The sequence below is a fragment of the uncultured Roseibium sp. genome (genome assembly GCF_947494555.1).
In the GTDB taxonomy this organism is placed as follows: Bacteria; Pseudomonadota; Alphaproteobacteria; order Rhizobiales; family Stappiaceae; genus Roseibium.
On sequence record NZ_CANLVF010000001.1, the window covers coordinates 1,373,530 to 1,430,146 of the forward strand.

The following is a 56,617-nucleotide window of genomic DNA, read 5'->3' on the forward strand; positions in this document are numbered from 1 at the left end:
GTTTTCCGGTTTGGAGACGAGATGAGAAAATTGCCTCCGATGAATGCCCTGCCGGCATTCGAAGCGACTGCACGACTAGGGTCGATGAGTGCCGCGGCAGAAGAGCTGGGCCGAACGCATGGAGCAGTCAGCAAACAGATTGCTCATCTTTCCGATCTGGCCGGAACGCCCCTTTTTGAGCGCAATGGCGCCGGTGTTCGATTGACGGAGCAAGGAGCATTGCTCAGCGCTGCCGTTCATCCCGCTATGAACGGTCTCGAAAAGGCATGGCAAGACCTGACCAGCCGCTCAGAAAATCCTGTTCTTGATATCGGGATCAGTTCCACGTTCGCCATGCGATGGCTCATGCCGCGCCTGTCAAGGTTCTATCAGCGCCATCCGGATGCGCAGGTGAATTTCCGCATGACGGGAAAAGCCAGGATCGCAGACAGCGACGTCGATCTCATTCTTACCTGGGATCGCTTGCGGTGGGATTTCGGCGATCGGAAGGACATTGAGAGACTTGGAGACGTTTCTTTCGGCATCGTTCACGCCCCCGGCCTTGATGTGAAGAGACAAGGCACGATGTTGATCGCCAGGACGCGCTGTGTTCAGGAGCTGCCTGGCGATGTTTGGGGAGACTACAGGCATCGAACCGGGATCGAAGCCGTATCGGAAAACACAGTTGCCTACGCGCATACGTTTCTCGTGATTGAGGCCGCCCTTGCAGGGTTCGGGCTCGCACTCGTGGAACGGCGCTTGATCGAAGAAGAGCTGCAAGACGGGCGGCTGATTGCACCATTGGGTTTTCACACAATTGAAAATGGCTTCGGCGCGATCGTTACGGGCCGATATCGTGAGCAACGGCTCGCGGACAGTTTTCTGGAGTGGTTGCGAGAGGAGGGCTGATCAGGCCGATATATCGCAAGATTGCAATCCATGCTCCCGGATCACCAGAACCAAACGTACTGCGGCGGCTGTTTGCGCGTTCCACGCAATCAGCCGCCGCAACGAATTTAATAGGACCCCACCTGAGACAATTTCAAGCTATGAACTGATCATTTCTTCAAATGAAAGCGGTCGGCAAAATGTTGCCTCAACGCTTCCTGGTCTGATTACTGCGTGGTCACCGGGGCAGGAGCCTGGGTGCTTTCAGCAGAACCAATCGCAGGCGCTGTGGTATTCGGAACCGAGCTCTGAGGCGTTACATTTTGATTGGGATCAGCGGCCCCATCGGTCTGATTGGGATTTTCTCCATTGCAGGCAGCCAGCCCCAGCAGGCCAAAAACAACACCAATCACGAATACGATCTTCATTTGGAATCTCCTTCCTAATGACTGCGCATGCAAGTATTTGTTCTTGCGAAAGCGCTCTTTAAGAGTTCCAGCCCGTATTTTTATTGTTATGCTGAGAAACTTATAAATAAAATTCGTCAAGATGTTGATGTTTTAAAGTTTAAATTGTGAAATTAATAAACAAATTTTACAGATTATTTCACTTATGATTCTATTTTTTTCTTATAATGGGATCAAATTAGATTGAATTGTTCCCGACTATTTGCGTTATCGGTGCTTTTTGACACGTGCAATCAGCTTTTTCTGTTGTGACACCATTCACCCTGTGCGTGCCCAGAGGCCGCTATGGACACGTCGACGAAAGCGGTCCTATCTTTCGAACATGAATGAAATGAGCAATCGGATCACGGACTGCCGTATACGTCCGGTCATGGCGCCGCTCGAGATGCCGCACAAAACGGCGTCAGGCACACTTGAAGCCGCGCCGCTGGTCCTGATCGACGTCATCGCAGATGATGGCATCGTGGGGTCCACCTATATCTTCGCCTATACGCCCGCGGCACTTGAGCCTCTCGCCGCGCTGTCGAAAAACATTGCAAGCAGTCTAGTTGGTGAAACGGCTGAACCCGGAGCTGTCTCAGCGCTGCTGGATGCCCGGTTCCGACTTCTTGGCAATCAGGGTCTTGTTGCAATGGCGATCAGCGGGATCGATATGGCCTTGTGGGATGCGGCGGCTAAACGTAAAGAAAAGCCTCTTTATGAGCTGCTGGGCGGTAAATCAGATCCGGTCCGGGTTTACGACAGCCTCGGTCAAATGGGACCGGATGAGACGGCGCGCGTTGTCGAGGCTTCGCTTGAACGCGGTTTTCGGGCGTTCAAGATCAAGGCAGGGCATCCTGATCCGAAAACAGACGTGGCCGTTGTCAGATCCATTCGTGATGTCGCAGGAAAGGACGTTTGGGTCGCTGCGGATTTCAACCAGGCTTTCGGTGTAGATGAAGCTGTTCGCCGCATGAGTATGCTGGATGAAGAGGGCCTTGCATGGATTGAAGAGCCTGTTCAGGCTTCCGACTATCAAGGACATGCCACGGTCCGCTCCGCGATCCGAACACCTGTCCAGACGGGCGAAAACTGGTGGGGCATGCCGGACATGAGAAACGCCGTGGCAGCCAAGGCATCCGACCTTGCGATGCCGGACGTCATGAAAATCGGTGGCGTGTCAGGATGGCGTGAGGCCGCCAGCTTGGCCAATGAAGTTTCCCTGCCGGTTGCCAGCCACCTTTTCGTGGAGATTTCCGCTCATCTGCTTAACGCAACTCCGACTGCCATGATCCTGGAGTGGTTCGATATTGCAGGCACTATCATCACCTGCACGCCTGAAATAGCCGACGGTTTCGCGATACCTTCGCAGACCCCGGGCGCTGGCATACTTTGGGACGAAAGCGCCATCGAAAAGATCATTGCGTAGCAGGTCGGAAGAGGCAGGGGGTGCTCAGACTGGCTTTTCCACCGGATTGCCGGGATGCTGCGGCATGTGCCGCGAAACAGCATTCCTCGGACGAATTCACCCTCTCATCGTTTGCGTTGCGGTTTTTCAGGAAAGCGTGTTTTGCAGTTGAGGCGGTCTGCGCCTGACCACGTTCACGTAATAACTCAGTGCGGACAGACTGTCATAGAACAGCGCGGCCAATTCGGTTTTCCAAGCATCAGGGAGACGGATGCCCGTTGTGTCAACAGCCGGGTCGTCGGGAAAACGGAACCCCAACTTTTCTTCGACGATTTGAAAGTAGCTTTCCAACTTCAGAAATTCCGTGGTCGGCAGATTGCTCGCAATTGAGCTGCGGATGCGCGAGAATCTGTCGGACAGATCGGAAAGATCCGAGTTCTCGGGTTGTGGGTCGAGGGCTAGGTCGCTCACCTCGGTGCGTAGGGAACGCAGATCCGCGATTGCGGTGGCAAGGCCTTCAGGGATCACGTCTTCGGTACTGTCCAGATTGGCTGCACCAATTTCCAGATAGTCGGACAAGTTGTCCGTCTTGACCAGCGGTTGGCCCAGGTCCGGAGCGCGCAGGTAGTCTTCCAACAAGAGTGGCAGGGCGGGAAACGACGGATCGTAGCCGCGCAGAGCGTCGCGTGCATCAGGTGAATCGGACAGGTATGTGTCGAGCGCGAGGCGGAACATGTCCCGGCTGCCGCGAAGGGCATCGTAGACAAACTGCCAGTCCGGGTTCGCCGCAAGCGTTTGCAGGGTCAAAAAGACACCGTTGTCGAATGGTTTGCCCGGATCACGCGTTTTCGAAGCCATGATGAAATTATTGATGTAACGCTTCACGTCCCTCGGGTTGACGCCGCCACCTTCAGAGACCAGAAACCGAAGGTGTGGGAGAATTTCGTCGAGAATGACCTGGCTCTGAGCTGGCGGCAGCCTTGCCTCTGTTGTCATGGACAGGACAAGATCCTCGACATTGTCGCTGCTGACCGGCCGCAATTCGAAAGGTACCTGAAAAATCTTCTTGATGTAGTCGGCACCCTCGATCGGACGGGTAAGCGCAGTGTCCGTTTCGCCTTCCTTGGATGCTGTCTTGTAGATGTTGTCGATGCTCCAGACGATAACGTCCTTGTCGAGCCCAACGACAAATACGAAACCGTCCAGATCGAAAAAGAGCTTCATGGATTCCAGAACGGACAGAGCGCCTTTGGGAAGGCATCGGTCAAGATCGTCTATGAAGACGACAATGCGGCGGTCCTTGTTGTCCTTAGAGAAGGTCTCGAATGCCTGACTGAGCGCCTGGAAACTCACAAAGTAAGACGATTTGGGGATCTTCGCTTTTTCCTCTTCCTTCTTGATATTCTTGGCTGCTGCAAGCGCCTTGTTGGCATCGACGGAAACCGACAGTGCGTCGCCGAGACCTGCTTTGAAGGAAAGCCCGGCCGTGATCGAATATGCTACCTGGCCGATCGTGTTGATCAGAGACTCTATCTTGCCGTCATTGCCGCCCTGCTCCTCAAACCATGTCGTGAGGGCTGACTGAATGGAATCGAGCAGCGGAATAATCAGATGATCTTCCTTTTCATAACGCCATGCGCTGAACTCCACCTGCACAATATTCTTATTGTCTTTGAGGTTCCTCTGTATGCCTTCCATCAGGGTGGTCTTGCCCGAACCCCATCCGCCGAAAATGCCGATTGCGAACCGGGGCGGACTGTTGAGCACGATATCCGTGAACGCCTGTGCGTAACGGTCAAATCCGAGCTCCGGTGCTTCTGCCGGTTGATCGAGGATGATTTGCCAGTCGCTGAGAGTCATTGGAACGCCCCACTAGCATTCGTCGTTTCAGGTGCCGGATCGCTCGAGGGTTCCCGGCCTTTCAATTCACCGTTTCAGGCGTAGCCAAACCTTTGAGGTCTTAAATTAACGTTGCGTAATATTTGTGATTGTCGTTGCATCTCCTCCGCGTGTCAAATGAGAGCCTGACACCTGAGGTCGCGTCTTTACCGACTGCATACCGTATTTTCACAAATCCATGTCGCAAATGTTTCTGTTGCTTGCATCTTGAATAACAATGATATAAAGATATCTTTATATTGACATTGATGCCCTGCAGGCAGAAGCGACGCTGTATGACTGAAGACCAAACCCTTTCCGTGGAAGACACGCTTGCCGCCCTTCGCGCTGTCGGCGAGGCAACACGTCTCAGGTTGATCGCCTTGCTGGCCGAAAGCGAACTGACTGTAAAGGACGCGACCGCGATCCTAGGTCAGAGCCAACCGCGCATATCCCGCCATTTGAAACTTCTGGCCGAAGCAGACCTCATTCGGAGGTTTCCGGAGGGCTCTTGGGTTTATTACCGCCTTGCCGATGGTCCTGAGGGGCAATTGGCCAGAGGGTTGGTTGAACGCATTTCAATGGAAGATCCGGTTCTGGCGGCGGATCAGGAACGGTTTCGCGCGATCCGCAAGGCCAAGGCGGAGGAAGCAGCCGCTTACTTTGCGGCGCGCGCGCTCACCTGGGACCGGGAACGGTCGCTCCATGTTGCTGAAGAAGACGTGGAAACGGCGATGCGCGCGACGCTTGGTGACAAGCCTTTCCAATCGTTCCTGGACCTGGGAACGGGAACCGGTCGCCTGCTGGAGGTCTTTTCCGGCCAGTACACATCCGCACTTGGTGTCGATGCCTCGCATGACATGCTGGCTGTAGCGCGGGCGAACCTCGCCCGGGCCAACCTGACCAATGCACAAGTCCGTCATGGCGATGTCTACGCGCTGAACGTGCCGCCGAGATCGTTTGACGTTGTTGCCATCCACCAGGTTCTGCATTTCCTCGATGATCCCTCGCGCGCACTTGCCGAAGCGACACGTGCGCTGCGTCCAGGTGGCCGTCTGATGATCGTTGATTTTGCTCCCCACGAACTGGAGTTTCTCCGCGAGAGCCACGCTCACCGCCGGCTTGGCTTCGCGCACGACCAGATGGAGCGCTGGTTGGACACACTTGAACTTGATCTGGAACAGGTCACTGATCTGGTTCCGGGAGACGACACCGAAAACAACCTAACCGTTACACTTTGGCTTGCCCGTGATCGCCGCATCGTCACCGATTGGCCCGCGCGCGACACGTCCCGAGAGGTCGCCTGACATGACTGAATTTTCCTCCCGCCGCTCCCACCAGGCTGCTCCTTCGCCAATTACGGCGTCGTTCGAGTTCTTTCCGCCGAAATCGGACAAGATGGCGGAGACGCTCTGGACCACAGTCAAGCGTCTGGAAGCGCTGGGTCCGTCCTTCGTGTCTGTAACCTACGGTGCAGGCGGATCGACCCGTGAGCGGACCCATAAAACCGTTGAGCGAATTTTGAACGAGACTGATTTGCTGCCAGCCGCGCATCTGACCTGTGTGGGCGCTTCGCAAACCGAAGTCGATGAGATCGTCAAGGATTACTGGAACCTGGGTGTTCGTCATCTGGTGGCTTTGCGCGGTGACCCGCTTGAGGGGATCGGTTCCCGGTATTCGCCGCACAACAACGGATATCCCTACGCCTCCGACCTTGTCGCCGGGATCAAGAAGATCGCCGATTTCGACATCTCGGTTTCCGGCTATCCTGAAAAACACCCGGAAAGCGGCAGCTGGCAGAGTGAGATCGACAATCTGAAGCGCAAGGTAGATGCCGGTGCCGACCGGATCATCACCCAGTACTTCTTCGACAATGACATTTTCGACGAATATCTGGACCGTATCGCTGCCGCCGGCATCAATATCCCTGTCGTGCCGGGTATTCTGCCGATCCACAACTTTGAACAGACGATGGTGTTTTCGGCCAAATGCGGAACCAGCATCCCGCAATGGCTCGCGCGCCGGTTTGCCGGCCTCAACAACGATCCGGAAACGCGGAAACTTGTTGGTGTATCAATTGCCTGCGAACAGGTCATGGACCTTGTCGATCGCGGCATCAATGACTTCCATTTCTACACCATGAACCGCGCGGATCTGACCTATGCCATCTGTCACATGCTCGGCATGGGTCAGCAGGCACCGGAAAACCTCGCAGCCTGAGCCGACGAAGCATTTGCCTGCAGCCGAATTCTTGTCCGATTGGGCGAGGGTATGGCGCGAGGCGAAAGGTAGGCAGGGCAATACTGGGTCGAAGCCAAACGCAGCGCGTCAGCAACGACCCAGGCCGCAGATAACAAGACTTCTCAGGCACTTTCATGACGTGCCTCAAATGTACTCAGGATCCTCTGGAAGGAAGTACCCGTGATCAAGTCCGACGCCTTCGAGCGCCTTCGTGACCTCGCCAAGTCCCGCATCCTCATTCTTGACGGAGCCATGGGCACCGAGATCCAGGACCTGAAGCTGGATGAGGCCGGTTATCGCGGCGATCGCTTTGCCGACTGGCCGAGCGATGTGAAGGGGAACAATGATCTCCTGAGCCTCACCCAGCCGGACGCAATCAGAAAGATCCATGTCGACTACCTGAATGCAGGGGCCGACATCCTTGAGACAAATACGTTTTCATCCACGACCATTGCGCAGGCCGACTACGGCATGGAAGAGCTCGCTTATGAGCTTAATTATGAGAGTGCGAAACTTGCGCGCGAAGCCTGTGACCAGGTTACCGCGCAAGATCCGTCCCGGCCCCGTTTTGTTGCAGGCGCGCTCGGTCCGACAAACCGGACCGCATCGATTTCGCCTGACGTGAACAATCCTGGATACCGTGCCGTTTCCTTCGATGATCTGCGCGTCGCCTACGCGGAGGCTGTGCGTGGTCTGATCGCCGGAGGCGCAGACATTCTCCTGGTCGAGACGATATTCGATACGCTCAACGCAAAGGCGGCGCTGTTTGCCATCGATGAAGTTTTTGAGGAAACGGGCAAGATCCGGCCAGTGATGATTTCCGGCACGATTACAGATCTGTCCGGACGCACGCTCTCCGGCCAGACACCCGAAGCGTTCTGGAACTCGGTTCGCCATGCGGACCCGCTCACTGTCGGATTGAATTGCGCCCTTGGGGCGAAGGAAATGCGCGCCCATGTCGATGAACTCAGTCGCGTGGCCGATACGCTTGTTTGCGCCTATCCGAATGCCGGATTGCCGAACGAATTCGGCGAATACGATGAGAGCCCCGAGCATATGGCCGGGCTGATCGAGGAATTTGCCTCCGCCGGACTTGTAAATGTCGTCGGTGGCTGTTGCGGCACGACACCGGCGCATATCCGGGCGATCGCGGATGCAGTGGCCGACAAGACGCCGCGCCCGATACCCGAGGTCGACAGGCACATGCGTTTGTCTGGGCTTGAGCCGTTCGTGCTGACCAAGGAGACCAATTTCGTCAATATCGGCGAACGCACAAACGTGACCGGTTCTGCCCGCTTTCGTCGCCTGATCAAGGAAGACGATTACGCAACCGCGCTCGATGTCGCCCGGCAGCAGGTCGAAAACGGCGCCCAGATTATTGATGTGAACATGGACGAGGGGCTTCTGGATTCAGAAGACGCCATGGTGACGTTCCTCAATCTGGTTGCCGCAGAACCCGACATTGCGCGCGTTCCTGTGATGATCGACAGTTCCAAGTGGTCAGTTATCGAGGCCGGCCTCAAGTGCATTCAGGGCAAGGGCGTCGTCAATTCGATCTCTCTCAAGGAGGGTGAAGACGCCTTTATTGAACAGGCAAAACTGATCCGCCGCTACGGCGCGGCCGTCGTGGTGATGGCCTTTGACGAAACGGGTCAGGCCGACACGCTCCAGCGAAAGACAGAAATCTGCGCGCGGTCCTACAAGGTCTTGACTGAAACAGTCGGGTTCCCGCCTGAGGACATCATCTTCGATCCGAACATCTTCGCGGTTGCGACGGGCATCGAGGAGCACAACAATTACGGTGTCGACTTCATCGAGGCGACAGGCTGGATCCGTGAAAACCTGCCGCATGCGCATGTCTCGGGCGGTGTCTCGAACCTGTCCTTCTCCTTCCGCGGAAACGAAGCCGTGCGTGAAGCGATGCACTCCGTGTTCCTCTATCATGCCATTCAGCAGGGCATGGACATGGCGATCGTCAATGCCGGTCAGCTCGCGGTCTACAACGATCTCGACGCGGACCTGCGCGACCACTGTGAAGATGTGGTTCTGAACCGGCGCGATGACGCGACCGATCGGATGCTGGATGCCGCGGAGCGCTGGAAGGGAGAGGGCGGCAAGAAGAAAGAAGCTGATCTCACCTGGCGCACGTGGGGTGTTGCCAAGCGACTGGAACATGCCCTTGTTCACGGGATCGACGATTTTGTCGTAGAGGACACCGAAGAAGCCCGTCAGGCGTTCGACAGGCCGCTTCATGTGATTGAAGGGCCTTTGATGGACGGCATGAACGTCGTCGGCGATCTCTTCGGCTCAGGTCAGATGTTCCTGCCGCAGGTCGTGAAGTCGGCCCGTGTCATGAAAAAGGCCGTCGCCTATCTGATGCCTTTCATGGAGAAGGAAAAGCGAGAGCTTGGTCTTACCGGTCAATCTTCAGCGGGCAAGATCCTGATGGCGACCGTCAAGGGCGATGTTCACGATATCGGCAAGAATATCGTCGGTGTCGTTCTCCAGTGCAATAATTTTGAAGTCATCGATCTTGGCGTGATGGTTCCGGCCGCGAAGATCCTGGAAACGGCGCGCGTCGAAAAGGTCGACATGATCGGCCTCAGCGGCCTGATCACGCCGTCCCTGGACGAGATGTGCCATGTGGCTGCCGAACTTGAGCGCGAGAATATGGAACTTCCGCTGCTGATCGGCGGTGCGACGACGTCGAAGATCCATACGGCGGTAAAGATCCACCCGAATTACGATCGCGGGCAGGCAATTTACGTAACTGATGCCGGTCGTGCGGTGGGCGTTGCAACGAAACTGATGAGCGAAGGCGGACGGGAGCCTTATTTCGCAAATGTGCGGGCCGAGTATGCCGACGTCGCCGAAAAGCATGCGGCGAGCCGCGGCAATCAGCAGCGGACTTCGATCGCAAGGGCCCGCGAGAATGCCTTCAAATGCGACTTTGACGGCAAACCGCCAGTGGCCCCTGTGAAAACGGGCGCGACGGTTTTCGACGATTTCCCGCTGGAAGATCTTGTTCCGTTGATCGACTGGACGCCGTTCTTTGCCACCTGGGAAATCAAGGGGCGTTATCCGGCCGTTCTGACGGACAACAGATACGGGCCGGCAGCAAAGGCGCTTTATGATGATGCGCGCCGCATGCTGGACGAGATCGTGGAGAAAAAACTTCTGACGGCGCGCGGTGTTGCCAGCATCTGGCCGGCCAATGCAGTCGGAGACGATATTCATCTGTTTACCGACGAAAGCCGTTCTGCGGAGCTGGCAACGTTCCACACGCTTCGCCAGCAGATGTCCCGATCAGCCGGTGGGCGTGCAAATGTTGCGATGAGCGACTTTGTTGCGCCAGTTGAAAGCGGGATCCAGGACTGGGTCGGAGGATTTGCGGTCACGTCGGGCCATGGCGAAGATGAGCTTGCTGCCCGGTATGCCAGGGAAGGGGATGACTACAACAAAATCCTTTCCCAGGCGTTGGCGGACAGGCTCGCCGAAGCGTTTGCGGAAAAGCTGCACGAAATCGTTCGGAAGGACATCTGGGCTTACGCGGCTGATGAAACCTTATCGAATGAGGACATTATCAGCGAACGCTACCAGGGTATCCGGCCTGCGCCCGGCTATCCGGCGCAACCGGACCACACGGAAAAGGATACGCTTTTCCGTTTGCTTGATGCAGAGCGTCACACGGGCATCCAGCTGACCGAAAGCAAGGCGATGCTGCCGGGATCTTCTGTTTCCGGTCTCTATTTTGCTCATCCGGACAGCCACTATTTCGGTGTCGGCAAGATCGAGAAGGATCAGATTGAAGACTATGCTGCGCGAAAAGGCTGGGATGTTGCTCTGGCCGAGCGCTGGCTGGCACCGATTCTCAACTACGATCCGGCTCGTCTGGTGGCGGCTGAATAGCCGAAATCTACCGAAATTTACCAAGTGTTTACCAACCTCCTGTGGAATCTCCACAGGGGGACACTCTATTTTTGTGAATAAACTGAGTGACCTAGGTGTTTCCTCGCAAATTTCTGAAAAAATGCACCAAGTGCACCCTTGTAAAGTGCACGGAGTGCGCTATCATTTAATCTAAAGAAAGGACACGGCAACGATCCGTCGTCCTGAAGGAGAAAAAAATGACTGTGCACGTAGCCAGAATCTTTCTGGTCAGACAAAGACGGGACTACAATCGGGATCGCCTCGCATGGCTGCCGCAGCGGCTATACCGTTCCTGGCGGGAGGCAATCCCCAGGAAGCAGGAGCCTGCATAAGGCTTCTGAAACGGGCCTCTCCCGAAGGCCTCAATAATCAGAACAAAATCGCATAGTCAGATGCTGAATTGCCCCCGGCATCTGCCGACCTCCTAAAAAACCCGGCGAGTGCCGGGTTTTTTGTGTTCAAGGCGAACCGTCAGTCGCGGCTGAGCAGAAGCCGTGCACCTGCGGCCGCAAAAAAACAGCCGAACAGTGTTTGAATAGTACGCCGTGCTTTCCGGTAAAGGGCGACCATGCCAGGGCTGGAGAAGACAAGGGCGTAAAGCGCGTGAATAAGCATGGACAAGGCGAATGTACCGGCAACAATGATGCCGCCAACCCAGAACGGTGCGCCCTTTTGCATGCCGAGCGAGACAATGGCGATCCAGGCGAGGGCGGCTTTGGGATTGGTCATCTGAATGATGAAGCCCTGCGCGGCGTAGCCGAATTGGGAGCGTTGGCCACCTTCAAGCTCCATGACCTTAAAATCCTGTTTGGACCGCGCGGCTCGAAAGGCCTTGAACGCGAGCCAGAGCAGATAAATCCCGCCTGCTACCTTGATGACAGTGAGGGCGGTTGAATAGGCAGCCACGATTGCCGAAAGCCCAAGAACCGTCAATGTCGCCCATGCGAGCGACCCCGCTGCCACCCCGAACGCAAGTGCCAGTCCCGCTTTTCGGCTTACACTCATGGATGCTCCCATGACGGCAAGGACATTCGGCCCCGGACTGATGATTGCCAGAAGAAAAGCCGAGTAAGCGAGCAAAATTCCCGGCAAATACAAAGAGAGTTGATCCATTCCGATCTCCTATGCTTGCGAATGTCGCAAGCATACGGTGCTCTGCCGGGTTGATGCTTCGGCTAAGGTCGAACTATGGATGTATTGTAGGCACCGCGATCGGTGCTGCGAATTCGTCACGCAACATCGCTTGAGCAGTAAGTGACCCGTGAGTTTGCTTGCGTCAAAGCAACAGCGCAATCGCCGTGTACCCGGCTAAACCGTAGAGACACAGCAGGCTGACGGTCATGAACAAGCCGCGTGCACCGCTCTTTCCGGTCAGGAAACTGTAGGTGTGACCAAGCCGTCCGATCGCGAAACCGATCAGCCAGACGCTGGCCGCCAAGGCAGACGGTGAAACAAATGAAAACGGAATGGCGAGCAAAACGAACAGTGTCGTATTTTCTGTTGCGTTTCTGTGTGCGTTGTGGCGCCGTTCCAGCTCGCTAAACCCGGTTTCTGTGACAGCGCCTTTCGAAAGACCGCTTGTTTTCCATTCTTCAGGCGTTGCACGTATTTCGTACTTCAGTCTTGTCAATTCGGTGCTCGTCATCAGCCATGTGTGGTTAAGGACCAGCAAGAGGCTGGCGATGGCGAGTGCCGCGAGAACGTGGTGCGACGGCAGGGCGATTGCGGTGCCCTCAACACTGAAAACCGTGAGGTTCAGCGCAAGGCTTATCAGAATGAGGGCAACGGGGTAGACCTTGATGATGAGGGCCGTCGATTTCTTGCTTGCGTTCAGTTGAGACACGTATCAAGGGGTCCTGAATGGTTCGCGAAGCCGATAAAAATTGTCGGGGCTTGCAAAATTCTAAAGCTGTCGATCCCTATTTAGGGGGCGGGGAATAGCTTTACGAGACGTTCATTTCCGATCGGCGTGATTTGGACCACGCGGCTATCTCTCTCACGCCTCATCCAGCCCTCATTCTGAAACTTTGCAAGGAATGCTGCCCCCAACGATCCGGCCAGATGGCTTCGCCTTTCGCTCCAGTCAAGACAAGCGCGGCAAAGAGGGCGGCGCGCAGACTTAAGGCCTTTCAGATCGATCCCAGCCTCGCAGACAAAGGCTTCGCCGCGCTCCGTAAGGCCGAGACCGCTCTTTTCCTGCGTGACCCTCAGAAAACCGCGCGACTGCATACTGTCGAATATCCTGACGGCCATGTCTCCGGCAAGATGGTCGTAGCACACGCGCGCGGCGCGCATGGCCGGATCCCGTGGCCCTGTTCGAACACGCAGGTGTCCCTTGTGCGCTGCCAGTCCCATGACGGCTTCAAGCACGGCGGCGACTTCCGGTCCCGCCAGCGTAAAGTACCGATGCCGGCCCTGCTTCGTTTGAACAAGAAGGCTGCCGTCAACCAGCTTTTTCAGGTGCGAGCTCGCAGTCTGGCCGGTGATCCCGGCTTCAGTTGCAAGTTCGGTTGCCGTGAGCGCTTTGCCGCCCAAAAGCGCGCCCAGGATGTTGGCGCGCGCCGGATCTCCGATCAGCGCGCCAATGCGGGCAATGTCCGGGCCTTCTTTCATGGTTCGATCCTCGTCGAAGCATTCACGTTCGAAACCATGTCACAAACAAGCTTAAAGGCCAACCGAAAAGGACCGGAGCATGATCACCTGTTTCATTCGCTATCACATCGACCCGACCAAAAAGACAGCATTTGAAGAATATGCCCTGAATTGGGGACAGGCGATTCCCCGCTGCGGAGCGAATCTCATTGGCTATTTTGCGCCGCATGAAGGATCGACGACGCTTGCTTACGGTGTCTATTCCATCGAAAACCTTGCCGCTTATGAAGCCTATCGCGCCCGGCTTGCCGCCGATCCGCTCGGGCAAAAGAACTATGAGTTCGCACAACGCGAAAAATTCATCTTGCGGGAAGACCGTACCTTCCTGAAACTGGCGTCCGCACCGCATGGGGAAGGGGACAAAAGCCTATGATCGCCGTTATTTTCGAAGTCATCCCGCATGTGGACAAAAAGCAGAACTACCTCGACATGGCTGCCAAGATGCGTCCGCTCGTGGAGCAGATTGACGGATTTTTGTCCGTCGAGCGTTTTCAAAGCCTGACAAATCCGGAAAAGCTCCTGTCCATCTCCTTTTTCCGTGACGAGGCCGCGCTCAACGAATGGCGCAGGCTCACGGGGCATCGGCAGGCCCAGAAGGTGGGCCGGGAAGACTATTTCAAGGATTACCGTCTCCGGGTTGCCCACGTTCTGCGAGACTACGGTATGGAAGCCCGTGACGAGGCGCCGGAAGACAGCCGTGCCTTGCACGGCTGACATTACCATTCATGCAAAACCGGTCTTTTGAATACCTGCTGCTCGGCGTCCTGGCGTTGCTTTGGGGCTCGTCTTACATGTGGATCGGCCTTGCGCTGGACACTGTTCCCCCTGCGACGCTGATGGCCGTGCGTGTGTCGCTTGCTTCCCTCATTTTGTTGCTTGTCATGGCCCTGCGCGGCATTCGCATGCCTCTGGACCGGCACAACTGGCGGCTGTTTTTCATCCAGTCTCTTCTCAACGGGACCGGACCCTGGCTGCTTCTGGCTTGGGGGCAGCAATATGCGGGCACGGCGGTCTCCAGCGTTTTGAATTCAACATCGCCGCTCTGGGTGTTTGCGATCTCGTTTCTCGTGCTCAAGCGTGGCCAGCTTCCAGGTGGACGCCAGCTGGCCGGAGCCTTGCTGGGCCTTGCCGGCGTTGTGCTGATCATCGGCGTTGGCGGGCTCGACAATCTCGGCGAAGACATCCTGCCCCAACTCGCCGTCTTCTTCAGTGCAGCGCTCTACGGTATTGCGGCGTTGCGTGGTCAGCTCTTTCGCGGCCTTCCGCCAATCGTACCCGCAACCGGAATGCTGCTCTGCTCCTCAGTCGTGCTCGTCCCGTTGAGCCTATTGACGGAGGCGCCCTGGACACTTGCGCCGGGCCCGGCGGGATGGACGGCCGCCATCATCCTTGGCGTGGTGTGCACGGCGCTCGCGTTTCTGATCTACTTTCGTCTGCTGATTACGCTCGGCGCTATGGGAACCGCCAGCCAGGCCTATCTACGCGCGGGCGTAGGTGTTGTCCTCGGTGTGGTGTTCCTCGGTGAAAGCCTGGATGCTGAAACCTTCGCCGGGATTTGCCTTGCCATTTCAGGTGTTGTTCTGATCAACTGGCCGAAGGGCTCCAGAACAACAGTGCCATCGAGTGCCAGAAAGTAACCGGCGAGGTGTACCCATGAGTTTTCTGACCGTTTACAAGGCCGGTTCGAGGCCGAGCAAACGTGCCAATCCAGACTATTTCACCGGGACTGTCTGGCAGGAACTGGTCATCGAAGCTCCGACTCCGGCGCGGGTGCGGGCGGTCAAGGTCTCGTTCGAACCGGGTGCGCGCACGCATTGGCACACCCATCCACTCGGCCAAACGCTGCATGTGCTGGACGGGGCCGGGTTCGTCCAGCTCTGGGGTCAGGACAAGCTCGCCATACTGCCCGGCGACGTGGTCTGGATTCCGCCAGGTGCAAAGCACTGGCACGGCGCCGGTCCCCAGACATCCATGGTGCATCTCGCGATTCACGAGGAGATGGACGGTTCCGTCGCCGACTGGCTTGAGGCGGTGGACGAGGCAACGTATGCCAAGGCGTGAAATGCAGCCGGTTTACCTATGCGCTTAACGACCTTTACAGGACCTTTGAAAGCTCTTGTGAAAGCAGCCTTCATGTGACCGCTTGCAGTCCACAGAGCAGCCTTGCAACGGCGGCAGGCTCTGAATGTATCCTCGCTGCGAAGGGCTCGGGCGCGCTTGTCGTAATAGGCAAGGTCGATCGAGCCGTTTTTCAATGTGCGGTATGGGCTTGTCTGTTCGGTCATTATTCCGCTCCTTGATCTGATGAAAGGAGCATGCGCGAACAAGCCGGTGGCTGCTTGAAGAGAACCTTAAGAACGCCTTGTGATTTCCTTCATTTTCCTTCTGATAATTGCGCCGGATATGTACTTCCAGTACCGTTCCACGACATGAACATCGCCGCTGGGGGACTGCGTGCGCTACGAATTTGCAGATTGCGTCCTTGATACGGAAAGCTATCAGCTTCAGCGCCTCGGAACGGATGTTCCGGTCCAACCGCAGGTGTTCGAACTGCTGTGCCTGCTTGCCGAAAACGCCGGGAAGCTTGTTACGAAAGACGCGCTCCTTGAGCGAGTGTGGAATGGCCGGATCGTTTCGGACGCCACAATCAGCGCCAGGATCAATGCGGCGAGAACCGCCGTCGGGGATAACGGCAAGACACAGGCAGTCATCCGGACCGTGCAGCGCAGGGGGCTGGAACTGGTCGCGCCAGTCAGCACAAATGCCGCAATCCAGATGCCTTTCGCCAACACGACGGCGAAACGCATGCAGACTATTCATTTCGCGCAGTCAGAGGATGGTACATCGATTGCCTATGCCCGATCGGGCGCAGGACCTGCCGTCGTGCGGGCCGGGCACTTTCTGACTCATCTTGAAAAGGACTGGTCTAGCCCGGTGTGGGGCCCCTACCTGCAGGAACTCAGCTCGCGCTACAGCCTCGTGCGCTACGATCAACGGGGAACCGGGCTTTCCGATGCGACGTTGAAGGGAACGGGGATTGAGAACTATGTCGCCGATCTCAGGGCGGTCGTCGACGCAGCAGGCCTGGAAACGTTCCCGCTTATCGCTGCATCACAGGGTGTTCCCATTTCAATCGCGTTTGCAGCGACCTACCCTGAGCGTGTCAGCCGGCTCGTTCTCTACGGTGGGTTTGTTCAGGGCCGCGCACGACGCGATCATCAATATGCGAGCGAAGAAGCTAACGCGCTGATGGCCCTGATCCGCTCCGGGTGGGGGAAACCCGACAGTCCTTTCATGGTGGCATTCACATCGGTCTTTTGTCCGGGAGCCTCAAAAGACGAGATGAACAACATGGTCGAGATACAGCTTGCTTCGACCTCGGCAGAAAATGCGGCTGCAATCAGAACCGCCTTCGACCAGTTCGACGTTTCCAGTTTCCTTCCAAGGGTGCGGGTGCCAACCCTGATCATCCATGCAAATGCAGATGCAGTTCATCCGGTTGCGCAGGGCCGCCTGCTTGCCTCCGGGATCACAGGCGCCGAGTTTCTTCAGGTTGAAAGCAACAACCACGTCTATCTTCCATCTGATCCGGCCTGGCGGCAGATCGTTGATGCACAGTTGGATTTTCTGGAGAGGGAAGATTCCTCGGCATAGCGTCCTATCGCGTTGGCAATCTGACTTCTGCCATCAGCCCGGCTTCATCTCCGTTCGTCAGCTTAATGGTTCCACCATGAGCATGGATGATCGACCGCGCGATCGCGAGACCAAGGCCGATGCCGCCCGTTTCCTCGCTGCGGGATTCTTCAAGACGCACGAAGGGTTCAAAAACATCCTTGAGGCGGTCTTCGGGGATGCCTGGGCCTTCGTCCGATACGCGAATAACCACCTCGCCATTCGTCGTAACGGCATGGATCGAAACACGGCCTCCGTATCGGACGCCGTTTTCGACCAGGTTGCGCAAGGCACGCTTGAGCGCAACCGGACGGCAGGTCAGCATTACATCCTTTTCAAGCGACACGCTGCACTCATGTCCGAGATCAATCTGATCTCCAGCAAGACTTTCCAGCATTGCGCCCAGGTCGGTTTCCTCCGCACCTTCGGAATGCGCCTCGTCCTTTGCGAAACGAAGTGTTGCTTCGGTCATCGCAGCCATTTCGTCCAGAGTTTCGATCATTTTTTCGCGGTTTTCGTCGTCGTCGATGAATTCCGCGCGGATCCTCAAAGACGTGATCGGGGTGCGCAGGTCGTGGCTGATCGCGGCCAGCATGCGGGTTCTGTCCTTCACGAACCGGGTGAGCCTGTCCTGCATGTCGTTGAAGGAAGAGGTCAGTGCCCGGACTTCCTTCGGTCCGCTCGGCTCGATCGGTTTGCGTTCCTCGCCGCGGCCAAGTTTTTCCGCTGAAACGGCCAGCTCCTTCAAGGGGCGGGTGACACGGCGTACGGCGAACCCGATTATGACAACGGTTGCGATCGAGGTAAGCAGAAGCTGCACGATCAGAGACCGGAAGGCACCATCGGGCGGGCGGTAGCTGGTCGCTACATTCAGCCAGCGCCCATCGGTCATCTGGATGGAAAGCGACAGGTCCTCCGGTTTGTTCATGATCTTGCGCAGATTGTAGGGACGCTCTTTCTTCGGAACGGACCGCCAGCTCGGATCGACCGTGTCGCCGTTCGCGTCTCTGCGAACCTTGGGACCGCGTTTTTCGTCTGCAAGGATATTGAGATGAACCGTCTGGCCGTGATTGAGCCGCTCTGAAATGATGCCCTGCAGCCGCTGCTCGAAGCGCGATGTTCCGGGCGTCCGCGCAAGCGGCGTGTCGCCTAGCCAGAACACGGCGAAGCGACTGCTGCTGGCTTCAAGGATACGGCTTTGCAGGGCGATAGGCGTGTCTTCGAGCAGTTCGGCAATCGAGACCGCGCGTGCGAGCAGATTGTCGCGCGCTGCGGCAACAAGGGCAATGCGCCGTTCGTCATGGAAGATCCAGATGCTCAGGGCTTGCGCGGCGAATATCGCCGCCAGAAGCAGCACGATCAACTGAGAGGCCAGTGAACGTGGCCACAAAAACCCAAGGCCTCTTTTCACGATACTGAAATTCATTCCGCGTGTTCTTTCACTTCAGCAGTGAACATGTAGCCGCCGCCCCAGACCGTCTTGATCATCTTCGGATCCTTGGGATCAACTTCGATTTTCCGGCGGAGCCGCGAGACCTGATTGTCGATCGACCTGTCAAAGACGCCGGGCGTCCGTCCCGTGGTCAGATCCAAGAGCTGATCGCGGTTCAGCACCATCTTTGGGCGCTTTAAGAACGCGCAAAGCAGCTGAAACTCACCACTTGAAAGAGGAACGGTCACATCGTCGGGATCAGTCAGTTCTCGTCGTGAGACGTTCAGCTGCCAACCGTCGAAATGCAGGCGTTCCTGCTCGATCGGGTCACGCTCCCGCGGCGCCAGCGACGTCCGCCGCAAAACAGCACGAATTCTTGCAAGAAGCTCCCGTGGGTTGAAAGGCTTGGTCACATAGTCGTCTGCCCCGATCTCAAGCCCGATGACCCTGTCGGTATCGTCCGCCATGGCAGTGAGCAATATCACCGGCATCGAGCCAGTCTCCACGAGGTGACGGCACAATGACAGACCGTCTTCGCCGGGCATCATGACGTCGAGCACAACGAGATCGATAGACGCGGCTTTCAAGGCCTTGCGGGCGTGGGCAGCGTTTTCAGCCGTCGTGGCTCTGAGCCCGTTTTTGATGAGATAACGGGCCAGCGTCTCGCGAATGTCGCGGTGGTCGTCCACCACCAGAATATGCGGGCTCGGGTCGCTCACATGGCTCTCCTGTCGTGCGTATCCGTTCTCTTACCGGGCGCGAGTGTGCATTTAAAGTCTGTGCAGCAGGCAAGGTGTTTGTTTCTATGGCAAAAATAATAACAGGCCCGTCTTCTTGCGAGCCGAACTTGTAACAAAGTGTATCGCCGGGGCGTGCGGGGACAGTTGGCGACACTTAAGGGCAATTGCATGGGTATTCCTGCGACAATTGCCTCCTACCTTGAGCCCATCAACGAACAAGGAGTTGTTGGAATGAAACCGTTCAAGAAAATTGCAATTGCCGCCTTGGCTGCGAGTGTCGCGGGAACCGCGCTGACAGCCGGTCTGCCCGCCTTCGCCCAAAGCGGTGTTGCGGCAGGGGACGGGGGGCAACAGATACAGCAGGCTGAGGGCAAGCAGATCGCGCATAAGGGCGAACGCGGCAAATGGGGCCGAGGGCATGGCCGTGGTGGCCGGGAGCGCGCGGAGCGTCTGTTCGAACGCTTCGATGCCGACAAAGACGGTGTGATCACCGAAGCCGAGATTTCGGAAGTCCGTGCCCAGGAATTCGCAGCTTCGGATGCTGACGGCAGTGGCGAAATCAGCCTGGAAGAGTTCAAGGCCCAGTTCATGGAGCGTTCCAACGACCGCATGGTGCGTGCCTTCCAGTTTCTTGATTCCGATGGCGACGGCACCGTGACACAGGAAGAAGTGGACGTCGTTGCGAACAGGATGTTCAACCGGCTTGATCGCGACGGCAACGGCACGATCGAACGTGTACGCGGCCAGCGTGGACAAGCGGCGGAAAACGGCGGCGAACGTCAACAGCGCGCCGAACGCGGTGAGCGCCGCGGACGCGGCGGTCCGGCCCGCATGTTCATGACAATGTTCGATACGGACGGCAGCGGATCAGTCACAAGAGAAGACTTCGATGCCAAACGGGCTGAGCTGTTTGCCTTGGCCGACACGAATGGCAGCGGTTCCTTCACGCTTGAAGAATTCGGCCCGCTCTGGATGGCAGTCAATGAAAACAGGATCGTCAACATGTTCCAGCGCGCCGATGCCGACGGCAGCCTCGGGATTACCCAGGAAGAAGCCGGAAAACGCCTGGACAACCTGATGAAACGGGCAGACCGAAACAAGGACGGCGTTATCACCAAGGCGGATTTCAAGGGCGGAAAGAAAGGCGGCAAGGGCAAGAAGCACCGCGGCTGACATCTTGAAGTCCTCTGACGAATCTCCCCGCGTTTAAATGCCCCCAAGTGCGGGGAGCCACTGAGGGAGCCACGCAAGTGGCTCCCTTTTTCTGTTACGGGAATCTCAAGAATTTTCGGCAATACTCCGTTCAGAGATTTCCAGGGGGATCACATGGCCAAGCCGGATTTAAGTGAATTTGTCGCCGCAAAAATCGCTGACGGACATGTCGGCGTAGACGATGTCATAAACCTGCGCCGCTTTGTCTACGCGGACATGGCAGTGTCGCTTGAGGAAGGTGCTGCATTGTTCCGACTGAACAATGCCGGTCTGTCTTACGCGGCAACCTGGTACGAACTGTTTCCGGAAGCGATCGCCGATATCCTGGTCAATCAGGTACGCCCGGAAGGGTATGTTTCTGAAGAGAATGCGGACTGGTTGATCGGTCAGATCACTGCCGACGGCCATGTCTGCAGTCGGACGGAACTCGACGCTGTTCTCTTTGTTCTTGAAAAGGCGCGCGAAGCGCCGGAGCGTCTGGAACATTTTGCCCTCAAGTGCGTTGCCGATGCCGTGATTTCCGGAAAAGGGGCGACAAGAGCCGGCAATGAGCTGAAACCGGGCGTGGTATCAGACGGCGAAGTCGAAATTCTGCGCCGCGTCCTTTATGCCGGTGCCGGCTGTGGCGGGATTGCCATTTCAAGGGCCGAAGCCGAGATCCTTTTCGATCTGAACGACGCGACTGTTGAAGCTGAGAATGCAGCTTCCTGGTCCGAACTCTTTTCGAAGGCCATTGCAAACCATCTGATGGCCATGTCCGGTTTCACACCGCCGCCGCGCGAGATTGCGCTCGCGCGCGAGGATTGGCTCAGCCAGCCCGGCGGTTACGAAGGCGGTCTTGGCGGCTTCTTCAGAAAGATGATCAGCGGCGGCGTCAGCGGTATCCGGGACGCTTATGCGGACAAGACCGATCCATTCGCAGCAAGGGGAGCTGTCATGGAAACCGAGATCACCCTGAACGAAGTCGTGACTGAAGACGAGGCCGGCTGGCTGGTGGACCGGATTGGCCGCGACGGTGTTCTGCATGAGAACGAAAAGGCTCTCCTGCGGTTTATCCGCGACGAAAGCCCCAACATTCATCCGGCGCTGCGTCCGCTGTTGGACAAGGCGGTTTAACCCGGACCTTGGAGCCGGTCAATTTTCAACGCGCATGGCTTCGGTTTCGATGATCACCTGGACGTCGTCACCGACAAAGCCGTTTTCAACGGCATAGTTCATGCCGAAAGCACTGCGCTGCACCGTGCCGCTTGCGCTGATCCCCAAGGTGAAGCGCCCGTGGCCAAACGGATATTTGGCCGCCTTGTTGAGAATGACATCCAGAACGAGCGGTTGTGTCTGATCGAGAAGTGTCAGATTGCCTTCAACCGTGCCGGTGGTGTCGCTCGTGGCTGTGCCGACCTGTGCCGTAAATGTCATGACCGGGTAATTCTCAACATCCAGGAAGTCCTTGTTGCGGACGTGAGTGTCCCTGGCTTCATTGAAGGATTCCACGCTTGCGGTCTTGACCGTGATTTCAAGGTCGGACAGCTCCCTGGTCTCCATGTCGTAGGTAAAGCCGCCTTCGAAATCGAGGAAGACGCCAAGGGTGTCGGCGTATCCAATATGATCGACCATGAAGGCAATCGTGGTGTGTGTCGGGTCAATCTCGTAGCGATGGGGTTCGGCTGCCACCTGTGTCGCGGCAAGGGTCAATGCGGCTGCGCCTGTGAGGAAGCGGATCATGTCTGGCCTCATGCTCTGGGTCATAACGTGTCGGAACCAAAGTGAAAGCTAGCGCGGGCGTCAGGCCAGGCAACAGCGATCGCCGGACAGTTATTCGTCAATGCGGAAATCAACGTGAATGTGATTGCCGTCCGGGTCCCAGACGTTAAATGCAACAAGGTTTACGGCCGCAATTTCGGACTTGCGAAACTCTACACCCTGTTCCTGAAGCCGGTTTTCGAACTCTTTCGCCCCGTTTGCAGAAAAGGCAAAATGCTCAAGCTTCAATTCGACCTCGGATCCCGTGCCCGCCTCGCCCTCAATGCCGACAAGATGCACAAATGCCGTGTCGCCCGCATAGAGCCAGGCGCCGGGAAAGGGAAAGTCTGGCCTTGGGCCGAGAACAAGACCGAGCACGTCCTGATACCAGGAGATCATGGCGTCGAGCTGCGTGGTGCGCAGGTTGACATGATTGAGTTGAGTTATCTGCATATTGGCCTGATCTCCTATTTCCACTTGATAGAGCAACCGATCGAAGGGATCTGATCTTCAGGACCCTTTCCGGTTTCCGCGATCTGTTTCATGGCTTCGAAAAGGTCCCGGCGCAAGTCGGCAGGGGACGATCCCATGCGCGTCGCATCCAGGCGGCCGCGGTATTGCAGTTGCAGATCCTTGTTAAAACCAAAGAAATCCGGCGTGCAGACGGCGTCGTAGTCCGTCGCGACGGTCTGGTCCGCGTCATGCAGGTAGGGGAAAGGGAAAGCATGCTTTTGCGCCATCAACTGCATGTTTTCGAAACTGTCGGCGGGATAGGAAACATGGTCGTTGGAGCAGATGGCAACAACGCCGATCCCGTGTTCCTTCATGTCGTGGGCGTCGCGGATGATCTTGTCCATAATGGCCAGCACGAACGGGCAGTGGTTGCAGATGAACATCACCAGAGTGCTCTGGTCGCCGGCAACGTCAGTCAGACTGTAGCTGCTGCCGTCCGTTCCAGGCAGGCTGAAGTGAGGGGCCTGCCAGCCGAAGTCGCAGACGGGTGGTTGAAGTGCGGCCATGGAAAAATCTCCGGGGATGTGGACGATGGCGGTTTGGCAAGGCGCAGCCGGTTCCCCGGCTGCGCAGGAGATCAGAAGCCTTCTACCACGATCTTGCCCTTCGCGGTGCCGGTTTCGATAAGCGCATGTGCCTTGCGCATGTTTGCGGCGTTGATGGGGGCGAGCACGGTGTCGAGCGTTGTGCGGATGCGTCCGGCATCGATCTCACCGGCGACATAGGTCAAGAGCTTGTGCTGTTCGATCATGTCCGGGGTCTGGAACATGGCTCTTGCGAACATGAATTCCCAATGGAGGCTGGCTGCCTTCATTTTCATTTTTTCCATGGGCATCGGCAGACTGGTGTCGTCGATCGTGACGATACCACCTTCGGGCCGGATCAATTCGGCCGCCGTTTCCCAATGGCGCATGTCATTGAAGATGGCGATATGGTCAACATGTTCATGACCGAGAGCATGCACCTGCGCGACCATGTCTTCCCTGTGATTGATCACTTCATCGGCCCCGAGTTCCCGCACCCAGGCGGAGGTTTCCGGGCGCGAGGCCGTTGCGATGATCTTCAGACCGGCTGCTTTTGCCAGCTGAATACCGATCGAGCCGACACCGCCACCTGCACCGATGATAAGAATGCTCTCGCCCTTGTTGCCGCCGTCCCGGTCGATGCCGAGCCGATCAAAGAAGGATTCGTAAGCGGTCAGGGTGGTTAGAGGAAGCGCGGCGGCCTCGGCAAAACCGAGTGTTTTCGGCTTCAAACCGACGATGCGTTCATCGATCAGCTGGAACTCTGAATTCGAGCCGGACCGCGTGATGTCGCCGGCATAAAAAACTTCGTCTCCGGGTTTGAAGAGCGTGACATTTGGACCGACGGCTTCAACGACGCCGGCTGCGTCCCAACCGAGCACACGGGGTGTTTCTTCAACGGTGTCCTTCGGGGCCCGAACTTTTGTATCAACCGGGTTGACGGAAACCGCCTTCACGGCGACGACAAGATCACGGCCTTCCGGAACGGGCTTCGGGAGATCGACATCCAGGAAGGAGTTCGGATCGTCGATCGGCAAATAGTGAGTCAGCGCAACGGCTTTCATGGATTTGTTTCCAGCTTGATTCAGGTAGGCGGCCCGTGTTTTTTCGCCAGGCGGGCCGCCGGAAAGGAAGTTCTTCAGCCGATCACGGTCATTTCGTTCAGTGTGAAATCTGCAACGGCACCTTCTGTGGCCTCCATATAGGCGGCCAGGTGTGGTGCGCTCATATGAGTCTGCCAGAGTTCACGGCTGTCCCAGTTTTCGTAGAACATGAAATGAGCCGGGTTTTCGTTGTCCTGGTGCAGGTCGTAATTGATGCAGCCAGTTTCGGCGCGTGTGATGTCGATCAGTTTCAAGAGTTCGGACTTGACGAGTTCGACCTTGTCCGGATTGGCTTTGATATTTGCGACGATTGTGAGCTTGGCCATGGGGTGGGTTCCTGTTTGATTTGCGATGGGAACTATCTAGCTGCTTGACGGTTTCGGATAAACAGGCAGAATTCAAAGAAACAATCCGGAAAATCCGTATAATGCTTCTCGATAACATTTCTCTCTTTTTGCTGATCGTTGAAAAGGGCAGTCTGGCCGCCGCGGCGCGCGAGGCCGGGCTGTCGCCGACCACAGTTTCCGAGCGGCTGGCTGCGCTTGAAGCCCACTACGATGTTGTGCTGCTCAACCGGACAACCCGGTCGATCAGTCTGACGGAAGAGGGTCGCACGCTCGTCGAAGGAGCACGCGCCGTTCTCGGCGAGGTCGAGGACTTGGACAGCCGTATTCGCTCAGGCGCGCAAACACTGTCCGGCCTGATCCGGATCAGCGCTCCCGAAGACATCGGGCGCAACATCATATCAGGTGCGATTGCAGACTTTCAGGCCAACCATCCCTCGATATCGATCGATCTGCATCTGTCGGACGGCTATGTCGATATCGTCGGGCTCGGGATCGATCTGGCGGTACGGTTCGGGGCGATCAGCGACAGTTCTCTCAGGGTCAAACACGTTGCTACCCGCAGGCGGATCCTGTGCGCCTCACCAGCCTACCTTGAAAATCACAGCCCTCCGGAAACACCCGCGGACCTCAGGGACCACGTCTGCCTGATGATGCGGTTCGGTCAGAATATCGACAACAGCTGGGAATTCAGGAAAGGGGACGTAAAGCACGTTGTCACTGTCACCGGCACCCTGATTGCCAATGACGGTGCGCTGGTGCGCGAATGGGCGCTGCAGGGCAGAGGCATTGCCTTGAAGTCCGAATTCGATTGCGCGGCGGATATCCGCGCCGGGCGTCTGATCCAGTTGCTCCGCGACTACGAGCCGCCTGGTTCACCACTGCAGATCCTGTTCCCGCCAAGCCGCGCTCAGCCCCGCCGGGTGCGTGCCTTTGCCGACCATCTGATCAAAGTCCTGCGGAGTGTCGAGTAGCATCACACCTGCTTGCCTGGTGAGATCGTATCCGCTTTCCACCGTGAGCCGAACTCAGCTGCCAGATAATCGATCAGTGCGCGCACCCGCCGTGTGAGATGGCGGTTCGGCGGATAGAGTGCATAAACCCCGAAGGCGTCTGTTGCATGTTCGGGAAGCACATGTTCGAGCCGCCCGTCCACGAGAGCGTCCTCGATTGCATAAAGGGGTGCGATTGTGATGCCGAGGCCGCCCATCGCCATGCGCGCCAGGGCGCCGGGAGAATTGGACCGGACGTTTCCGGTCAGGCGCAGCACCTGTTCCTTCCCGCCTGAGTGAAACCGCCAGACATTCATTTCCGACTGGTTGTTGTCGACGAGGCATACATGGGTGCTCAATGCCCTTGGATCTTTCGGCCTGCCGTGGCGGTCGAGATAATCTGGAGATGCGCACAGGACAAGCGGCATGTCGGCAAGTTTGCGCGCCCGAAGGGACGAGTCTTTCAAGGCACCAATGCGGATCGCAAGATCCAGTCCTTCCTCCACAAGCGCCAGTCTGTTGTCGGTCAGCCGCATGTCGAGTTCAACATCCGGATGATCGCGCAGGAACGGCGCGAGAGCCTCGCAGAGCCGCGTGCTGCCGAAGCCTGTCGGCGCGGTTAGCCGGATAAGACCGGCAAGCGCGCCCTGACGTTCCTGCACCAGGGAATCGAGGTCATCGAGCTGTTCCAGAATCGGACGGCAATGCTCCAGATAGGCCGCGCCGACATCCGTCAGCGAAACACTGCGCGTCGTGCGATTGAAAAGTTGCGTTCGAAGCTGGCTTTCCAGCTGCTGCACATATTTGCTGACGAGTTTCGTTGACAGCCCAAGCCGGCGCCCTGCGGCGGTGAAGGAGTTGTCCTGTGCGACGGCAACAAACGCCCGCATCATTTCGATCTTGTCCAAGGTGCCTGCCTTTCAGCGCGAACAGAGCGTCCAAACTATGTATGAATTGTACATAATAATTGAATAAAAAAGAAGATTATCCCCGTGCTTGTGAGGTGACATATTGCGTTCAGCGCACCGGGCCGGAGTTTCCGGTGCCACCGAGAGACCAGGACCTTAAGGGGAAACCGTCATGTCCAACGCAATCCGCATTCACAATTTTCCGCTTTCCGGACACTGTCACCGGGTTGAACTGTTTGCCGGCCTTGCCGGTATCAATCACGAGCTCGTCTTCGTCGATCTCGCCGCAGGCGAGCACAAGAAGGAACCGTTCCTGTCGCTCAATCCGGCCGGCAAGGTTCCCGTCATTGAAGATGGTGATGTGGTCGTTGCCGATTCAAATGCGATCCTGGTCTACCTGGCTCGCAAATATGCACCGGATTGGATGTCGGGCGATCCGGTTGAAGAGGCGGAAATCCAGCGCTTTCTCTCGCTCGCAGCCAATGAAATCGCAAACGGACCTGCCGCTGCCCGGCTTGTGACCGTCTTCGGTGCAGAACTCGATACGGATAAGGCGAAGGCGATCTCTGGTTATGTATTCGGGATCCTGGAAGGCCATTTGGCAGACCGCGACTGGCTGGTTGGCCAGAAGCCGACCGTCGCCGATGTTGCGATTTACACCTACACGGCGCACGCACCGGAAGGGAATGTCTCCCTTGAGCCTTATCCGAACATTCGCAGCTACCTGAAGCGTGTTGAAGGATTGCCTGGCTTTGAAGCCATGCCGGCAACGAAAGCCGGACTGGCTGCGTAAGGCAGCGTTTTGACCGGACACGCACTGGCCGTGTCCGGCCACCTGTTAAAGAACGAGGATGGCAGCGTGAAACCGATTGATCAGATGTCCGAGACTGTTTCACCGTTTCACGATGGTGAGCGCAGAGTGCAGGAGCGGCTGGGTGACTTTGGTGTCGAGCGCTGGGCGCGCGGTGCCATTCGCGATTTCATGCCTGACCAGCACCGTAACTTCTTTCAGGATCAACCTTTCATGATCGTGTCCGCACGTGATGAAAAGGGCAGACCCTGGGCGACTGTGCTTGAAGGACCTGTCGGGTTTGTGCGGTCGCCGGACCCGACCTCGCTGGAAATTTTGTCCGGACCGGTGGCGGGCGATGCTCTGGAAGGTTCCCTTTCGAAAGGAGCAGATATCGGTCTCGTTGGTATCGAACTCGCGACCCGCCGTCGTAACCGCGTGAACGGCAGGCTCGTTGGCGCTGACGACGATGGGCTCCGCTTTACAGTTGGCCAGTCCTTCGGAAACTGCCCGCAATATATCCGCTCGCGCGACTATTGGTGGAGCGATGAAGAACCAGCTGGAGTGGCAACGCGCAGCACGGCGCTGAGCGATGCGCAACAGAACTGGATCAGAAGCGCAGACACGTTTTTCATCGGGTCCGGGTATGAAGGGCAGGGGCAAAACCGGTCCTTTGGCATGGATGCCTCCCATCGCGGCGGCGAGCGCGGCTTTGTCGAAGTTGTCAGCGCGAGCAAAATCCGCTTTCCCGATTATGCCGGCAACAAGTTCTACAACACGCTCGGTAACATCCTGCTTGACGGACGCGCGGGCTTTCTCTTTCTCGATTTTTCAACCGGAAGCCTGTTGCAGCTGACCGGCAAGGCATCGATCGACTTCGATTCTGAGGATGTCGCACGCTTTGCCGGTGCGCGTCAGCTTGTATCGCTGGAAATCGAGGAGATCGTGGAGATTTCCGGTGCGCTCAGGTTACGCTGGCAGGAGGACGGCAGCACTGCGCGTTCGCTTAGGCTTGTCGAAAAGACCTGGGAAAGCACCAATGTGACGTCCTTCGTGTTTGAGTCGCGCGACGGTGGCCCGCTTCCGGTGCACACGGCAGGGCAACACCTGCCGATCGAAATCATGATCCCACAGATCGACGCCAAGGTGCAGCGGACCTATTCCCTGTCTGGACCGCCGAATGAAAGCCGATACCGGATCTCGGTAAAGCGGGAAGCCGATGGTCTGGTTTCCAGGTTTCTTCATGACAAGCTTGAGGTTGGCGCCATGCTGGAGGCGCGTAAGCCCGCAGGCGATTTCGTCCTGCAGGAAGACCGCGGACCCGTGGTGCTTGTCAGCGCAGGCGTCGGCGTAACGCCAGTGCTGAGCATGCTGCATCAACTTGTCGAAGAGAATGATGCGCGGGAGATCTGGTTCGTGCATGGTGCGCGTGATGGCGGTCATCATCCCTTTCGCGGCGAAGTCTCCGAACTCGTGAAAGGCAGGACAAACATCAGGACCTGCACCGTCTACAGCCGTCCGCATGCCGAGGATCTGCATGGCCGGGACTATCAGGAAAAGGGAAGGGTGTCGGCAGATTTGCTGGCCGGTCTGGTGTCAAACACCGATGCCGACTATTACCTCTGCGGTCCTGCAGGATTTCTCGCCGAGCTCAAATCCGGCCTTGAGGCACGCGGCGTTCGTGAAGACAAGATTCATGACGAGACGTTCTGAGCGCATGTGAACGGTCGAACGGGCGATCTTTGATGGCAGGGGGTAACCCCGGTCAGAAGAAGTTGATGAAAAAATCCCGCAGCCCGGTCATTTTCTGCTTGCACGGAAATCCAAACAAGCGCATATAGCGCCTGCCCAAATTCGCACGTGCCCGAGGTCGTTCATGGGGTGTTTTGAAAAGACATCTCTTAAGGGGCCGCTGCCACAAAAACCGCCAAGGGGCGGGCAGCAGATCCGGACGACTTAAAGCAACGACGTAAGAGGGCTTTTTTGGTCTCTGCCGGGGTATCCAACCTCCGGCGTCACTGAAGAGGCACTTGTTACATCCTTGCCCGACGTGCGGCTCGGTATCTCCGATCCAATCAACGGCATTCCCGACGCGGGAAAGCGTTTGCGTACATGTTCAATGTCGCGATCGCCCAACCGTCGCCGCAGTCAACCCGGCCTCCGGTTCCATCCCGGGGGAGGCCCGGTGCGTATTGCGGCACCCTGCGACGTGAACTGCAGCGCGCCAACCGGACATTGCGTGCCTGCGGCCAGATTTGGAAAGGGGGAGATCCCCATGAGCGAGCGTATCCGCGACTTCCTGCGACGACGCGACGACGACGGACCTTGCGTTGTTGTCGACCTCGACATCGTGCGTGATAATTTCGAAGCTTTTGCACGGTCCCTTCCGGACACATCGGTCTACTATGCGGTCAAGGCCAATCCCGCACCGGAGATCCTCTCGCTTCTCGAAAACCTCGGCTCTTCCTTCGACTGCGCGTCGGTCGGCGAAATTGAAATGGTGCTGGCCACCGGCGCTTCGGCAGACCGCATTTCCTACGGCAACACCATCAAGAAGGAGAGGGACATTGCGCGTGCCTTTGACCTTGGCGTCCGGCTCTTTGCGGTCGACTGCTTCGAAGAAGTGGAAAAAATCGGCCGTGTCGCTCAAGGCTCAAATGTCTTCTGCCGGGTCCTGTGCGACGGTGTCGGTGCCGAATGGCCGCTCTCCCGCAAATTCGGATGCGATCCTGAAATGGCACCCGACGTCCTGGAACACGCCCACCGGCTTGGCCTCGAGGCCTATGGCGTCTCCTTCCACGTCGGCTCCCAGCAGGCAAATCTCGAAGCCTGGGATTTCGCTCTCGCCATGGCGGCAGGGGTCTTCCGGGAAATGGCGTTGCGCGGCATCGAACTGAAGATGGTCAACATGGGTGGCGGATTCCCGACCCGTTACCTGAAAGACGTGCCAGGTGTGCCGCGCTACGGCGAGGCTATCTTCCAGGCGCTGTCCAAGCATTTCGGCAACCGGCTTCCCTCGACCATCATCGAACCGGGCCGGGGCATGGTCGGCAATGCGGGCATGATCGAAGCCGAAGTCGTTCTGATTTCCAAGAAGTCCGCGCAGGAACAGGTGCGCTGGGTCTATCTGGATATCGGAAAGTTCCACGGTCTCGCCGAAACAATGGACGAAGCGATCCGCTACCCGATCCGGACCCCGCGCGATGGCGACAGAACCGCGCCTTGCGTTCTGGCCGGGCCGACCTGCGACAGCGTCGATGTTCTTTACGAAAAGACGCCGTACGAACTGCCAGTCAGCCTTTCCATCGGCGACAAGGTTCTGATCGAGGCTTGCGGTGCCTACACGACGACCTATTCGTCGGTGGGTTTTAATGGCTTTGCGCCTTTGGCGTCCCACGTCATCTAGGACGAGCGGACATGATCACCATCGTTGACGAGGCGCTGGAGCATTTCAGCGCCCGCGAGGCTTTGCTCGACCTCAGTTTCGGCGAAGACCGTCACTTGAAAACCTGCGAGCGGTTGCGCGAAGGCCAACTGCCTGTGTTCGCTTTCGTTGCAATGGACGCGACAGGTGGGCTTGCCGGGTCTGTCCGGCTCTGGTCCGTCGTAGACCATGTCGGCAATCAAAGTCTGTTGCTTGGACCGCTCACCGTTTCTCCGGACATGCGCGGCCAGAAAATCGGCGACCTGCTGATGCGCCATGCGTTGACCCAGGCCGCCGTACATGGCCATGGGTCTGTGATCCTTGTCGGTGACCAGGCTTACTATGATCGCTTCGGCTTTCAGCCGGGCAAGCTGGATCGTGTCGATTTGCCCGGGCCTTTTGATCAGCAACGGTTTCTGGGTATCGACTTGTCGGTGGGGCATCTTGCAAGACTGGACGGTCTCTTGAAACCTGCCGGAGAGAGCAACACTACGTTGGTGTTTGGTGGAAGAAAAAAGACACCGGACCTCAGGAAATCAGTGTAGCTGGTGTTCGCCCGCCAAGAAAAAGACCAATTCAAGACTTGAAATCCGGCTCGAAAACCGTCAGAGGTAACGCAAGGCGCAATAAGTGCGCTTCTTCGCTTTGAGGGGAAACACCTTAAGCCGCACCTTGTCCAGAGACGAGGCCGGCGGGAAAGATTGGAGTTCGGAACTTGACTGATGAATCCAACGGCGGCACGCCGAAGAAGGCCGCCACAAAAGCACCGGCGACGCGCAAACCTGCGGCAAAACGCGGAGCGACGAAATCCTCAGGATCCAGAGCCTCTTCTTCCCGAACAAACACATCGAAAACGACGGCATCAAAACCCGCAGCAACAAAAGCAGCCCCCAAGAGCCCGGCGGCAAAGCCTGCGACTGCTAAAGCTGCTGCCGCCAAGCCTGCAACAACCAAGATCGCCCCGAAAACAAGAGCAGCGAAGCCAGCCGCCGCTAAGAGCGCGGCCGGAACATCCGCTTCGGGTAAGGCAGCAGCAAAGCCCGCGTCATCGAAGAGTGCAGCGGCGAAACCTGCCAACACCAAATCCACTTCGAAGACCAGAGGAGCGAAGCCTTCAGCGACGAAGGCAGCTTCAAAGAGCGCGGCAGCGAAACCCGCAGCGGCCAAAGTTGCTCCGAAAAGCACTGCAGCAAAACCAGCAGCAAGCAAGGCCGCGCCCAAAAGTGCAGCGGCGAAACCAGCAGCAACAAAGACTGCTTCGAAGGCAGGAGCAGCAAAACCTGCCGCATCCAAGGCGGCTCCGAAGAGCGCAGTGGCGAAACCAGCTGCAGCCAAGGCCGCTCCGAAGGCAGGAGCAACAAAGCCTGCCGCAACGAAGGCGGCGCCGAAGAGCGCAGCTGCGAAACCAGCAGCAACCAAGGAAGCGTCGAAGAGTGCAGCGGCGAAGCAAGCCGCAACAAAGACCGCTCCAAAGAGCGCAACGTCGAAACCAACTGCAGCCAAGGCTGCCCCTAGCACCAGAGCGGCGAAGCCCGCGACCGCAAAGGCAACTCCCAAGAGCGCGGCAGCAAAACCTGCCGCAGCCAAGGCGGCTCCGAAAAGTGCAGCGGCGAAAGCGGCGCCGAAAAGCGCTGTGGCCAAACCGGCAGCAAGCAAGGCCGCTTCCAAAAGCGCTGCGGCAAAACCGGCTGCTGCCAAGCCTGCCGCGACCAAACCGGCCACGGCTCGCAAGACGACCGCAAGAAAGGCAGCTCCCAAGGCCCCGGCAAGCTCAGCTGCGTATCCGGTTCACGGAACCATCACCGGGCCTGTGGTTATGATCGGGCTTGGGTCCATCGGCAAGGGAACGTTGCCGCTGATCGAGCGCCACTTCAAGTTCGACAAGTCACGCTTCACCGTCATCGATCCGGTTGATACGGACGCCAAGCTGGTGACGGATCGAGGCTATAAGTTCCACAAAGTCGCGTTGACGCCGGACAACTACAAGGACATCCTGACGCCTCTGATCACCGAAGGCGAAGGGCAGGGCTTTGTCGTGAACCTGTCGGTTGACACATCTTCTCTCGATCTCATGAAACTGTGCCGCAAACTCGGCGTTCTCTACATCGACACCGTCGTGGAGCCTTGGCTTGGCTTCTATTTCGATGAAAATGCACCTGCCGCCGATCGCACGAATTACGCTCTGCGCGAAACGGTCCGCCGCGAAAAGAAGAAGAAGCCCGGCGGCACGACGGCGGTTTCCTGCTGCGGTGCCAATCCGGGCATGGTGTCCTGGTTCGTCAAGAAAGCGCTTGTCGATGTTGCGGCCGAAACCGGCGTCAAGTTCAAGGAGCCGACCGACCGCAAGGGCTGGGCGAAGCTGATGAAAAAGGTCGGCGTCAAGGGCATCCATATCGCGGAGCGCGACACGCAGCGCGCCAAGGAGCCGAAACCCCCGAACGTTTTCTGGAACACCTGGTCGGTCGAAGGGTTTCTCTCCGAAGGCTTCCAGCCGGCAGAACTCGGCTGGGGGACGCACGAAAAGTGGAAACCCGCGAACGCCAAAAGCCACAAGAAAGGCTGCAACGCAGCGATCTATCTGGAACAGCCGGGCGCCAACACGCGTGTGCGCACCTGGTGCCCGACGCCCGGCGCACAGTTCGGCTTTCTGGTGACGCACAATGAGTCCATCTCGATTGCCGATTACTTCACCCTCGAAGACGGCAAGAAGGTTACCTACCGGCCAACGTGTCACTATGCCTATCACCCGGCGAATGACGCGGTGCTGTCATTGCACGAGCTCTTTGGGGCGGCCGGCAAGGTGCAGGAGAAACTCCACGTTCTGGAAGAAGATGAAATCCGGGACGGCATCGACGAGCTCGGTATCTTGCTTTATGGCCACAAGAAGAATGCCTACTGGTACGGCTCGCAGCTCTCCGTTGAGGAGACACGCAAATTGGCGCCATATCAGAACGCCACCGGCCTTCAGGTGACTTCCGCTGTCATAGCCGGAATGGTCTGGGCGCTGGAAAACCCGGAAGCCGGCATAGTTGAAACCGACGAGATGGACTACAAGCGCTGCCTTGAAATCCAGATGCCTTATCTGGGTCCTGTCAAAGGGTACTTCACCGACTGGACCCCGCTCGACGGACGCCCGGGCTTTTTCAAGGAAGATCTCGACAAGAAGGATCCCTGGCAGTTCAGGAACATCCTGGTGCGGTGATCGTGTCGCATAATTCTGCGCAGTCCCGGAACTGATCCGGGACCTTTTCAAAGATTTGGCCCCGGCTCGTGGCCGGGGCGGCGGGGTGGTCTGGATGGCCTCAGTTGCCGAGCTTTGCCACGCCAAGCGGGACGTTGAACTTGCGGCACCAGATGTAGACCTCGTTGTAGCCGGAGGCATCAATACCGTTGCCGATGCGGTAGGTTTGCTTGCCGTTCAGCTTCTTCAGAGCGCCAAGATCGGTCTTGGGGTCGTACTTGCCGTTCTTGCCGAGCCCAACCCTGGCGTCCGGTGCGCCGTCGAGACTGAAGTTGCTTTGCAGGACGACATTGTTGGAACTGAGCACGGTCTGGCCGGTCGTCACATGATTGCTTCGGCCTGAAAAATTGCCTTTCCTGGACTTTCCCGCTGCGAAGGAAGGCAAAGTGCTGGAGGTTATCGCTGTGGCTGCCAATCCGGTGGTGAGGGCGAGGAACTGTCTGCGGTTCTGCATTTTTCGGGTCCTGTCGTTTCCAAGAGATATTCGGCGAATTCTGCGGTCGGGCAGTCTGGCCTTCGCTCTTAGATTGGGAATGTGATGCACCATTGAAACGCACATTCAGCTCCGCAAACGTCACAAGATGGCGAGAAACGCTTTACCGGATGGAAGCCCGCAGCAGGGACGCTTGTTCGCCTTTTCCTGGATCCGGTCGTCATAGGACATATTAAAAGTTGGTCACAAAGCTGGATATGCGGGCCCTCAAACACCACTCTTGGAAGGCGCAGCGGATTGCTGCGTTCTCTCATAGCGGTGTGGTGCGTTCCTGCCACGCTCACAGTCCACCAAGTTTCCAACAAAACGATGCGGGTCTTGCGTCATGACACTTCTGGTAAATCTGGGTTTGCTGCTGGTCGCCTTTTTGGCCTTTTTCCTTGCGGTTCTGGGTTATTTTCTCGTTTCTCAGACGTTTCAGGCCAGAAGGCGGCGCGGCGTTCTTTCCAAGGACGGTGTGATGTTCCTCGTCGCCGGCGGCCTGTTTGTCGCCTTTACGGCCGGTTACATAGAGATCTTCGAGTTCGCCTTCCGGCTGCCCTATTCGGTCCCGGTGGACCTCGGTATCGGACTTCTCGCGGTCACCATTGCTGCCGCAAGCGCCTATTTGCTGGCAAACAGATTCGAACAGAATCGGATGCGTCTGAAGGCGCGTCAGTAGAGACCTTTGCAAGAGCGACAAGACCAGATCTGCTGCTGTTCATGGGACAGCGCCGCTGGTTAAGTGAGAAAACTTTCCACTGGAAAGTTTACCATGCCAGCACTTAATACGTCTGGTCTCGTGAAATTTACCAATCGGAAGATTGCCCTGATACAACCCTGATGCTATTTGTGCGTGTTAGATCATTTAATGTACGCACCATATTATTCATTAGGTTCAAATGTCTGAAATTGCAGAGAAAGTTAAAGCCATTGTGGCGAGGGATCTCGACGTGGCCACCTGGATGCTTACATCCGATGTCACATTGACCAAACTGGGCGCCGACAGCCTGGATGCGATTGGTCTCATCATGGCTGTCGAGAGAGAACTGGGCTGCCGCATTCCGCATGACTCGTTCCGCGTGACCAACCGGCATGAAGGCGAGTGGACCTTCGGAGCGTTTTTGAGCGCTGTGGAAAGTGCAATAAACGGTGTACAGCCTTTTCGCCGTGAAACCTTTCCGACGCAATCCAACACGCCGCGGCCAAGAGCGGTCGCCTAGAGCCGACCCAAATTCCGATAGTTGCGTTTAGGCCGGCAGAAGCCGAACCACTTCGATCGGCTCCGCCTTGCCCTTGACCTTTTGCGGGCCGATCGGTTCCTGGCGAATGTCGGGGCTGAGCCTGGCTGCAATCTCGCCAGAGACTAGGATGATGACCTCGGCGGTGTCGTCGATCTCCTTGCCAAGGCTCTCCAGGCGCGCGGCTGCGTTCACCGTATCTCCGATCACCGTGTAGTTGACCCTTTCCGGCGCACCGATATCTCCGACGACAAGAGGGCCCATGTGAATTCCGATCCGGATGCGCACGGGCGCTTCGTCGCGGTTCGCACGCGCCATGTTGTCTGTGCGCAGCGCCGACGCCATGCCAATCGCTGCGCGTGCGGCGGGTTCCGCAGGGTTGTCCAGATTTTCCGGCGCGCCCCAAAAGGCCATCACGCTGTCGCCGACATACTTGTCGATCGTTCCGTCCTGTTTCGCGATCTCCGCACCCAGCAAGGACAGATGATGGTTGACGAACGCGGCCGTTTCGCTCGCCGACATTCCCTCCGATGCGGATGTGAAACCCGCAATATCGGTAAAAAGGACGGCAACCTCGCGTTCTTCGGGAACGGCTTCGGCGCGACCTTCACTCAGAAGCTTTTGAACGAGCGTGCGCGGCACATAGCGGTTAAACGCCGTCAAACCGCCGACCATGGCATTGAACCCGTTTGCAAGATCGTCGAGCTCCCTGATGATGGATGGCGGCAGCGGATCCACGTCGCTGATTTTCAGTCCGGCGACGTCCTTGGCAGCGCTTGCCGCCCGCCGGACGGGTTTGGCGATGCGGCGTGCCAGAAGAACAGCACCAATCAGAGAGAGCAGCAAAAGACCGAGGCCGACGACAATTGCGATGAGGAGCTGCTGAAGCGGTTGATCCAGATATTCGGCCGGAAAATGGACACCAATGCGCGCCGGCAGGCCCTTCAGGTTGGCGTTTTCCTGCTCAATGATGATGAAGCGCTTGTTGCCATTCGTGTCAAAGCCTGTCCGCAGTTCGAGACCGTCGGCAATATTGTAGTCCTCGTTGTCGATGACCTCCATTGTGGAGAAATCAGACAGGAAAAGATCGGAAATCTGACTGACATGCAGTAGGGGATCCTCAGCGTCCAACTCTTCGAAATGCGCTTCCAGCAGCGGGTGGGCGACGATCTCTTCCGTCTTCTCCCTCATGAGGAAAACCGTGATGTCATCGGTGGAGATGGACCAGGTAATGTCGGAGATGCGTTCCAAAGACATTCCGATCAGGAAACTGCCGCGATAAGTGTCCCCTTTGTAAAACGGATAGGTGTAGACAAAATAAGTGTGTTTCCTGCTGGGCATATAGAGCGGTTTGCTCCAGAACGGACCGGCGTTTTCCGATGCTCTTTTCAGGAGCGGCATGAGACTCGGGATTTCCGATGCGACATCCACGTCGCCGCCATACATGTCGCCGTCGGCATCGCCGCGATCGACGTCTACACCTTTGCCTGTCGCATCGACCATGACCATGAACGAAACGCGGTCCTGAGGGGCCAGAGCTCCGTAAATATAGGCGACGAGATGATCCGGGTCGTCAAAGGACAATTCGTCCGTCTCCCACCCGGCATGCGTATAGTCGGCAGTTTCGGTGACGGCGTGCAGCTGCTCGACGAAGGCTGCCTCGGACGTATCCATGCCGAGGTCGACGAGTCCGCCGCCTAGCTGGCGGATGAGCCTTTCCGAAATAACGGCCTGGATCATCAGGATGGCGGCCGCCGTGATAACGACAAATGTACCGATAACGGTTGCCAGGGTCGGCGTTATGAAGAGTTTGTTGCGCAGCAAGAGAGCACTTTCGAAGTGAACGGGTCCGGTGTCGCTGAATTCATAGCGCACTTTTGGACGTGGTTTCACGCTGGCGTGAACATTCACGATGAAATTCAAAGAAACTGAAAAAAATCAGGCTCCGGAGACTGGGTCGCCGGAGCCTTTTAGCCGCAATTGTTTGATGATCGTCAGGACGCTTTTTCAGGCGCTTCGAATGTCTGCCCGTAGTCCACCGCAATTTCGTAGTCCGGGTCCTCGAGCACGGACACCTCGACAAGGTTCCCGGCCTTGGCAAGAAGCCTCTTGCAGTCAGGAGATAGGTGCCGCAGATGGAGACGTTTTCCAGCAGCTTCGTACTTGGAAGCCAGCGCATCGATCGCTTCAAGCCCCGAGTGGTCGACGACGCGGCTGTCGATGAAGTCGACGACGACGTCTTCCGGATCTTTCTGCGGATCGAACAGGTCGGCGAAGCCGGTGGTCGATCCGAAAAACAGCGGACCTGCAAGACGGTAAACCTTCCAGCCTTCCTTGCTGGTGCCGATGCGCGCGTTGATCCGGCTTGCCGCGTTCCAGGCATAGGCGAGGGCGGAGATGATGACGCCGACCACGACGGCGACCGCCAGATCCGCGTAGACCGTGACGCCGGTAACAATGACCATGACCAGAGCGTCGGTCAGCGGGATCTTGTGCACGATCTTCAGGCTCGTCCAGGCAAACGTTCCGATCACGACCATAAACATCACACCAACGAGCGCTGCGACCGGGATCTGTTCGATCAACTGCGAGGCAATCACGATGAAGGACAAAAGGAACAACGCGGCTGCGATGCCGGATATCCGTGTGCGCGCTCCGGATTTCACGTTGATCATCGACTGGCCGATCATCGCGCAGCCGCCCATGCCACCGAAGAAACCGGTCACGATATTCGCAGAACCTTGTGCAACGCACTCCTTGGAAGCGCCGCCCTTGGTGTTGGTCAGGTCGGCGACGAGGTTGAGCGTCAGGAGGGACTCAATCAGGCCGATTGCCGCCAGGATGACGGCGTAGGGCAGGATAATCTGAAGCGTTTCCAGGGTCAGGGGAACCATCGGGATGTGAAACTCCGGCAGGCCTCCTGCGATTGACGCGAGATCGCCCACGGATCTTGTGTCGAGGTTGAAACCCAGCACAAGGCCGGACACCACGAGAATCCCGGCAAGTGGGGCCGGAAAGGCGTTGGTGAACCTCGGCAGGATCCAGATGACCGCCATGGTGAGCGCGATAAGTCCGAGCATCAAGAACAGCTGAGGGCCGTCCATCCAGGTCAAGCCGCCGGCACCGTCCGGGACCTTGAACTGGCCGAGCTGCGCCAGGAAAATGACGATGGCGAGACCGTTCACGAAACCCAGCATGACCGGATGAGGGACCATGCGGATGAACTTGCCCCATTTCAGGACGCCGACACCGATTTGCAGAATGCCCATCAGAACAACAGTCGCAAACAGGTATTCGACACCGTGCTGTGCCACAAGCGATACCATGACAACCGCCAGAGCGCCGGTCGCGCCTGAAATCATTCCAGGACGTCCACCGATGCAAGCCGTGATCAGCCCGACGAAAAAGGCAGCGTAAAGGCCCACGAGGGGATTGACGCCAGCCACAAATGCGAAGGCGACGGCTTCGGGAACGAGGGCGAGCGCGACGGTTAGCCCCGCCAGCAATTCGGTTTTGATGCGCGCAGCATCCAGCTTTGTCGATTGTACAGGCGCAACGGCCTCGGCACGTGCTGTCAAGACGGGCTCCAGTCTGGTCGATTGAGTTGAGACGGTCGCCCAGTCCAACTGGGACACGGATACTGACCTAAATCAATTAACAGCTTTCTAATCGATTTATTGCAATGCAGCAAGATGATGCGTGAATAGCTGCCATGCGCCGCTGCGTGTCGTACCACTTTTATCCAAGGCGGTAACCCTGATTTGCACCGGGATGTAACGCGGTATCGCCAAAATCGCTAGGGAACCCAAGCGTTAGTCGTGTTCAAATTACTTAAAGTGATCTGATTGGAATTATTTTTTAATTTTCACATTGTGAAATATTCTGGAGATTGGAAGTGAGCAAGCATTTTTTGCCAAACCAATACAGTGTATCAAAGCAAAGGGGCTCTGCACGTGCAGTGGTTGGTCAAGATAAGCGTTTTTCTATTTATAGTGAGCTCTGCGTCAGGTGCCACCGCACAGCAAAAACTTGTCTTTTCGACACTTGAACATGCGCCAAACGGTAGGATTGGTTCGGAGATTCTCAAGATTGCCTATGCCAAGCTTGGTCTAAATTTCGAGACATACTATACGTCCGGCAAGCGGGCCCTGGTTCTGTCGTCTTCCGGGGTCGTTGATGGTGAGGTGCTTCGAACATCCGATGTGGCGCAGAAGTACCCTTCATTGATCAAGGTGGATGTTCCGCTTCTGACGCTGATGAATGTTGTTTTCGTCAACCGGCACCGCAGTTCCGGTGAAGTTTTCATGGATCTGAAAAACACGCGTGTTGGTTTCCTGAACGGGGTGGAACAGCTGGATGCCTATACACAAGGCTTCCATCACATCTGGAGGGCGGAGTCGTTCCGGGAACTGTTCGAAATGCTCTCCCTTGGAAAACTGGACGCCGTGATCAGCGAGAAGACCGCGGGAAAGATCGAAATACATGCCCTCGGACTGGAAAGCGTCGTCACCTTGGACAAGGTGATCGCACCGGAAACCCTCTATCACTTTCTGCACGAAAAACATGCGCAACTGGTGCCAAGAATTTCAGACGTGCTGCAACAAATGAAAAGCAGCGGCGAAATGGAGCAGATCGCCAATCGGGCTGTCCTGGAAATCGTCATTCAAGGGAACAAATAGCGTTTTAAAGATGATGCGCATTCTTTGAACACTCTGCCTCTGCGTAACGTTTCCACCGCAGTCAGCCGCGCACGATTTTCCTCCGATTTATTGCCAGACACGTCCATGAAGCGCGCTGTGAGCGCTTAGGTGTCCTTTTTGCCGACCGTGCAGGCAAGGAAAATACTCGACTGACTTTGTCCTTGAGACTAGAACCGGGGAAACAGGTCTGGGAGACGTCATGAAGCCGAGCAATCCGGTTTTCACCGGAATAGAAACAACCGTCTTTGAAACGATGTCCCGGCTTGCAATGGCGCATAACGCCGTCAATCTTGGCCAAGGCTTTCCAGACGTGGACGGACCGGAAGATATCCGCGAGGCAGCCGCTTCGGCGTTGATTGAGGGTCCGAACCAATATCCGCCCATGCTGGGTCTTCCCGAGTTGCGCGAGGCCGTGGCAGAGACGAACAAACGGTTTTACGGTCTTGAAGTCGATGCCAAAAGCGAGGTGCTGGTGACATCGGGGGCTACCGAGGCACTCGCGGATTGCATCATGGCGCTTGTGTCGCCAGGAGACGAGGTGGTTCTGATCGAACCGCTTTATGACTGCTATTTGCCCCTTGTTCGCCGCGCAGGAGGGATACCCGTTCGGGTCAGGGTAAGTCCGCCGAACTGGGGGCTCGATGAGGATGCGCTGCGGGCGGCCTTTTCTGAACGAACCAAAGCCATTTTGATCAACAACCCGATGAACCCTACGGCAAAGGTGTTTTCCGAAGCAGAACTCACGCTGATTTCGCATCTTTGCCAGGAACATGATGCTTTTGCGATCTGCGATGAAGTGTATGAGCATCTGGTGTTCGACGACGCGGCACATCGGCCGCTCATGACATTCGAGGGCATGCGCGAGCGGACGGTTCGCATCGGGTCTGCCGGCAAGACATTTTCGCTGACAGGCTGGAAGGTCGGATATGTCACAGGTCCGGCGCATCTGATCGACCCGATAGGTAAAGCGCATCAGTGGGTGACATTCACAACGCCGCCGAACCTTCAGCGCGCCGTTGCCTATGGTCTGCAAAAAGACGATGAATATTATTCCGGCCTTGCACAGGACCTCACGGCGAAGCGGGACCGCATGGCGAAAGGCCTCAGCGCGCTCGGATTTTCGGTTCTGCCGTGCGCCGCTACCTATTTTCTCACCTGCGGCATTGAGGGGCTCGGACTTGGCGACAGTGATGTCGATGTCTGCGAAAAGTTCGTCAAGGAGGCAGGGGTGGCGACCGTCCCGGTATCGGCATTCTACGGGTCGGATGCGCCCACCGGCTATCTTCGATTCTGCTTTTGCAAGAAGGACTGGGTCATAGATGAAGCAATCGCCCGCCTCGCGTCATTTTTGACTGCAGACGGCCGCGAATCTGCTTAGCCTCAAATGACCGTTTCAACAGGATGAAAAATTTCATGGACAATCCGGCTCTGGTGAATGTCACGCGTGGCAATCTCACGGAAAGCCAGCATCGCGGCAGTGTTGCGATTGTCGACACAAAAGGCGCGCTGGTTTGCGGTATCGGAGATGTCGAGGCGAGGGTCTTTCCCAGGTCCGCGATCAAGGCGCTCCAGGCTTTGCCGCTGGTGGAGTCGGGCGCATCGGACGCACTTGATCTGACAGACGCCGAATTGTCACTCGCTTGTGCATCTCACAACGGCGAAGAAGTCCATGCAAATGCCGCTCGCGTTATGCTGATGAAAGCGGGACTGAACGAGGACGATCTGGAATGCGGCCCGCAATGGCCGAAACGCATGGAAGATGCCGCCAAGCTGATCCTTGCCGATGAAGTTCCCTGCGGGCTCCACAACAACTGTTCAGGCAAACATGCCGGGTTTCTCGGTCTTGCGAAATGCATGGGTGTGGAGACACGGGGATACATAAACCCCGATCATCCCGTGCAACGTGAAATTCGCCACGTCATGGAGCAACTCACGGGCGACACGCTCTCTAAAGATGTCTGTGGAACGGACGGGTGTTCGATTCCGACCTACGCGTCACCGCTGAAAAATTTTGCCAGTGCTTTTGCCGCCTTCGGGACAGGCGAAGGGTTGGAACCCTTGCGCGCGGATGCGGCCCGGCAAATTTATGATGCCTGCATCAATGAACCCTATATGGTTGCCGGTGCTGATCGTTTTTGCACGAAGGTCATGGAGGTCTTCCGGGGCCGCGTTTTCGTCAAGACGGGTGCCGAGGGTGTCTTCTGCGCTGCCATCCCCGAACTCGGCTTCGGCGTTGCCTTGAAGTGTGACGACGGCGCGACGAGGGCGTCGGAAGTCATGATGGGTGCAATTCTGGAAGCGTTGCTTGACCTGAACGAAGACGAAGCGGTGCTTCTTGACAGTCTCGTCAATCCACCGATCCTCACCCGCCGCGGCATTCAGGCAGGACACATCAAGCCCAACGAGGAGTTCCTTTCCGCTTTGAAGCAAGCGTTACATTAGTTTCTTCTGCATCAATATCTTGTTTTCGTTTCTTGAAGTTTCACTCCAACCAAGATGCGAATAGAGCGAAACGTTGCGAAGCATCTCCGGATGCGTCGCGAGGTGTATTTCGGTCGCACCGCGCGCGAAGGCTTCTTTTTCTGTCGCTTCAACAAGCTGCCTGCCGAGGCCCTGGCCCATGAAATCGGGGTCGACGGCCAGATTGATCAGATGCGCGTCAGGGCCTGTCACGCTGAAAATGGCACAGCCGGCGAGCCTGCCATCGGCTTCAGCGACAAGGACGGTATTTGAGCATATATCGTCTTCAAGACCGCCAGAAACGTCGGGCAAATTCTTTATCCGGGCTTTGTCCGCTGCATAGGCCCGATCGATACACTGTTTGAGGTGCAGAAGGTCTTGCAAAACCGCCTCGCGGATGTTTGCTCGTAAGCCTAATTTTTTCATTGGAGTTTCCGTATGCCGCACCGGCCAGGACAGTCGTTTCGTTTCACGCATGCCATCACGCGCCTGCCGTCTGATAGCGTTGCGAATGGGCTAAGGGCGACTGATACCGGTGACCCGAGCGGTACCAGGTTCCGGGAAGAGCATGCGCTTTATGTCAAGGCCCTGCAAGAGGCGGGTTTGACGGTCGATGTCTTGCCCTCGCTTGAGGACTATCCGGATAGCTGCTTTGTCGAAGACCCCGCCTTCTGCCTGCCGGAAGGCGCAATCCAGTTGCGGCCGGGGGCCGCGAGCCGTGCAGGCGAGGGCGCGCAGATCCGTCCCGCTCTTGCTGCCCGGTTTGATGACGTCGTTAAATTACCGGAAGGCGGTCATGTCGACGGCGGAGATGTTCTTATGCTGGACGACGTTATCCTGATCGGTCTGTCGGCGCGCACGGACCGAAGGGGCGCTGACGATTTCTCCAATATCCTGTCGAATTGGGGATATTCAGCAGAAATCTGTGAGACGCCGGAAGGCGTTCTTCATTTCAAGACGGCCTGCTCGACGCTCGGTGACGGCGTTATTCTCGCGACGGGCGTTATGGCGGAAAGCGGTTTTTTCGGAAATCGCGAGCTTGTCGTTGTTCCGGAGGGCGAGGAGTATGCCGCCAACGTGATCCGGGTCAACGATGTCGTCCTTGTTCCGGAAGGGTATCCTAAGACCCGGGCAGCAATTGAAGCCGCCGGTTTCAAGTCGGTTGTTTTGCCGACGCATGAAGCCCGCAAGGTCGACGGAGGTCTTTCGTGCCTTTCGTTACGCTTCGCCCTTTCCAATGGGTGACGCTCAGGCGCTTACCTGATTGCCTGTCACGGTCAGGTTGGCAAAACGTGTTGTATTGTTCAGTTCATCCGTCGCCGCTTCCAGCCAGCGATACCCCTTGATCGCGCCGAGTTTCGAGCCCTGGACAATGTTGTTGGTGATGGCTGCCGGGCCAGCGCCGTCAACGACGGTCACCGCAATGCCCGTGCCGCAGTCGCGCAGAATGTTCTGCGAGGCCGCGATGTTGCGCATGTATGGGCCCCAGCCAAGAAGCATGCCGAACCTTGGTGCACCCTCGATGACATTGCCGGTCAACGTCGTGTCCGCTTCTGCAGCGATCCCGATTCCAAATCCGGAGACTTCCGGCGGGTAGGGGCCGTCCTCGGTGATGTTCCGGATGAGGTTGCCCGAGCAGACCGACATGCGGCCACCATCCATGAAATTGGCGATTGATATGCCGGTGGTGCCGCCATCGACAATGTTGTTGGAAATGACCGCGCCCTGGAAATTGAACTCCGAATAGATCGCGCATTCGCCGGATCGCAGACAGGAGTTTCCGATAATCTGGACATTCGAGCCGGTGTTGGACCGGATTGCCGAAAATGCGCAATCGGTGATGCGATTGTTCGAAATGAGCACGCCATGTGCCCGGAAAACATTGATCCCGTTGCCGAACTGACCGGTTCCGCCGTAACGCGCGTCGATGCGCTCGATCCGGTTGCCCGAGACGATCGTGCCATCTTCTCCGTCGCGCCAGCGATGGATCCAGATGCCGCCATTGGCGCAATCCGTCACGGTGTTTCCCGTGATCGACAAGCCGTCTGCCTCGTTTGATCTGAGACCTGCTTCAGCCGCGCCATAGATCCGGCAGTTTTCAACCCGGCCCGAGCACCTGTCGAGCACGACACCCATTTTCGAGGAACCGGCGATGTCGCAATTGTCCAGCGACAGATTGCGAACGCCGACAAAATGAAGAAGCCCTTCGGTGAAATCGCCGATCGACCGGTTGGCGCCGTCGAAAGTGACGCCCTGGATTCCAATGTTGCTGACGCCTTCGGCCCGGATCAACTGACCACCGCCGCCCTGATAGACAAGCCGTGTTCTGCCCGGCACACCGACAATCAGCGTGCCCGAAGGCAGGCGTAGATTTGCGACAGGGTAGGTTCCTGCCGGAAGAAAGAGCGCCCGTCCACGTTCCACAGCCCGGTTGACCGCGTTCTGAAACTGGGCGGTCTGATCGTTGGCCGCATTCGGCAGAAGACCCAGATCGGCGGAATCGATCGAACCTCGGAGATCGGCGACTTTCATTTGTGCCACTGCGGTTGTCCCGGAAAGGCACACTGCTGTCCCGGCAAGAAACGCCCGTCGGCTCAGTTTTGAAATATCGCGTGTCATCGGCAAGACCATTAGCTGGAAGCGTCCCAAGTTGGGAGGCAAGTCAGGTTTTGACTTAGAACTCAGCAAGGGGCGTGCCGGAGTGGCAGGAATTGCCTCAGATCCGCTTGAGCGGCGTGCGCTTTTTCTCGCCCGGATATGAGATGGGATCACCGCATCGCATGGGAGAAACAAAAAACCGGCCGGGGCGAACCCGGCCGGTGGTAATCGATCTTCAGGGGGCAGAAAGATCGATTAGAGTTCACTCGGATCGGTTTTTTCGATCTGCGTCCAGTTGTCGTCTGCGGAACTGACGAAGCCCGGAATGTCCTTGTTCCAGCGTTCCTGGATGCTTTCGGACAGGTTCAGGTAGAGCTTGCCGTCGACGATCTTCCAGAGGTCAGGATCACCGTCCACCTTGACGCCCATGGCCGTTCCGAAGGCGCAGAAGCCGCCATATGCCGGCAGGTACTTTTCCGGGTTCTGCTTGAACAGGTCACGGTTTTCTTCAGAAACGAAGCGGTAGGTCGCTCCGTTATGAACTTCGGTGATCGAAAAGTCGCCATCCTGCGGCGCGCCGTTCGTGAAGTATGAGACCGGGTCGACACCACGCAGGGCGAGACCGGTGACGGTTGCGTTCACGTCAAAACCGGCAGCAAAGGCGCTGGATACGAGACCGGAAACAACAACGAGAGCAGCAACGGAGCCGCGGATAAGGTTCTTGAGCATTTGAAAGACTCCCAGGGGTCAGCCTTTGTAAGGCGTTCGATTTGAGCCGGCTCGGAAGAGATTGCCCTGATTGCCATATTTCGGTACCATTCGGTTCCTAATTGATCAGAGTCGACCGCTTGTGCCGGTGAGAGAAACATACGATTAGGAACCGATCGGTACAAAACACAAGAGCGTGAGCGCTGGTTGATGTCTTTGTGAATACGAGGGCGAGGAAGGAAGATGGCAAGACCACGTGAGTTTGACCCCGAAGAGGCAATGGACAAGGCCATGACCCTGTTCTGGGACGTGGGCTATGAGGAAGCCTCGCTATCGGAGCTTCTGGCGGCGATGGAGATAACTAAAGGGTCCTTCTACAAAGCTTTCCAGGACAAACAGTCCATCTATCTGGCATCGCTTGACCGTTACAATGACAATGTTATCAGCGGGACCGTTGCCTATCTGTCCGACGCCGCCCAGGGCACAGGCCGCGACCGTATATTGGGATTGTTCGAAAAGGTGGCGCAGGCGGTGAAGGCGGACGGGGACCGGCTCGGCTGCTTTTTATGCAATGCACTGATCGACAAGGCGGCGGAAGGTGGTGAAGCGGAAAACAAGCTTCAGGCGATGGTGCACAGGCTCGAAAACGCCTTCTTCAAGGCTCTGTCAGACGATCGGCCACGAGATGACGCCGGGAACAGGGAAACTGCGCGCGGGGTTCTTTCCGCCTATTTCGGGCTGAGGGTTCTGGGACGTGCAGGTCTGTCAACGCAAATGGCCGCGGACTGCATCCGTCAGGTGGAGAGGCTTCTTGAGCGCTGAGGTCCAATACGTCGCACTGATGTCAAAACAAGACTTTTCGAAAACTGACCAGCCTGTTTCAACGCAACGACCGTGCAAACGCTTTCACAAGTTCCATAAGAATTACAAAGCAAATGAGTGAAACAGTTGTCGTCAGGAAATGGCTTTCTGTAAATGCCGAAATGAGCCAGGCTAGCGGCAGGACTACGATCAGGGTGCAAATGACTTTCAGCGGAAAGCTCAATTCATAAGGCGGCATTGTCGTCGCTTTCGGGGCCTTGGGTGACTGGATTTATCTTCGATAATCTAGATCGGAATTCGTTCCTTTTCCCTCATCTGTACTCACGATGCCACCCCGTCCTTGAGCCGGGGCCCATGCAAGTGTTGAGAATGGTCCCGGATCAAGTCCGGGACGGCGCAAGACTTGCCGGGAGTGGTTTACCGCAGCCGTCTTGCGGTTTCCTTCAGCAATCTGACAGCGGCTTCCTCGATGGCCGGGTAGGACGGGCGGGTGTCATGCCTGCCTTTTGGCAGGGACGGGACGTGGATGAAGATGCAGGGCACGCTGGACCCGATGGTATCCCACAGGGTGGCATTGCACAGATATGTTCCGGCGTTGCTTGAAAGAGTTGACGGTACGCCGGCTGTTTTCGCGGCCTGGAGGAGGGCGCGTGCGGGCAGTGTCGCGGATCTTGCCCTTTCATTGCCTGGGGCAAGTTCGGGGCGCGTGGGTGCTTTACCGTCAGCGTCCGTGCGGATCCGGGTCGCGCGATTGACAGCCCGCGTTTCGACATTGAGCGTCCGCCGCGTGCCATCGACACCGAAATGCACAATTGCATCCGGCCGGAGTTCTTCGCGCAGTTTCGAAGTAACCTCCTGCCGTCCGGCCCAGGTCGTCGGCAGCACCTCAAAAACGAACTCAACACCTGTCTGATGCTTACCCAGACGTTTGCTCAGACGCCTCATCAGCTGTTCCGTCGGGTTGACCGGTGCCCCTGGAAACGGCGTGAAACCCGTCACCAGAATTGTTTTGGCGGTTCTTGTCATTCCGACAGACCCATCAGATCGGCAAGTTCATCAACGGCAAGCGATACGGCAGTCGTGCCGTCGTGAACGCTGCTCTCGAGAGACTTCAAGCGTTCAGCCGTCTTCTTGTTGGTTCTGAGTGCTTCGCTCATGCGCTGCTGCAACATGTCCCACATCCAGGCAACCTGTTGCCTGGAGCGTTTTTCCTGCCACTCGCCGCTGACCTGCATTCGGTGACTGTATTGTTCAATCTGCTGCCATAGCGTGTCGAGGTCCTGATTGACGAGACCCGATATGGTGATCACCGGCGGTGTCCAGTTGGGGGATTTCGGCGCGAGTATGTGGAGGGCGGCACGGTAGTCGGCGGCAGCCGAACGGGCGCGGGTTGCGCCATCGCCGTCCGCCTTGTTGACCGCAATCATGTCGGCGATTTCCAGAACGCCCTTCTTGATGCCCTGGAGTTCGTCTCCGGCACCCGGCAGCATGAGAACAAGAAAGAAATCGACCATGTCGGCAACGGTCGTTTCGGACTGGCCGATGCCGACAGTCTCCACCAAGATCACATCGAAACCGGCGGCTTCACACAGCAGCATGGTCTCGCGGGTCTTGGCCGCAACGCCGCCGAGCGTTCCCGCGGATGGGGAAGGGCGGATATAGGCATTCGGGTCGGTCGCAAGCCTTGCCATGCGTGTCTTGTCGCCCAGGATCGACCCACCGGTGCGGGTCGATGAGGGGTCGACCGCTAGAACCGCAACCTTGTGGCCTGCCGCAGTCAGATTGGAACCGAGCGTGTCGATGGTCGTTGATTTGCCGACACCGGGCACGCCGGTAATGCCTATCCGCAAGGCTTTGCCGGTCAGCGGCAACACGTCCTGGATCAATTGATGCGCGACATGGCGGTGGTCGGCTTTTTTCGATTCAACGAGTGTAATCGCGCGCGCGAGAGCCGCGCGTTTGCCTGCCTTCAGATCCGCTGCGAGCGTTTGCGGATCGATTGTTTTTGCCTTTGCTGTCATGTCCCAGGCTTAAACCAGGATTCGGCAAAGGTCACGGTGCCATTTGGGGGAATGGGAGTGGTCAGGTCACTGGATGCCGGCATTGCGGAGCAACACGTCATCCGACAGGTTTTGGATCTTGAGGCCCGTGCCGTCAGCGAGCGCCATGGGCTGATAGGCACCCTCGCAGCCTTGCGAAAACAAGGTGGTGAAAAAGACGCACGCGGCCAAATAGCTGCCTGCGACGGTCGGGTGGCGCTCATCAATGTAGAGGTTTACGTCCGGATGGCTGGTTCGCATCTGAGACCAGACGACACCGACCGGGACCACCGAAGCCCCGTTCTGCCGTGCCATTTTGTTATAGGTGTCGTTGCTTCTTTGCTGCATTCCCGCATATGTGCCGACTTTCGAAAAATTCTTCTTGTTGAACTGGTCACCATCCCTGTGCGCCATCGCCATGTAAAAAACGACTTCGGTTTCGGGCGACATGAGGCGCGCGCGTTCTGCAAGCCAGCGTGCGTATGGGAGCGTCTTTTGGGCCACGTCTTCGTCGCGAAGCGCCGGCAGCTGGCTGTGCTCCTGCAGAACCACAAAATCCCAGGCGGTTTCGTCAAGGAGCGTTTTTACCTGCGGGTTTTCGGCATGGTGTTCCAGGCGTGCGCTTCCTTTGGCGGTTGTCCGCGTGACGATGCTCACGCCTTTGGAGGCAGCAATGCTTTTCACCAGTCCAGGCAGATCATTGCCAAGCGTCAGGCTGTTCCCGACGAAAAGGATTTTGGATGTTTCCGGGGAAGGTGGCGATGCAAAGACATCAATTGCCGGGCCTAAAAGGGATGCGAGGCCTACTAGCGTGCAAAAGAATGCCTTTTTCAATGATGGACCCCAGCCCTGTCCGATTCGATGAAATGCAAAACGAGTATCGGGTGCTGTTGTAATTTGTCCATCCCGAACGGAAGCCAAACAACTCCGGTCAGGTCAACTTTGCTTTACACCGACCTTTTCTTGCTGCTCTTCGGTCTTTTGCAGCGGCGTGCGCACTGGTGGACACACCATCTGGATATGTTGCTTACGTTTGTCTCCATACCTCATCATGACCGTTTCCTCGCCTTAGCGTGGAAAAGCTTAGCGGGGAACGCGCTTCCGGATTGTGATGTGGATTACAATTCGTCCGGGAGGGGCCTGCAGGCAGACGGTTTTGTCAGCTTTTTGGCGTCCACAAAATGCGCTGCAACTCGGCGTCGAACAGCTCCTTTGACGGCGGCAGCCGGTCGAATGGTCCCTGGTAACCCGGGATCGCATAGACCAGTTCAACGTTCGGGTGTCCGCGCGATTTGCAGATGGCCATCCCGCGCCAGAGATTCTTGCCGGCACGGCAATCGGCTTTGGCAGTGCCGATGTCGCCCAATGTCATACCGATCCGCTCGCCGTTCGGCCCTTGCAGATGATGAGTCACGCCGTGCACCGAGCGCACCTTGCCATTTTGCCCCTTGAAGACCTGCAGAACCTGAAAGCCATCGGTATTGAAGGCTGCAAGCGCCCACTCGGTCTTGTTTTCAACCGCCGTCTGAATGCCTTCGGTGGTAAAGCCGGGCAGGGCCGATTCGATTGACTTGGAGCCGTACCGTGTCTCGGGTGTGATGCCACCGACATTGTCTTCGGTAATCTGGACGAGCGTGACATTCGACGTCTGAACAAGCCGGCCCGAGGTGCCGTCAAAGTCAGCCGTAGGCGAACAGGACGCAACAGCAAGGGCAAATAAAACTGAAAAAACGTTCAAGAATCGGCAGCGCATGGACCAAACACATCGTTATTGCGGGCTGCGCTTTGCACGCAGTTCTCACAAGGGTTTAGCAACTCAGGATTATTTTGCAATTGCAGAGGGGCGGTGCTGTGGAAAGTTGGGACATGCTTCACTGCACGCCCTAGAACCTCCTCAGGTTTCGTCTTTCTTTATCCACTTCGGCGTGCTTGGCGGTGTGTAGGTCTTAAACTGATCGATCATGTCCTGCGCGGTCGCGCTGATCTGAATCATGTTTCGCATTGCAGGCTTGGTGAAGGCTTCTTCGGTCTGATGATCCAAAAAGGCGATGAGTTGATCGTAGTAGCCGGCGACATTGAGGAATCCGCACGGTTTTTCGTGATAACCAAGCTGGCCCCACGTCCAGACTTCGAAGATTTCCTCCAAAGTTCCAACGCCTCCCGGCAGGGCAATGAAACCGTCGGACAGATCCGCCATCATCGCTTTTCGTTCATGCATCGAGCCAACGAGATGAAGTTCGTTGAGCCCTTCGTGACCGATTTCCTTTTCCTGAAGTGATCTTGGCAATACACCGACGACTTCGCCGCCGGCTTCAAGAGCCGCGTCGGCAACTGTGCCCATCAGGCCGACCTTGGCACCGCCATAGACGAGACGGTAGCCGTTTTCGGCAATGACGCGGCCGGTCGAGCGGGCCGCTTCCGTGTAGATTTCACGAGATCCATAGCTGGAGCCGCAAAAGACGCAAATGGATTTCATCTTTTTGTCCCGTTCGTTTTCAATTGGCACAATCGCCGGTCGCCGGCGGTCTTGCTGTCAGTTCTTTGCCAGTTCGTCGAGGACACGCGCCCAGGAACGAATGCCTTTGTGAAAGCTTGTCAGATTGTATTTCTCGTTGGGGGAATGGATCTGGTCGTCTTCCAGTCCGAAGCCGATCATCAGGGTATCCATGCCCAATGTACGCTTGAAATTGCCGACAATGGGAATGGAACCACCCATCCCGACGAGAGCGGCTTCTTTGCCCCATTCGTCTTTGAGAGCCGTTTCGCCCTTTTCAAGGGCCGGCATCTGGAAGTCTAGCCGGAGGGCCGGACTGCCATCCTTTGCGATGAAGTCGACGGAGCAGTCGGCCGGTATCTTTGAGCGCACATAGTCACGGAAGGATTGCTGGATCTTGTCCGGATCCTGGTCTCCGACCAGCCGGAACGTGAATTTGGCATGAGCTTCGGATGGTATGACGGTTTTCGATCCGGCACCCTGATATCCGCCCCACATACCGTTCACTTCAACAGTTGGACGCGACCAGATGTGTTCCAGCGGCTTGCGGTCGTTTTCCCCGCGCGGATACTTCAATCCAACCTCGCCGAGAAAATCCTCGATGGAGAAATTGAGGCCATCCCACATCCTGCTGACGTCTTCCGGCAATTCGATCACGCCGTCATAAAATCCAGGCAGGGTCACCTTGCCGTTTTCGTCATGCAGACCCGCAATGATGCTGGCAACGATGTGGTTGGGATTTTGCGCCGATCCGCCATACATGCCGGAATGAAGATCGCGGCTTGCGGCCTTGACGATGATTTCGTCACCGACCATGCCACGCAGCATGACGGCGATTGCGGGCGTCTCTGCGTCCCACATGCCCGTGTCGCAGACGAGAGCAAGATCGCAGGACAGTTCGTCCTTGTGCGCATCCAGAAACGGGCCAAGCGACGGTGAACCGGATTCTTCTTCTCCTTCGAACAGGATGCTCACGTCGATTGGCAGATCGCCGGTCTCCTCAATAAACGCACGTGCTGCCTCGACGAATGTCATCAGCTGACCTTTGTCGTCCGATGCGCCGCGGGCAACGATGATCTTGCTGCCGTCCTCGCGTGTCTTGATGCTGGGTTCAAACGGATCCTGATCCCAAAGGTTCAATGGGTCGACGGGCTGAACATCGTAGTGTCCGTAAAAGAGTACGTGCGGGCCCGACTTGCCGGATGTGCGGTGTCCGACCACCATTGGATGACCGGCTGTATCGCGCACGGATGCCTCAATACCGATTGATGTCAGTTCACGCGCGAGCCATTCTGCAGCTTCGCGGCACGGTGCTGCGTATTCAGGGTCGGTAGAGATACTCTTGATTTTGAGAAGGTCGAACAGTCGATCGAGGCTGGATTCGAAATTGGTCTCGATGCGCGCCAAGACCTTATCGATGGAACTCATAACGGATCCTTGAATTTGGAACAGAATGGCTGGCCGAAGAATGCACGGCCTTTCAGAAGGCCCTAACAGGCCACAAGCGTGCGCGAAGCGCAAATGGATTTAGCTGTTTTTCGGAAGGAGCGGCTGCGGTGCAGGCAGCGCGCCGCGCGCGGTGACGATAACCTCAACTCTTGTCGGCCCAATAGTTGCCTCCAGTTTCTCCAGGAGCTTCGATTGAAACTCATCGATCTCCTCGGCCAGCACAGCTTTGCCGGGATCGACATAGATCGCCACGTAGTGCATCCGTCCTGCCTGAAGGACCGCCGCCCTGTGGAAACGGTAGCCCATTTCCAGGGCAAGATCCCGCGCTGCGCGCGCCGCCTTTGAATGCGTGCCTTTTGGAGCGCTCACCCCGGCAAGGTCTGCAAGCGTTTTTCTGAACGTCGCCAGCGGTTGCCAGATAATGGCGAGGATTAGAACGATCACGATGACCGCATCGCCGATCGGCACATAGGGTGCAAGGGGCGTTCCCTCAAGAAAGGGAAGCGACAAAAGGGCGGCGCCCGCACCGACACTCAGCACACCATCCATCATTGCCGCTCTGGCTTCGGTCTTCAACAAAGGCGACCGCTTCCCGCTATTTCTGTAGGCGCGGTAATAGTTGAAAGCGAGGGCCAGACAAATCAGAACGATCGTGACCGAGTAAAAAACGATCGGCCCGAACACCAGTTCAGGAACCGTACCGCCAGTGAAGAAGGTCCAGATCTTGATTCCGGATACTATTGCCGCAAAAATAAGGATACCGATCAGGATCAGACTGCGGAAGGTGACGTAGAGCACCTCATCGAAATCATGCCCCCAAGGCCGTTTTCGCGTAGGCGGCAAACCAACGCGGGCGCCGATGCGTGAAGCTGCAATGGCGGATACGAAGTTGACGGCCGAATAGAGCCCGTCTACCAGCATGGCATCGGAGCGCGAAAGCCATGCAGTCAGGATGCCGGCGAAAGCCATGAACAGATTAGCCCATTTACCAGCAGTCAGGGCCTTACGTTCGATCTCCCGATTGTCGGCCATAAGCGTCAGTTTCCACGTTTCAACGATCCCATCAAACCGCGAACCAACGCGCGCCCGAGGGATGTCCCCAGGCTTCTCGCTGCAGACTTCAGTCCAGCTTCCAGCACGCTGTCGCGCTGGCTTCTGCGACTGGAGCGTCTTTTCATGCTCTCTTTGCGCGGACGGTCGTCGCGGCCGAAATCAGGAAGCTGAAACCCCGAACGGGACCGCCGTGGCTCACCGTGTTTGCGGGCATGCTTTTCTTCCCGGTCCCGGCTGCGCTGTTCCTGGCGCTGTTCCTCTTCTGCGCGGTTCATAAGGATTTCGTAAGCGGATTTTCTGTCCTTGGCGCGTTCGTAGAGGCCGAAAATGGCGCTCGATTGGATGAGCGCGCGCCGCTCAGCCTGCGTGATTGGTCCGAGACGGGAGCAGGGGGGCCGGATCAGGGTTCGTTGCACGACCGATGGGATCCCCTTGCCCTCCAGCGTCGAAACAAGTGCCTCGCCGACGCCGAGCTCGGTTATGACGCGTTCCGTGTTCAGGTCGGGATTTGGGCGAAAGGTTTCCGCAGCAGCCCTGACCGCCTTCTGGTCTCGCGGTGTGAAGGCCCGCAATGCATGCTGGATGCGGTTGCCGAGCTGCGCCAGGATCGTCTCCGGAATGTCTAGTGGGTTCTGGGTTACGAAATAGACGCCGACGCCTTTTGACCGGATCAGCCTGACAACCTGTTCCACCTTCTCTATGAGTGCTTTGGGCGCGCCGCTGAAGAGAAGATGCGCTTCGTCGAAGAAGAAGACCAGTTTCGGCTTCTGCGGATCGCCGACCTCGGGCAGTTCCTCAAACAGCTCCGACAGAAGCCAAAGCAGAAAAACGGCGTATAGCCTGGGCGAGGACATGAGTTTGTCGGCGGCCAGAATGTTCACGATCCCGCGGCCGTCCTGCGCAGTGCGGATGAAGTCCCTGATGTCGAGCGCAGGTTCGCCGAAGAAATTCTCTCCGCCCTGGCGCTCCAATACGAGCAGCCTGCGCTGTATCGCGCCAATCGACGCCTTGGAAACATTTCCGTAAAGCGTTGAGAGTTCAGATGCGCGTTCGGCCACGTGGGCCAGCATTGCGCGCAGGTCCTTGAGATCCAGTAGCAAGAGCCCTTCATCGTCGGCCAGCTCAAACAGGACGTTCAGAACACCTTCCTGAGTGTCGTTCAACTCAAGCAGGCGCGAGAGAAGAAGCGGGCCGATCTCGGAAACCGTTGTGCGGATCGGATGGCCCTGCTTTCCCAGAAGGTCCCAGAAAACGGTTGGAAATTCCTTGTATTCGTAGCTCGGTTCAATGCCGACTTCCCGGGCCCGTTTTTCAAGAAAGTCCTTGGACACGCCTTCGGCGGCCAGTCCGGACAAGTCGCCCTTGATGTCGGCGCAGAAAACAGGAACACCCGCCTTTGAAAACCCCTCCGCGAGGATCTGCAACGAAACAGTCTTGCCGGTTCCGGTCGCTCCTGCGATCAATCCGTGCCGGTTGGCAAGTTTCAGCGCCAGCGTTTCGTTCTTGGTGCTGGCGCCGACAAAAATGCTTTCTTTTCCCGTCACGGATACCCCCGAATCTCACTGGCTTTCCCTGAACCTAACAAAGCTGCTGCAAAAAAGCGCGCTTGAGGTGTGAAGTCGTGTCGACGGATTTCCGGAAAAGCATGTATAGGAATGACCGGCGGTGCAGCCGAGAACACAAGCAGCACAAACAGACTTACCTGGAGAACGGTATGGAAGAACTCATTAATCGGATCATGGCGGCAGCCGGGATCGACAAGGATCTTGCGACCAATGCGGTCGGCATCATTTTGGACTTTCTGAACCGCGAAGGACCGGAAGACAAGATGCAGCAGATTTTCGATGCCCTTCCGGGGGCCGCTGATCTTGTCGCCGCGCGCGAGGGCGCCGGGTCCGGCGGTGGTTTGCTCGGCGGTTTGGGAAGCATGATGGGCGGCAGTATGGGAGCGATGGGTGCCCTCAGCGAACTGAACAGTGCAGGGCTCGACATGGGCGGCGTGCAAAGTGTTGTCAAAGAGCTGGTTTCCTATGCTAAGGAAAAAGCAGGGGACGACGTAGTGGAGGAAGTGATTTCACAAATTCCGGGGTTGAACCAAGTCGTCTAGCTGCCCCAGGGTTCTGCCATCGGTCTCAGAGGGAGTTCATTGCGCATGTCATATTCGATCAAAGAAATCGAGGGCATTGGCCCGACTTATGCTGCGAAACTGGGTGAAGCGGGCATTACGACAACGGAAGCTTATCTGGAGCGGGCAAAGGATCCGAAGGGGCGCAAGGCGCTTGAAAAGGAAACCGGTATCGAAGCCAAACGCATTTTGAAATGGGCCAATATGGCCGATCTTATGCGGATCAGCGGTGTCGGTGAGGAGTATTCGGAGCTTCTGGAAGCAGCCGGTGTCGACACCGTCAAAGAGCTGAAAAACCGCAACGCGACAAACCTTGCCGCGAAGATGAAGGAAGTGAATGACGAAAAAAGCCTCGTTCGTCAGGTGCCAAGCGAAAGTCAGGTGACCAAGTGGGTCGAT

55 protein-coding genes (1 of these 55 cut by a window edge) are annotated in these 56,617 nt (G+C 57.1%); 27 read left to right on the top strand and 28 right to left on the bottom strand.

Annotated elements, in window-relative coordinates:
- Window positions 1-21 precede the first annotated feature (21 nt).
- On the top strand, window positions 22-888 hold the full coding sequence (locus Q0915_RS06215; RefSeq protein ID WP_299480817.1) for a LysR substrate-binding domain-containing protein: 867 nt from the start codon (window positions 22-24) through the stop codon (window positions 886-888).
- A gap of 206 nt (window positions 889-1,094) precedes the next feature.
- Here the strand turns inward: Q0915_RS06215 and Q0915_RS06220 are convergent, their stop codons facing one another.
- Entirely contained in the window at window positions 1,095-1,295 is a 201-nt protein-coding gene (locus Q0915_RS06220; protein WP_299480820.1) for a hypothetical protein, read from the bottom strand.
- Between the two features lie 370 nt (window positions 1,296-1,665).
- On the opposite strand from Q0915_RS06220, the gene Q0915_RS06225 reads away from it, so the two are divergent.
- On the top strand, window positions 1,666-2,742 hold the full coding sequence (locus Q0915_RS06225; RefSeq protein WP_299480823.1) for an enolase C-terminal domain-like protein: 1,077 nt from the start codon (window positions 1,666-1,668) through the stop codon (window positions 2,740-2,742).
- Between the two features lie 126 nt (window positions 2,743-2,868).
- Here Q0915_RS06225 and Q0915_RS06230 read toward each other — a convergent pair whose 3' ends face one another.
- Entirely contained in the window at window positions 2,869-4,581 is a 1,713-nt protein-coding gene (locus Q0915_RS06230) for a P-loop NTPase fold protein (RefSeq protein ID WP_299480826.1), read from the bottom strand.
- A 314-nt stretch (window positions 4,582-4,895) separates the two neighbouring features.
- Here Q0915_RS06230 and Q0915_RS06235 point away from each other — a divergent pair, with 314 nt between their 5' ends.
- The 3 genes from Q0915_RS06235 to metH all read left to right on the top strand — a co-directional run bounded on the left by Q0915_RS06235 (window position 4,896) and on the right by metH (window position 10,749).
- Window positions 4,896-5,906 (top strand): metalloregulator ArsR/SmtB family transcription factor, encoded by a 1,011-nt coding sequence (locus Q0915_RS06235; RefSeq protein ID WP_299480829.1) that lies wholly within the window; start codon window positions 4,896-4,898, stop codon window positions 5,904-5,906.
- A 1-nt stretch (window position 5,907) separates the two neighbouring features.
- Entirely contained in the window at window positions 5,908-6,819 is a 912-nt protein-coding gene (metF, locus tag Q0915_RS06240; RefSeq protein WP_299480832.1) for a methylenetetrahydrofolate reductase [NAD(P)H], read from the top strand.
- A gap of 201 nt (window positions 6,820-7,020) precedes the next feature.
- Entirely contained in the window at window positions 7,021-10,749 is a 3,729-nt protein-coding gene (gene metH / locus Q0915_RS06245) for a methionine synthase (RefSeq protein ID WP_299480834.1), read from the top strand.
- A gap of 492 nt (window positions 10,750-11,241) precedes the next feature.
- Here metH and Q0915_RS06250 read toward each other — a convergent pair whose 3' ends face one another.
- The 3 genes from Q0915_RS06250 to Q0915_RS06260 all read right to left on the bottom strand — a co-directional run bounded on the left by Q0915_RS06250 (window position 11,242) and on the right by Q0915_RS06260 (window position 13,383).
- Complete coding sequence (locus tag Q0915_RS06250) at window positions 11,242-11,883, bottom strand: LysE family translocator (RefSeq protein WP_299480836.1); 642 nt, start codon at window positions 11,881-11,883, stop codon at window positions 11,242-11,244.
- A 163-nt stretch (window positions 11,884-12,046) separates the two neighbouring features.
- Entirely contained in the window at window positions 12,047-12,613 is a 567-nt protein-coding gene (locus tag Q0915_RS06255) for an MAPEG family protein (RefSeq protein ID WP_299480839.1), read from the bottom strand.
- A gap of 80 nt (window positions 12,614-12,693) precedes the next feature.
- Complete coding sequence (locus tag Q0915_RS06260) at window positions 12,694-13,383, bottom strand: winged helix-turn-helix domain-containing protein (protein ID WP_299480842.1); 690 nt, start codon at window positions 13,381-13,383, stop codon at window positions 12,694-12,696.
- 79 nt (window positions 13,384-13,462) lie between these two features.
- Here Q0915_RS06260 and Q0915_RS06265 point away from each other — a divergent pair, with 79 nt between their 5' ends.
- The 5 genes from Q0915_RS06265 (at window position 13,463) to Q0915_RS06285 (ending at window position 17,076) form a co-directional block, all read left to right on the top strand.
- A complete protein-coding gene (locus Q0915_RS06265; RefSeq protein WP_299480845.1) occupies window positions 13,463-13,795 on the top strand; it encodes an NIPSNAP family protein in 333 nt (110 codons plus the stop codon).
- A complete protein-coding gene (locus Q0915_RS06270; protein WP_299480848.1) occupies window positions 13,792-14,136 on the top strand; it encodes an antibiotic biosynthesis monooxygenase in 345 nt (114 codons plus the stop codon). The genes Q0915_RS06265 and Q0915_RS06270 overlap by 4 nt, the downstream gene beginning before the upstream one ends.
- Before the next feature lie 11 nt (window positions 14,137-14,147).
- On the top strand, window positions 14,148-15,059 hold the full coding sequence (locus Q0915_RS06275) for a DMT family transporter (protein ID WP_299480851.1): 912 nt from the start codon (window positions 14,148-14,150) through the stop codon (window positions 15,057-15,059).
- A 16-nt stretch (window positions 15,060-15,075) separates the two neighbouring features.
- Complete coding sequence (locus Q0915_RS06280; protein WP_299480854.1) at window positions 15,076-15,483, top strand: cupin domain-containing protein; 408 nt, start codon at window positions 15,076-15,078, stop codon at window positions 15,481-15,483.
- A gap of 393 nt (window positions 15,484-15,876) precedes the next feature.
- Window positions 15,877-17,076: an alpha/beta fold hydrolase gene (locus Q0915_RS06285; protein ID WP_299480857.1), complete on the top strand. Its 1,200-nt coding sequence runs from the start codon at window positions 15,877-15,879 to the stop codon at window positions 17,074-17,076.
- A gap of 4 nt (window positions 17,077-17,080) precedes the next feature.
- Here Q0915_RS06285 and Q0915_RS06290 read toward each other — a convergent pair whose 3' ends face one another.
- On the bottom strand, window positions 17,081-18,520 hold the full coding sequence (locus tag Q0915_RS06290) for an ATP-binding protein (RefSeq protein ID WP_299480860.1): 1,440 nt from the start codon (window positions 18,518-18,520) through the stop codon (window positions 17,081-17,083).
- Window positions 18,517-19,245, bottom strand: a complete 729-nt coding sequence (locus Q0915_RS06295; RefSeq protein ID WP_299480863.1) for a response regulator — start codon at window positions 19,243-19,245, stop codon at window positions 18,517-18,519. The genes Q0915_RS06290 and Q0915_RS06295 overlap by 4 nt, the downstream gene beginning before the upstream one ends.
- Window positions 19,246-19,497: 252 nt before the next feature.
- On the opposite strand from Q0915_RS06295, the gene Q0915_RS06300 reads away from it, so the two are divergent.
- Entirely contained in the window at window positions 19,498-20,439 is a 942-nt protein-coding gene (locus Q0915_RS06300) for an EF-hand domain-containing protein (protein ID WP_299480866.1), read from the top strand.
- 153 nt (window positions 20,440-20,592) lie between these two features.
- Entirely contained in the window at window positions 20,593-21,594 is a 1,002-nt protein-coding gene (locus Q0915_RS06305) for a hypothetical protein (RefSeq protein ID WP_299480870.1), read from the top strand.
- Window positions 21,595-21,612: 18 nt separating this feature from the next.
- On the opposite strand, the gene Q0915_RS06310 is transcribed toward Q0915_RS06305, so the two are convergent.
- The 5 genes from Q0915_RS06310 to Q0915_RS06330 form a co-directional block, all read right to left on the bottom strand.
- On the bottom strand, window positions 21,613-22,200 hold the full coding sequence (locus Q0915_RS06310; protein WP_299480873.1) for a YceI family protein: 588 nt from the start codon (window positions 22,198-22,200) through the stop codon (window positions 21,613-21,615).
- Between the two features lie 90 nt (window positions 22,201-22,290).
- Window positions 22,291-22,671, bottom strand: coding sequence for a VOC family protein (locus tag Q0915_RS06315; RefSeq protein WP_299480876.1), 381 nt, complete (start codon window positions 22,669-22,671; stop codon window positions 22,291-22,293).
- A gap of 14 nt (window positions 22,672-22,685) precedes the next feature.
- Window positions 22,686-23,237 (bottom strand): thioredoxin family protein, encoded by a 552-nt coding sequence (locus Q0915_RS06320; RefSeq protein WP_299480879.1) that lies wholly within the window; start codon window positions 23,235-23,237, stop codon window positions 22,686-22,688.
- A 71-nt stretch (window positions 23,238-23,308) separates the two neighbouring features.
- Window positions 23,309-24,319, bottom strand: coding sequence for a zinc-binding alcohol dehydrogenase family protein (locus Q0915_RS06325; protein ID WP_299480882.1), 1,011 nt, complete (start codon window positions 24,317-24,319; stop codon window positions 23,309-23,311).
- A gap of 74 nt (window positions 24,320-24,393) precedes the next feature.
- Window positions 24,394-24,684, bottom strand: coding sequence for a putative quinol monooxygenase (locus Q0915_RS06330; protein WP_299480885.1), 291 nt, complete (start codon window positions 24,682-24,684; stop codon window positions 24,394-24,396).
- Window positions 24,685-24,785: 101 nt separating this feature from the next.
- Here Q0915_RS06330 and Q0915_RS06335 point away from each other — a divergent pair, with 101 nt between their 5' ends.
- Window positions 24,786-25,676 (top strand): LysR family transcriptional regulator, encoded by an 891-nt coding sequence (locus Q0915_RS06335; protein ID WP_299480888.1) that lies wholly within the window; start codon window positions 24,786-24,788, stop codon window positions 25,674-25,676.
- A gap of 2 nt (window positions 25,677-25,678) precedes the next feature.
- Here Q0915_RS06335 and Q0915_RS06340 read toward each other — a convergent pair whose 3' ends face one another.
- On the bottom strand, window positions 25,679-26,602 hold the full coding sequence (locus Q0915_RS06340) for a LysR family transcriptional regulator (RefSeq protein ID WP_299480891.1): 924 nt from the start codon (window positions 26,600-26,602) through the stop codon (window positions 25,679-25,681).
- 172 nt (window positions 26,603-26,774) lie between these two features.
- Between Q0915_RS06340 and Q0915_RS06345 the strand changes: the two genes are divergently transcribed.
- The 4 genes from Q0915_RS06345 to Q0915_RS06360 all read left to right on the top strand — a co-directional run bounded on the left by Q0915_RS06345 (window position 26,775) and on the right by Q0915_RS06360 (window position 31,361).
- Window positions 26,775-27,395, top strand: a complete 621-nt coding sequence (locus Q0915_RS06345; RefSeq protein ID WP_299480894.1) for a glutathione S-transferase family protein — start codon at window positions 26,775-26,777, stop codon at window positions 27,393-27,395.
- 66 nt (window positions 27,396-27,461) lie between these two features.
- A complete protein-coding gene (locus Q0915_RS06350) occupies window positions 27,462-29,105 on the top strand; it encodes a pyridoxamine 5'-phosphate oxidase family protein (RefSeq protein WP_299480897.1) in 1,644 nt (547 codons plus the stop codon).
- Between the two features lie 562 nt (window positions 29,106-29,667).
- Window positions 29,668-30,798 carry a type III PLP-dependent enzyme gene (locus tag Q0915_RS06355; RefSeq protein ID WP_299480899.1) on the top strand — a complete coding sequence of 377 codons (1,131 nt, stop codon included), beginning with the start codon at window positions 29,668-29,670 and terminating at the stop codon, window positions 30,796-30,798.
- 11 nt (window positions 30,799-30,809) lie between these two features.
- Window positions 30,810-31,361 carry an N-acetyltransferase gene (locus tag Q0915_RS06360; protein ID WP_299480901.1) on the top strand — a complete coding sequence of 184 codons (552 nt, stop codon included), beginning with the start codon at window positions 30,810-30,812 and terminating at the stop codon, window positions 31,359-31,361.
- Window positions 31,362-31,476: 115 nt separating this feature from the next.
- On the opposite strand, the gene Q0915_RS06365 is transcribed toward Q0915_RS06360, so the two are convergent.
- Window positions 31,477-32,472: a hypothetical protein gene (locus Q0915_RS06365; protein WP_299480903.1), complete on the bottom strand. Its 996-nt coding sequence runs from the start codon at window positions 32,470-32,472 to the stop codon at window positions 31,477-31,479.
- Window positions 32,473-32,632: 160 nt separating this feature from the next.
- Between Q0915_RS06365 and Q0915_RS06370 the strand changes: the two genes are divergently transcribed.
- A complete protein-coding gene (locus tag Q0915_RS06370; RefSeq protein ID WP_299482116.1) occupies window positions 32,633-34,018 on the top strand; it encodes a homospermidine synthase in 1,386 nt (461 codons plus the stop codon).
- 100 nt (window positions 34,019-34,118) lie between these two features.
- Here Q0915_RS06370 and Q0915_RS06375 read toward each other — a convergent pair whose 3' ends face one another.
- Window positions 34,119-34,511 (bottom strand): DM13 domain-containing protein, encoded by a 393-nt coding sequence (locus Q0915_RS06375; RefSeq protein ID WP_299480905.1) that lies wholly within the window; start codon window positions 34,509-34,511, stop codon window positions 34,119-34,121.
- Between the two features lie 364 nt (window positions 34,512-34,875).
- Between Q0915_RS06375 and Q0915_RS06380 the strand changes: the two genes are divergently transcribed.
- Window positions 34,876-35,211, top strand: a complete 336-nt coding sequence (locus Q0915_RS06380; RefSeq protein ID WP_299480908.1) for a hypothetical protein — start codon at window positions 34,876-34,878, stop codon at window positions 35,209-35,211.
- Between the two features lie 220 nt (window positions 35,212-35,431).
- The gene (locus Q0915_RS06385; RefSeq protein WP_299480911.1) at window positions 35,432-35,752 is read left to right on the top strand and encodes an acyl carrier protein; all 321 of its coding nucleotides are present in this window, start codon (window positions 35,432-35,434) and stop codon (window positions 35,750-35,752) included.
- Window positions 35,753-35,779: 27 nt separating this feature from the next.
- Here the strand turns inward: Q0915_RS06385 and Q0915_RS06390 are convergent, their stop codons facing one another.
- Window positions 35,780-37,663, bottom strand: a complete 1,884-nt coding sequence (locus Q0915_RS06390; protein WP_299480914.1) for an adenylate/guanylate cyclase domain-containing protein — start codon at window positions 37,661-37,663, stop codon at window positions 35,780-35,782.
- Between the two features lie 101 nt (window positions 37,664-37,764).
- The gene (locus tag Q0915_RS06395) at window positions 37,765-39,348 is read right to left on the bottom strand and encodes a SulP family inorganic anion transporter (protein WP_299480917.1); all 1,584 of its coding nucleotides are present in this window, start codon (window positions 39,346-39,348) and stop codon (window positions 37,765-37,767) included.
- 414 nt (window positions 39,349-39,762) lie between these two features.
- Between Q0915_RS06395 and Q0915_RS06400 the strand changes: the two genes are divergently transcribed.
- The 3 genes from Q0915_RS06400 to Q0915_RS06410 all read left to right on the top strand — a co-directional run bounded on the left by Q0915_RS06400 (window position 39,763) and on the right by Q0915_RS06410 (window position 42,912).
- Window positions 39,763-40,449 carry a transporter substrate-binding domain-containing protein gene (locus tag Q0915_RS06400; protein ID WP_299480920.1) on the top strand — a complete coding sequence of 229 codons (687 nt, stop codon included), beginning with the start codon at window positions 39,763-39,765 and terminating at the stop codon, window positions 40,447-40,449.
- 220 nt (window positions 40,450-40,669) lie between these two features.
- A complete protein-coding gene (locus Q0915_RS06405; protein ID WP_299480923.1) occupies window positions 40,670-41,848 on the top strand; it encodes an aminotransferase in 1,179 nt (392 codons plus the stop codon).
- Between the two features lie 35 nt (window positions 41,849-41,883).
- On the top strand, window positions 41,884-42,912 hold the full coding sequence (locus Q0915_RS06410; RefSeq protein WP_299480926.1) for an asparaginase: 1,029 nt from the start codon (window positions 41,884-41,886) through the stop codon (window positions 42,910-42,912).
- On the opposite strand, the gene Q0915_RS06415 is transcribed toward Q0915_RS06410, so the two are convergent.
- Window positions 42,904-43,356: a GNAT family N-acetyltransferase gene (locus Q0915_RS06415; RefSeq protein WP_299480929.1), complete on the bottom strand. Its 453-nt coding sequence runs from the start codon at window positions 43,354-43,356 to the stop codon at window positions 42,904-42,906. The two genes, Q0915_RS06410 and Q0915_RS06415, sit on opposite strands and share 9 nt — an antisense overlap.
- Window positions 43,357-43,368: 12 nt before the next feature.
- Here Q0915_RS06415 and Q0915_RS06420 point away from each other — a divergent pair, with 12 nt between their 5' ends.
- A complete protein-coding gene (locus tag Q0915_RS06420) occupies window positions 43,369-44,175 on the top strand; it encodes a dimethylarginine dimethylaminohydrolase (RefSeq protein ID WP_299480932.1) in 807 nt (268 codons plus the stop codon).
- A 3-nt stretch (window positions 44,176-44,178) separates the two neighbouring features.
- On the opposite strand, the gene Q0915_RS06425 is transcribed toward Q0915_RS06420, so the two are convergent.
- Together Q0915_RS06425 and Q0915_RS06430 are read right to left on the bottom strand one after the other, a co-directional pair.
- Window positions 44,179-45,561: a TIGR03808 family TAT-translocated repetitive protein gene (locus Q0915_RS06425; protein ID WP_366525248.1), complete on the bottom strand. Its 1,383-nt coding sequence runs from the start codon at window positions 45,559-45,561 to the stop codon at window positions 44,179-44,181.
- Window positions 45,562-45,783: 222 nt separating this feature from the next.
- On the bottom strand, window positions 45,784-46,257 hold the full coding sequence (locus Q0915_RS06430) for a YHS domain-containing (seleno)protein (RefSeq protein ID WP_299480939.1): 474 nt from the start codon (window positions 46,255-46,257) through the stop codon (window positions 45,784-45,786).
- Between the two features lie 222 nt (window positions 46,258-46,479).
- Between Q0915_RS06430 and Q0915_RS06435 the strand changes: the two genes are divergently transcribed.
- Window positions 46,480-47,058, top strand: coding sequence for a TetR/AcrR family transcriptional regulator (locus Q0915_RS06435; protein ID WP_299480942.1), 579 nt, complete (start codon window positions 46,480-46,482; stop codon window positions 47,056-47,058).
- A gap of 417 nt (window positions 47,059-47,475) precedes the next feature.
- Here Q0915_RS06435 and Q0915_RS06440 read toward each other — a convergent pair whose 3' ends face one another.
- The 8 genes from Q0915_RS06440 to Q0915_RS06475 all read right to left on the bottom strand — a co-directional run bounded on the left by Q0915_RS06440 (window position 47,476) and on the right by Q0915_RS06475 (window position 55,637).
- Window positions 47,476-48,084, bottom strand: coding sequence for a pyroglutamyl-peptidase I (locus Q0915_RS06440; protein WP_299480945.1), 609 nt, complete (start codon window positions 48,082-48,084; stop codon window positions 47,476-47,478).
- Window positions 48,081-49,079, bottom strand: a complete 999-nt coding sequence (gene meaB / locus Q0915_RS06445; RefSeq protein WP_299480948.1) for a methylmalonyl Co-A mutase-associated GTPase MeaB — start codon at window positions 49,077-49,079, stop codon at window positions 48,081-48,083. The genes Q0915_RS06440 and meaB overlap by 4 nt, the downstream gene beginning before the upstream one ends.
- 66 nt (window positions 49,080-49,145) lie before the next feature.
- A complete protein-coding gene (locus Q0915_RS06450) occupies window positions 49,146-49,931 on the bottom strand; it encodes a DUF4886 domain-containing protein (protein ID WP_299480951.1) in 786 nt (261 codons plus the stop codon).
- Window positions 49,932-50,256: 325 nt separating this feature from the next.
- Window positions 50,257-50,835, bottom strand: coding sequence for a DUF1131 family protein (locus Q0915_RS06455; protein WP_299480954.1), 579 nt, complete (start codon window positions 50,833-50,835; stop codon window positions 50,257-50,259).
- A gap of 156 nt (window positions 50,836-50,991) precedes the next feature.
- Window positions 50,992-51,573: a TIGR00730 family Rossman fold protein gene (locus Q0915_RS06460; protein WP_299480957.1), complete on the bottom strand. Its 582-nt coding sequence runs from the start codon at window positions 51,571-51,573 to the stop codon at window positions 50,992-50,994.
- Window positions 51,574-51,630: 57 nt separating this feature from the next.
- A complete protein-coding gene (locus Q0915_RS06465; protein ID WP_299480960.1) occupies window positions 51,631-53,019 on the bottom strand; it encodes a dipeptidase in 1,389 nt (462 codons plus the stop codon).
- 99 nt (window positions 53,020-53,118) lie between these two features.
- Window positions 53,119-54,072 (bottom strand): cation transporter, encoded by a 954-nt coding sequence (locus tag Q0915_RS06470; protein ID WP_299480964.1) that lies wholly within the window; start codon window positions 54,070-54,072, stop codon window positions 53,119-53,121.
- A gap of 5 nt (window positions 54,073-54,077) precedes the next feature.
- Window positions 54,078-55,637: a helicase HerA-like domain-containing protein gene (locus tag Q0915_RS06475; protein ID WP_299480967.1), complete on the bottom strand. Its 1,560-nt coding sequence runs from the start codon at window positions 55,635-55,637 to the stop codon at window positions 54,078-54,080.
- Window positions 55,638-55,738: 101 nt separating this feature from the next.
- Here Q0915_RS06475 and Q0915_RS06480 point away from each other — a divergent pair, with 101 nt between their 5' ends.
- Window positions 55,739-56,200 carry a DUF2780 domain-containing protein gene (locus tag Q0915_RS06480; protein WP_299480969.1) on the top strand — a complete coding sequence of 154 codons (462 nt, stop codon included), beginning with the start codon at window positions 55,739-55,741 and terminating at the stop codon, window positions 56,198-56,200.
- Window positions 56,201-56,245: 45 nt separating this feature from the next.
- On the top strand, window positions 56,246-56,617 hold the 5' portion of the coding sequence (locus tag Q0915_RS06485; protein WP_299480971.1) for a DUF4332 domain-containing protein. Its footprint extends 36 nt past the window's final position; the window shows 372 of its 408 coding nt (coding positions 1-372); its start codon is at window positions 56,246-56,248; its stop codon lies off the right edge, out of view.

Bases quoted from the DNA above. Each gene is read 5' to 3' on its own strand.
- Q0915_RS06215 (WP_299480817.1), top strand. From the start codon at position 22: ATGAGAAAATTGCCTCCGATGAATGCCCTGCCGGCATTCGAAGCGACT.
- Q0915_RS06220 (WP_299480820.1), bottom strand. From the start codon at position 1,295: ATGAAGATCGTATTCGTGATTGGTGTTGTTTTTGGCCTGCTGGGGCTG.
- Q0915_RS06225 (WP_299480823.1), top strand. From the start codon at position 1,666: ATGAGCAATCGGATCACGGACTGCCGTATACGTCCGGTCATGGCGCCG.
- Q0915_RS06230 (WP_299480826.1), bottom strand. From the start codon at position 4,581: ATGACTCTCAGCGACTGGCAAATCATCCTCGATCAACCGGCAGAAGCA.
- Q0915_RS06235 (WP_299480829.1), top strand. From the start codon at position 4,896: ATGACTGAAGACCAAACCCTTTCCGTGGAAGACACGCTTGCCGCCCTT.
- metF (WP_299480832.1), top strand. From the start codon at position 5,908: ATGACTGAATTTTCCTCCCGCCGCTCCCACCAGGCTGCTCCTTCGCCA.
- Q0915_RS06250 (WP_299480836.1), bottom strand. From the start codon at position 11,883: ATGGATCAACTCTCTTTGTATTTGCCGGGAATTTTGCTCGCTTACTCG.
- Q0915_RS06260 (WP_299480842.1), bottom strand. From the start codon at position 13,383: ATGAAAGAAGGCCCGGACATTGCCCGCATTGGCGCGCTGATCGGAGAT.
- Q0915_RS06265 (WP_299480845.1), top strand. From the start codon at position 13,463: ATGATCACCTGTTTCATTCGCTATCACATCGACCCGACCAAAAAGACA.
- Q0915_RS06270 (WP_299480848.1), top strand. From the start codon at position 13,792: ATGATCGCCGTTATTTTCGAAGTCATCCCGCATGTGGACAAAAAGCAG.
- Q0915_RS06275 (WP_299480851.1), top strand. From the start codon at position 14,148: ATGCAAAACCGGTCTTTTGAATACCTGCTGCTCGGCGTCCTGGCGTTG.
- Q0915_RS06280 (WP_299480854.1), top strand. From the start codon at position 15,076: ATGAGTTTTCTGACCGTTTACAAGGCCGGTTCGAGGCCGAGCAAACGT.
- Q0915_RS06290 (WP_299480860.1), bottom strand. From the start codon at position 18,520: ATGAATTTCAGTATCGTGAAAAGAGGCCTTGGGTTTTTGTGGCCACGT.
- Q0915_RS06300 (WP_299480866.1), top strand. From the start codon at position 19,498: ATGAAACCGTTCAAGAAAATTGCAATTGCCGCCTTGGCTGCGAGTGTC.
- Q0915_RS06305 (WP_299480870.1), top strand. From the start codon at position 20,593: ATGGCCAAGCCGGATTTAAGTGAATTTGTCGCCGCAAAAATCGCTGAC.
- Q0915_RS06310 (WP_299480873.1), bottom strand. From the start codon at position 22,200: ATGATCCGCTTCCTCACAGGCGCAGCCGCATTGACCCTTGCCGCGACA.
- Q0915_RS06315 (WP_299480876.1), bottom strand. From the start codon at position 22,671: ATGCAGATAACTCAACTCAATCATGTCAACCTGCGCACCACGCAGCTC.
- Q0915_RS06320 (WP_299480879.1), bottom strand. From the start codon at position 23,237: ATGGCCGCACTTCAACCACCCGTCTGCGACTTCGGCTGGCAGGCCCCT.
- Q0915_RS06325 (WP_299480882.1), bottom strand. From the start codon at position 24,319: ATGAAAGCCGTTGCGCTGACTCACTATTTGCCGATCGACGATCCGAAC.
- Q0915_RS06330 (WP_299480885.1), bottom strand. From the start codon at position 24,684: ATGGCCAAGCTCACAATCGTCGCAAATATCAAAGCCAATCCGGACAAG.
- Q0915_RS06335 (WP_299480888.1), top strand. From the start codon at position 24,786: ATGCTTCTCGATAACATTTCTCTCTTTTTGCTGATCGTTGAAAAGGGC.
- Q0915_RS06345 (WP_299480894.1), top strand. From the start codon at position 26,775: ATGTCCAACGCAATCCGCATTCACAATTTTCCGCTTTCCGGACACTGT.
- Q0915_RS06355 (WP_299480899.1), top strand. From the start codon at position 29,668: ATGAGCGAGCGTATCCGCGACTTCCTGCGACGACGCGACGACGACGGA.
- Q0915_RS06360 (WP_299480901.1), top strand. From the start codon at position 30,810: ATGATCACCATCGTTGACGAGGCGCTGGAGCATTTCAGCGCCCGCGAG.
- Q0915_RS06370 (WP_299482116.1), top strand. From the start codon at position 32,633: ATGATCGGGCTTGGGTCCATCGGCAAGGGAACGTTGCCGCTGATCGAG.
- Q0915_RS06375 (WP_299480905.1), bottom strand. From the start codon at position 34,511: ATGCAGAACCGCAGACAGTTCCTCGCCCTCACCACCGGATTGGCAGCC.
- Q0915_RS06380 (WP_299480908.1), top strand. From the start codon at position 34,876: ATGACACTTCTGGTAAATCTGGGTTTGCTGCTGGTCGCCTTTTTGGCC.
- Q0915_RS06385 (WP_299480911.1), top strand. From the start codon at position 35,432: ATGTCTGAAATTGCAGAGAAAGTTAAAGCCATTGTGGCGAGGGATCTC.
- Q0915_RS06405 (WP_299480923.1), top strand. From the start codon at position 40,670: ATGAAGCCGAGCAATCCGGTTTTCACCGGAATAGAAACAACCGTCTTT.
- Q0915_RS06410 (WP_299480926.1), top strand. From the start codon at position 41,884: ATGGACAATCCGGCTCTGGTGAATGTCACGCGTGGCAATCTCACGGAA.
- Q0915_RS06415 (WP_299480929.1), bottom strand. From the start codon at position 43,356: ATGAAAAAATTAGGCTTACGAGCAAACATCCGCGAGGCGGTTTTGCAA.
- Q0915_RS06420 (WP_299480932.1), top strand. From the start codon at position 43,369: ATGCCGCACCGGCCAGGACAGTCGTTTCGTTTCACGCATGCCATCACG.
- Q0915_RS06425 (WP_366525248.1), bottom strand. From the start codon at position 45,561: ATGGTCTTGCCGATGACACGCGATATTTCAAAACTGAGCCGACGGGCG.
- Q0915_RS06430 (WP_299480939.1), bottom strand. From the start codon at position 46,257: ATGCTCAAGAACCTTATCCGCGGCTCCGTTGCTGCTCTCGTTGTTGTT.
- Q0915_RS06435 (WP_299480942.1), top strand. From the start codon at position 46,480: ATGGCAAGACCACGTGAGTTTGACCCCGAAGAGGCAATGGACAAGGCC.
- Q0915_RS06440 (WP_299480945.1), bottom strand. From the start codon at position 48,084: ATGACAAGAACCGCCAAAACAATTCTGGTGACGGGTTTCACGCCGTTT.
- meaB (WP_299480948.1), bottom strand. From the start codon at position 49,079: ATGACAGCAAAGGCAAAAACAATCGATCCGCAAACGCTCGCAGCGGAT.
- Q0915_RS06460 (WP_299480957.1), bottom strand. From the start codon at position 51,573: ATGAAATCCATTTGCGTCTTTTGCGGCTCCAGCTATGGATCTCGTGAA.
- Q0915_RS06465 (WP_299480960.1), bottom strand. From the start codon at position 53,019: ATGAGTTCCATCGATAAGGTCTTGGCGCGCATCGAGACCAATTTCGAA.
- Q0915_RS06470 (WP_299480964.1), bottom strand. From the start codon at position 54,072: ATGGCCGACAATCGGGAGATCGAACGTAAGGCCCTGACTGCTGGTAAA.
- Q0915_RS06480 (WP_299480969.1), top strand. From the start codon at position 55,739: ATGTATAGGAATGACCGGCGGTGCAGCCGAGAACACAAGCAGCACAAA.